Source organism: Sphaerisporangium sp. NPDC051011 (assembly GCF_040653595.1).
GTDB lineage: Bacteria > Actinomycetota > Actinomycetes > Streptosporangiales > Streptosporangiaceae > Sphaerisporangium.
Genome location: NZ_JBFAGG010000002.1, coordinates 400284 through 457954, shown reverse-complemented (window position 1 = coordinate 457954; position 57671 = coordinate 400284). Strand labels below are relative to the sequence as shown.

Sequence of the window (57671 nt, the reverse complement as noted above, 5' to 3'; positions counted from 1 at the left end):
ATCGCGACGCGCTCGTTCATCAGCGTGGTCTGCGCGACGCGCCAGCCGTCGCCGACGGCCCCCAGCCTGAGCGTGTCGGGGAGCCGCACGCCGGTGAGGAAGACCTCGTTGAACTCGGCCTCGCCCGTGATCTGGCGCAGCGGCCGTACGTCGACGCCGGGCGCGCGCATGTCGCAGACGAAGTACGTGAGGCCCTGGTGTTTGGGCACGTCCGGGTCGGTGCGGGCCACCAGGATGGCCCAGCGGGCGTGGTGGGCGCCCGATGTCCACACCTTCTGCCCGTCCACCACCCATTCGTCCCCGTCGCGTACCGCGCGGGTGGCCAGGGTGGCGAGGTCGGATCCGGCGCCGGGCTCGCTGAAGAGCTGGCACCAGATCTCCTCGCCGGTCCACAGCGGGCGCAGGAAGCGTTTCTTCTGTTCGTCCGTGCCGAATGCGAGGATCGTCGGCGCGGCCATGCCGAGGCCGATGGCGAGCTTGCCGTAGTCCTGCTGCGGCGTGCCGGCGAACTCCCGGTCGACGACGGACTGCCACCCGCGGGGCAGGCCGAGGCCGCCCAGCCCTTCGGGGAAGTGCACCCAGGCCAGGCCCGCGTCGAAGCGCGCCCCGAGGAACTCCGCCGGGGACAGGACCTCCGGGGCATGGCCGGCGAGGAACGCGCGGGCGCGCTCGGCGAGGCCCGCCTCATCCACTGTCACGAAATATGCCTCCAAATCGCTCGACACGACCTTCGCAGCCCCGCGGCTTCCCGTACGGCCCCCGCGACAGGCAGCGCGCCCCCGGCCCGCCTCACCCGGCGGGCATGTGCTTCTTGAGCTCGCGGTACGCCAGGGACCGCTTGTGCACCTCGTCCGGCCCGTCCGCCAGTCGCAGCGACCGGGCGGCCGCCCACAGGCCCGCCAGCGGGAAGTCCTGGCTCACACCCCCGGCGCCGTGCACCTGGATGGCCTTGTCGAGGATCCACTCGACCTCGCGCGGAGTGGCGATCTTGATGGCCTGGATCTCGGTGTGCGCGCCCCGGTTGCCCACCGTGTCCATCAGCCAGGCGGTCTTCAGCACCAGCAGGCGCAGCTGCTCGACCTTGACCCGCGACTCGGCGATCCAGTCCTGGACGACGCCCTGGCGGGCCACCGGCGTCCCGAACGTCGTGCGCGACAGGGCACGCGCGCACATCAGCTCGATCGCCCGCTCGGCCATGCCGATCAGCCGCATGCAGTGGTGGATGCGCCCCGGCCCGAGCCGCGCCTGCGCGATGCCGAACCCGCCGCCCTCCTCGCCGATGAGGTTGTCCACCGGGACGCGGACGTCCTCGAACAGCAGCTCGGCGTGCCCGCCGTGGTCGGCGTCGGTGTACCCGAAGACGGTCATGCCCCGCTTCACGGTGAGCCCGGGCGTGTCGCGCGGCACCAGCACCATGCTCTGCTGCCGGTGGGTCGAGCCCTCCTGGGAGGTCTTGCCCATGACGATGAAGACGGCGCAGCGCGGGTTCATCGCCCCGGAGGCGAACCACTTGCGGCCGTTGATCACGTACTCGCCGCCGTCGCGCACGATCGACGTGGAGATGTTCGTGGCGTCGGAGGACGCGACGTCCGGCTCGGTCATCGCGAACGCCGAGCGGATCTCGCCGTTCAGCAGCGGCTCCAGCCACGTCTTGCGCTGCCACTCGCTGCCGAACATCGCGAGCACTTCCATGTTGCCGGTGTCCGGGGCGGCGCAGTTGGTGGCGGCGGGCGCGATGTGGGGGCTGCGGCCCATGATCTCGGCCAGCGGCGCGTACTGGAGGTTCGTCAGGCCCGCGCCGTGCTCGCCGGGCAGGAACAGGTTCCACAGGCCGCGCCGGCGGGCCTCCTGCTTGAGGTCCTCCATCATCGGCGGGCTGCTCCACCCGCTTTCGGCCGCCTGCCGCTCGAACGGCTCCTCCGCCGGGTACACGCACTCGTCCATGAAGGCGGAGAGCCGCTCGCGGAGCTCCTCGGTGGTGGTGTCGAACGCGAAATCCATCAGCTCTCCCGTGACTCAAGCGCGCGCAGCCCGTGGGCCACGAGCGGCGCGACGTGCCCGCCGATCTCCTCGAAGCCCTCCCCGACGGTCAGGCCGCGCGTGTATCGGAAGTGGATGCCCTCGGCGATCACCGCGAGCTTGAAACAGGCCAGGCCGACGTACCAGCCGAGGCGGGACAGGTCGAGGCCGGTGCCGCGCGCGTACGTGCGGGCCAGCTCGCCGGACGGCATGTGCTCGCCCCCGCTCCCGGCCGCCGAACCCTTGCCGATGTCGAGCGCCTCGAAGCCGGCGTAGAGGAGAAAGAGCGCGAGGTCGGTGAGCGGATCGCCGAGCGTGGACATCTCCCAGTCCAGCACGGCGCGCACCCGTCCGCCGGCGATGAGCGTGTTGCCCAGCTTGAAGTCGCCGTGGACGATCGCGTGACGTTGCGTGACGGGCATGTCCTCGGCCAGCAGGGCGTACAGGCGGTCGATGTCCGGCAGCTCGCGGCTGCGCGAGGCGTCGAGCTGGCGCTTCCACCGCCGGACCTGGCGCTCCAGGAAGCCCTCCGGCCGCCCGAAGTCGGCCAGCCCGACCTCGGCAGGGTCCACCTCGTGCAGCCGCCCCAGGATGGCCGCCAGCTCCGCCTCGATGGCCGGCGTCACCGGCGGCTGCCCGCCCTCGACGTACTCCATGACGTAGAACGGGGCGCCGATGACCTCGGGGTCGTCGCACAGGTGGTAGGTGCGCGGCACGGGCACGCCGGTGTCGCGCAGCGCGGCCATCACGCGGAACTCGCGGGTCATGTCGTGCGCCGTGGCCAGCACGTGCCCGAGCGGAGGACGCCGGACGACGAAGCGGCGGTCGCCGTCGCGCACGAGGTAGGTCAGGTTCGACCTGCCTCCGTGAATGACCTCGGCCGCGAGCGGTCCCCCGGCCAGGTCGTGCGCGGCGAGGTGGTCCTTGAGGCGGTCGAGGTCCAGGCCCGGCGGGCTCGTCTCGATGTTCGCGGGCATCGCGCTCCTCAGTCGTCCGGATCACCGAAGCGTACCCACCGATTCCCGAAGCGTACCGACCGGACGGTATGTGTGTCGAGGGCGCGCCGCGACAGGGCGGACGCGCTCCCCAGGACGCGGGCAGGCCGGGCGCGCGCGCCTCAGCCGGCCCGCCGGCCGAGCATGCCGTTCAGGATCTCGCGCATCCCGGCGCGCAGGTCCGCGAGCGCGGGCACCCCGCCGGCGCCTGCCACCGCGTCGAAGATCACTCCTTCGCCGTACGCGACGAGCTGCCGTCCGTGCCGGACCGGGTCCGGCGAGCCCGCGGCGGTGAGCACGGCGACGGCCAGCTCCCGGAAGCGCCGCCCCGCCCGGTCGTACACCTCGCGCAGCTCCGGGCGGCGCGTGGCCTCCAGGGCGAGCTCGTAGCGGGCCAGCGTGGTGCGGCGGCCCTCCGTGAGCTGGGTGTGCAGCAGCCAGGCCATCATCTCGGCGAGCTCCTCGGGCCCGGCCGGCGTGCCCGGCCACCCCGCGTCCCCGGCGGTCGGCAGGGCGAACTGCCGCTCCTCCAGCTCGGTGAGACGGGCCAGCGTGAGCGCGAGCAGCGCCGCCCGGGTGCGCGCCAGGTTGGACGTCGACCCCAGCGGCAGCCCGGCGGCCTCGTCCACGGCGCGGTGGGTCAGGCCGCGCATCCCCCGCTCGACCAGCAGCGTTATGGCGGCCTCCGCGACGACTTCCTCCCTGCGCACGGGATCAGACTACAGGCGTAGTAGTCTTACTACATCCGTAGTCACTACAGATGTAGTTGAAGGAGGGGCCATGTCCCACGCGGTGATCATCGGCGGCGGGATCGGAGGCCTGACCGCCGCGGCCGCCCTGTCCCGGAAGGGATGGCAGGTCACGGTCTGCGAGCGGGCCCCGTCCCTCGAACCGGTCGGCTCGGGCATCGCCATCGCCCCGAACGCCCTCAAAGCGCTCGACACGATCGGCGTGGGCGACCGGGTGCGCGCGCTCGCCGCCCTGCAGGGCGAGGCAGGGCTGCGCGCGCCCGACGGCCGCCGGCTGCTCAGGACCAGCGCCGAGGCCGCGACCGCCCGGTTCGGCGACCCCACGGTGCTCCTGCTGCGCTCCACCCTGATCGGCCTGCTCGCGAGCGCACTCCCCCCGGAGGCGCTGCGCCTCGGCACCACCGTCCACGCGGCCGACCCTCGTACGGGAGCCGTCTCCACGAGCGCGGGAGACCTCCGGGCCGACCTGGTCGTGGCCGCCGACGGCATCAACTCCGCCGTCCGCCGCGCCCTCTTCCCCGGCCACCCCGGGCCGGTCCACGCGGGCGCGACGAGCTGGCGGGCCGTCGTCCCGCGCCCCGAGGGGCCCGAGGGGGAGGTGCGCGGCAGCGAGACCTGGGGGCCGGGCCAGGTCTTCGGTGTGATGCCGCTGGTGGACGGTCTGGTCTACTGCTACGCCACCGCGCCTGCGGGACGGGCGGGCGGCGAGGACGGCGCGAAGGCGAAGCTGACCCGCCTGTTCGGGACCTGGCACGATCCGATCCCCGCGCTGATCCACGCGGCGCGGGAGGGGGAGATCCTCGAACACGACCTCTACTGCCTGCCCTCGCCGCTGCCCGCGTTCCACTCCGGGCGGGTGGCCCTGCTCGGCGACGCGGCGCACGCCATGACCCCGAACCTCGGGCAGGGCGCGTGCCAGGCGATCGAGGACGCGGTGGTCCTCGCCCACGTCGCGGGCGCGGCGTCACCCGTGGACCTGGGGCCCTACACCGCCGCCAGGCTCGCGCGCACGACGAAGATCATGCGAAGGTCGCGGACGATCTGCCGCCTGACCCTCTGGTCGAATCCCCTCGCCGTCCGGGCCAGGCAGGCCGCCATGGCGTTCGCCGGGCGCCTCGGCGACGGCAACGCCACGCGTCAGTTCGAGGACGTGTTCACCTGGCGGCCGCCCGCGTCCTGACCGGGACGGCCTCAGCCGGCGACGGCGATGAGGCGATGTCGGGGCGGAGGCGGCCAAGCGTGATCGTCCCGGCGATGAGGACCGCGGCCGAGGCCAGCGCGGGGACGATGCTCCGCGGGTCGGCGGGCAGCGGCTCGCCCAGCAGGATCACGCCCGCCAGCACGGACGTCACGGGGTCGACGACCTGCACCCCGGCGTACGCGACGCTGAAATGGCCGACGGCGTAGGACCGCTGCAACAGGACGATCGCGCACACGAGCAGCGCCGGGATCGCCAGCGTGAACCAGTGGAACAGGTGGGACAGGTTTCCGTCGAACGTCCCGCCGACGACCCGGACGAACGTGGACACCGACGCGGTCACGGCCCCGGCGCCGATCGACGTCAGCAGCGCCTTGGCGGTGCCCCGGGCCCGCCGCGCGCTCAGCTCGCACACCGCCACCACCGCGCCCACGCAGGCCAGGAAGGACAGCGCTCCGGGCGTGGAGAGCTCCGGGCGCGTGTGGCTCTGCGGGATGAGCAGCATGATGCCTAACAGCCCGACGGACACGGCGGCCGACCCGAGCACCTCGGCCCGGTGGGGACGCCTGCCGTGCAGCACCGCCGCCAGCGGGACGGCGAAGACGAGCGTCGTCACGCTGACCGGCTGGATGAGCACCAACGGCGCGAAGCTCAGCGCGAGCGCGTGCAGCGCGGCCCCGAGGAAGCCGATGGCCCCGCCGATCCACCAGCGCCGCCGCCTGACCAGCTTGAACGTGGCACCCCCGTGGGCCGCCTCGTACTGCTGGATCGCCGCGCCCCCGGCATACCCGAGCGCGCCGACCAGCGCGATCGAGACGCCCAGCCACATCACGGGCGACCGCCTGGGCGGGGTTCCCCGTGGGCAGAGGGAAGCGCGGCTGTGGGCATCAGTGGGAGCACCCTGCCAGCTTAAGGACAAATTGGGTACCTCGTTCCCTAATCCTCAGGACCGCTATGCCGAATCACGTTCGGCGCCATGCCGCCGGGCCGCGCGCCCTGGCGCCCAGGTGACGGAACCGGACTTTTTCGCTTTTGGGTGAGTCATCCCCTATGTACCCCAGGGGGTATGCAGGAAGGAGCGGCCATGCGAGACGACCACACCGGGCCCCAGGCACACGCCGGAGCCTCCGCCCATCACGCCGACCTCACCGGCGACCCAGGCCGCGCACCGCACGGTCGCCACGACGCCGACGACACCAGACCCCATAGTGGACATATGGGACACAACGACCGCAGCGCCGCCGGTCCACACGGCGGGCATGCCGGCCATACGGGACACGGTGACCATGCCGCCCGGTTCCGGGACCGGCTGTGGATCAGCGTGGCCCTCTCGGTCCCGGTCGTCCTCTACAGCCACATGGTGCAGATGTGGTTCGGGCTCACGCCGCCGTCCTTCCCGGGCTCGCAGACGGTGGCGCCCGTCCTCGGCACAGCGGTGTTCTTCTATGGCGGCCGGCCCTTCCTGACGGGCGCCGTGGAGGAGATCCGAAACCGGGCCCCGGGGATGATGCTGCTGATCTCCCTCGCCATCACCGTCGCCTTCGGCGCGAGCGCCGCCACGGCGCTGGGCCTCTTCGGGCTGGACTTCTGGTGGGAACTGGCGCTGCTGATCGACATCATGCTGCTCGGGCACTGGCTGGAGATGCGCGCGCTCGGCCAGGCGTCCAACGCCCTGGACGCCCTCGCGGCGCTGCTCCCCGACGAGGCCGAGCGCGTCGCCGACGGCGGCACGGAATCCGTCCCCGTCAGCGCCCTGCGGCCCGGTGAGATCGTGCTGGTACGTCCGGGTTCACGGGTACCGGCCGACGGGGTGATCCTCGACGGCGAAGCCGAGTTCGACGAGTCGATGCTGACGGGCGAATCGCGTCCGGTGCCGAAGTCGTCCGGCGACCGCGTCGTCGCCGGGACCGTCGCCCTCGACTCGGCCGTCCGCGTGAAGGTGGACGCGGTCGGCGAGGACACCGCGCTCGCGGGCATCCGCCGCCTGGTCGAGCAGGCGCAGTCCTCGCGGTCCCGGGCACAGGCGCTGGCCGACCGCGCCGCGGCCCTGCTCTTCTACGTCGCGACGGCGGCGGGCGCCCTCACGTTCGCCGCGTGGCTGATCGCCGGCGACCCGGGCGATGCGGTGGAGCGGACGGTGACCGTCCTGGTGATCGCCTGCCCGCACGCGCTGGGCCTGGCCATCCCCCTCGTGATCGCGATCTCGACGGCGGTGAGCGCCAGGAACGGCATCCTGGTCAAGGACCGCACCGCCCTGGAAGGCATGCGGACCGTCGACGCGGTCCTGTTCGACAAGACGGGCACGCTCACCAGGGGCGAGCCGGAGGTCGGCGGCGTCGTGGCCGTCGACGGCGACGCCGGCACCCTGCTGCGCCTGGCCGGGGCGGCCGAGAGCGAGAGCGAGCACCCCCTGGCCCGCGCCGTCGTCGCCGCGGCCCGCGCCCGCGGCCCCCTGCCCGCCGCCCGGGACTTCCGTTCCCGCACGGGCCGCGGCGTCCAGGCCACCGTGGACGGCCACACCGTCGCCGTCGGCGGCCCGGCCCTCCTGCGCGAACTCGGCCTCGAAGAACTCCACGACCACGCCGGCGAGGCAGCCGGCGAACACGCTCACGAGGACGGCCCCGGCGAGCCGGGCGGGCAGAGCGTGGACGCGTGGCGCGAGCGCGGCGCGACCGTGCTGTACGTCGTCGTGGACGGCCGGGTCGCGGGGGCCCTCGCCCTGGAGGACGCCGTCCGGCCCGAGTCCCGCGAGGCCGTGGATGCGCTGCACCGCGAGGGCAAGCGCGTCATCATGATCACGGGCGACGCCGGGCAGGTGGCGCGGGCCGTCGCCGCCGAACTCGGCGTGGACGAGTACTTCGCCGAGGTTCTGCCCGAGGACAAGGAGGCCAAGGTCGCCGAGCTGCAGTCCCGCGGACCGCGCGTCGCCATGGTCGGCGACGGCGTGAACGACGCCCCCGCACTGGCCAGGGCGGACGTCGGCATCGCGATCGGCGCCGGTACCGACGTGGCGATCGAGTCGGCGGGGGTCGTCCTCGCCCGGGACGACCCGCGCGCGGTGGTCGCCGTCATCCACCTGTCCCGCGCGGCGTACCGGAAGATGCTGCAGAATCTCGCCTGGGCCACCGGTTACAACCTGGTCGCGATCCCCCTCGCGGCCGGCGTCCTCGCCTTCGCGGGCGTCACCCTCTCCCCCGCCGTCGGCGCGATCCTGATGAGCCTGTCCACGATCGTCGTCGCCGTCAACGCCCAGTTCCTCCGCCGGACGAACATCACCACGACCTGACCGGCGCCGTCCCAACCCCGCGCGTCCCCGTCCGCGCCCCCCTGTGGAAGCGGATGGGGGCGGGACGGGGCAGGCGGTGGGTGCCGGGATTTATCCCGCTTTTTCAGGATTGTTCCGGGCACACGCAGAACAGATGGCCCTCGGGGTCGGCGAGGACGATCCAGCCCTGGCCCGGCTGGAACTCGGGCTTGGTGGCGCCGAGCCCGACGTACTCCTGGACGGCCTTGTCCACGTCCGGGACCCGGAAGTCCAGGTGGAACTGCTTCGCCGGCCCCGGCCAGGAGGCGGGCACCCGGCCCTCGACCCGCTGGAACCCGATCGTGTGCGTCCCGTCCCCGATGAACGCGTAGTCGTCGTCGGCGTACTGGCTCTCGTACCCCGTGATCTTCGAATAGAAGTCGGCGAGCACCTTCGGCTCGGCACAGTCGAGCGTGACCGCGATGAACGCTGCTTTCGTCGTCATGCCGACCACCCTGCCCGCTATACCTGCCAGCCTCCGTCAGGTACGGACACCACATCTCACCCCTCTGTCGCCCGCCCCCGCGACCCCCACCACAGCATGTGCTCGCGGGAAATGGCCTCCTCCGACTCGTCCACGAAATGGGCCCACTCCGTCTCGGTACGCGGCCATTGGACCCGCGAGACGATATCGCCGAGCTCCATGGCCGCGATCGAATACGAGGTGGCGAGCTGCTGGTGTTGCCGCGTCTGGAGCCACGCGATACCTGCCGCGGCCATTGCTCCCACGATTCCCGGCAAATCCAGATTTATTGCCTGAACGGCGTTGAGGACGGCCGCGATCAACCCGATGGCCTCCATCACCGCCAGCGCGATCGACCACTGGCCGGCCCGATGATCGTGGTGCCTCGCCTTGCGGCCGTACCAGGACCGCTGGTTGTTGATCCGGCCCGTCAGGTAGTGATGCTTGCGCTCCTCCAGCGGCAGCGCCCTCATCTCGCGCATCAAGGCCGTGACCTGGGAAGCCTCCTCCGGTGGAGGCACCAGCGCGAACCCCTTGATCCCGTTGATGATCTCGGAGTATCTGCGCGACAGCAGCAGGTCGACCGCGTCGTCGCCCGCCCCGTGGCCGAACGGCTCGCCTCCGACGAGGTAGCGCCAGGCGAGCGTCTTGGCCGACTCGGCCGCCGCCCGCGCCTCGTACCACTGGCGGTCGGGTCGCATGGTCAGGAGGTACACCTCGCTGACCAGCGCGGACGCGAGGGCGCACGCGGCCACCATGGCCGCCGCGTCCAGGCGCCCGGTGTCGAGGCTGAAAGAACCGAAGATCGCGGCGAGTACCAGGGACACGAGACGTATGCCCGTGGCGGCGAGAAGCCTGCGCTGCCCGACAATCGCCCCTCGATCGGCCGCACGATAGAGCGCCGGGAAATCCGCCTCCGGATCGCTGCTCATACCCATTTACTGGAACCGCTGCGACGATTCGTGTCAAGAACGACGACCAAGCCGATCTTCGCCGATGCAGAAATGCTATCTTCTCCACGTTTTCCGGCGACCGTCACGGCTCCCAGGCCACTCCGACACCACGATCGCTCGGCGGCCCCATCACTGGAATAAACCCACCGATATCGATGCACGGCACAGAGGGTCTCGTCCGACGGCATGAGCGGAGCATCCAGTCGAACACCAGTACTATTTTGCCACCAAGGACATCATGCGCGATTGATGCCAAACCGGCCTATCACCAGAATTCAGCGCACCGATGGACATTAATGGAGAAAAAGGATGAGACCTGACGCTATCCACCCCTATGCACCCGGTAAACGGCTCGCAACTTAACCGCTACAATCCAATATTGGGGGCTCGCCTTGGGACACTGGGCGGGGATGGTTTGCGAGACTAGTGGTACTCACTGTAATCGGCCGGTTACCGATTGCCCCAGCACGCACACTGGGGTTCCGGGCTAATTTGGATGGAACCATGAACAACATATCTGAGGGTGCCGAGTCCGGAATCTCAACAGATCTAGTGGACCTGCGCGATATGCCCCTTTCGCGAGTGGGTTCTCTCGCCGATGCGGGCCTGCTGAAGCGCATCCTTCCCGAGTCCCCGGCCAAGCAGGTGACCGTCGCCGCCTTCCAGTCCTCGATCTAGCATTTCCGTGGCCGGGCCCGCCGTTCCGTTCCGGCAGTTCGTACTCAAGGTCGCCAGCCGATGTGACCTCGCGTGCGACCACTGCTACGTGTACGAACACGCAGACCAAAGCTGGCGAGCCCGTCCGACGGGTATGTCCGACGAGACGATCGCGTGGTCGGCGAGCAGAATCGCCGACCATGCGAAGCGTCACGGCCTGCAGGGTGTCACGGTGGTGCTGCACGGCGGGGAACCCCTCCTGGCCGGTCGTCACCGGCTGGACCGCATCTCGCGTGAGCTGATCGGTGCCCTCGACGGAGTCTGCGAGCTGGACCTCCGCATTCACACCAATGGCGTCCTGCTCGACGAGTCGTTCTGCGACCTCTTCGCCACGTACGGGGTCAAGATCGGCATCTCCCTCGACGGCGACCGCGCCGCGAACGACCGGCACCGCCTGTACGCCAACGGCCGCAGCAGTTACGACAAGGTCCTGCGCGCCATCGAACTCGTACGGCGACGCACTCCCGAGTTGTACGCCGGCCTGCTCTGCACCGTCGACGTCGCCAACGACCCGCTCGCCGTCTACGAGGCGCTCGCCGAGCTGCACCCCCCGCGCGTGGACTTCCTGCTCCCCCATGCCACGTGGGACGCCCCGCCCCCCGGCCCTCCGGGTGCCTATGGCGACTGGCTCGTCCGGATCTTCGACCGATGGCTGGCCGATGGCCGGACGATGAAGGTACGACTCTTCGAGTCCGCGCTCCGGACCATCGGGTCCGAGACCAGCCTGACCGAATCTCTGGGGCTGGAGCCGAGCGACCTCGTCGTCATCGAGACCGACGGCACCTACGAGCAGGCCGACTCCCTCAAGACCTCCTACGACGGCGCGCCCGCCACGGGCTTCAATGTCAGTGACCATTCGCTGGACACGGTCGGCCTGCATCCGGGCATCCACGGCCGCCAGACCGGTCTCGCCGGACTGTGCGCCGAATGCCGTTCCTGTCCTGTGGTGAGCACGTGCGGCGGCGGCCTCTACGCGCATCGCTACCGCACCGGCACAGGTTTCGCCAACCCGAGCGTCTACTGCGCCGATCTCCTGAAATTGATCACCCACGTACAGAAGGCCGTCACCACCGTGGACCGAACCGCTCACACGCTCCCGGCCGCGGACGTCGCGGCGCTCGCGTCCGGATACGGCGGGGCCGAGGCGATCGCCCATTTGGAGGCCGGTCAGCGAAGTGTGCGGCGCGCCCTGCTGGCCGCGATCGGCAACGCCTCCACATCGGTGGAGGCCTGGCGGCTGCTCACCGAGATCGACCGGGACGCACCGGCGGCGCTCGACACGGTGCTGGGCCATCCGTATGTGCGCGCGTGGGCGGTGAAGTGCCTCAGGGGAACCGCCGATGACGGGCATCTCAGCTCCATCGCGGCGACCGCCGCGCTTCATTCCGGTGTCGAGGCGTCGGTGCGGCTTCCTGTGCGCGACGGTGCGCTCCATCTACCCGGGCTCGGGCTACTGCGGGTCGGCGCCGTCTCCGGCGCGACCGTCGAGACCAGGGAGGGCGGGTTCCGCGTCCACGCCGATGGGCTCGACCATGACGTCAGGCTCGACGAGCCCGGCGGTCCCCGTGAATGGTCACCGGTACGCCGTCTGTCCGTGAACGGCCTCACGGTGGCTCTGGAGGATGTCGATCTCTACCGGGACTGCCATCAGTGGCCCGCCACCCAGAGGCTGAGCGATCAAGAGGTGGAGCGCTGGTCCAGGCTGTTCTCGGACGCCTGGGCGTTGATCACCCGTGATCACTCCCCTTATGCCGCCGGGCTGGCCGCCGGGCTACGGGCCGTCATGCCCCTCACGCCGGCCGCCGACGGCTCCGAAGTCAGTTCGACCGCACGCGACGCGTTCGGAGCGGTCGCCGTGGCGCTGCCTGCGGACGCCGTGACGCTCGCCCTGCTGCTCATCCACGAATTCCAGCATGTCAAGCTGGGCGCGCTGCTGGACATGATGGACCTGTACGACCAGAACGACACGACGCTGTACTACGCCCCGTGGCGCGACGACCCACGCCCGCTCGAAGGGCTTCTTCAGGGCACGTACGCCCACATCGCGGTCACCGATTTCTGGCGGGTGCGCCGCCTGGCCGACGACGGCCCCGCGGCCGAGCGGGCGAGCGTCCAGTTCGCCCGCTGGCGCGCGCAGACGGCGGAGGCCGTCGAAACCCTCGCCGGCTCGGGGGCGCTCACCGGAGCAGGACAGCGTTTCGTGACCGCGATGGGGAACTCGATCCGGCCATGGCTGGCAGAGCCCATCCCGGCCTCTGCCGAGGAGGAAGCCCGCCTGGCGTCCGCGCGGCACAGGAGCCGAGCCGCAGCCCAGGCGCGCCACGGCGCCTGAACATCTCCGGGCCCGCGCCACGGCGTTTTCCGGTCCGCACCGATTCGCCGATTTCCGGACGACTCCCAAAGGTGACGGGAGTTTTTTTTCCTGCTTTTCGTTGCACGACTGATTCCATCGGCCTAATGTGCGGTTTACAGTCCGGGACCGTGAACGCTGGGGGTGGATCCGCTCGTGCGAGAAGTCCCACGAGCCGCTCCGTACTTCTTTCTGAGCTATGCCCACACTCCGCGGCACGACCTGAACGATCCTTATGATCCCGATCAATGGGTCGAGAAGCTGTTCAATGATCTATGCCGACATGTGATGGTTCTTACCGGTCTACCCCGTGGAGCCAGGCCGGGATTCATGGATCGGGAGCTTCATCCGGGTAGTGTCTGGCCGGACAGGCTCGCGGAGGCCTTGGCGACCTGCAGAGTCTTCGTTCCGCTCTACTCCAGGCGCTACTTCGAAAGCGAGCAGTGCGGCAAGGAGTGGATGGCGTTCGCGCAACGAATTCTGCACCACCGCGCGCGGGGCTCAGAGAAAGTGGAGACCATCGTCCCCGCCCTCTGGGTGCCCGTTCCCGTTGATGAACTGCCCGAGGTGAGCCGGTCCATCCAGTTCGTCGATCCCGATCTCGGGGCGCGATACGCCGAGCACGGCTTCTACGGCATCATGAAGCTGCGCCAGTTCCGCTCGGCCTATGACCTCGCTGTTTACAACCTCGCCCGGCGCATCGTGGAGGTCGGCGACAGGGCGAACCTCTCACCGATGACGCCGCCCGACTACGAGTCGCTGGAAAGCGCGTTCGGGGCCGGCGACCACACCAGGGCGAACGGCCACCGCCTCCGCGTCACCGTCGTCGCCCCCGACATCACCGATCTGCCGAAGGGGCGCGGCCCATACCACTACGGCCACAACTCCCAGGAATGGAATCCTTATCGCCCCAAACTGGGCAGGCCGCTCGCCGAGCACACCGCCGACATCGTCCGGAGCATGGGCCACCGCCCAGAGGTGGGCTCGCTGGCCGAGCACGCCGACCAGATCACGGACGACGGCGCACCAACGTGCCCCGGGCTGCTTTTGATGGATGCCTGGGCCGCCACCTCTCCGGCGTTCAAGGAGTCTCTGCGTGCGCTGGACGACGCGAACCGCCCGTGGATCAGCGTGATGGTGCCCTGGAACCACGAAGACGACGAGACCACCCAGGCGACCCCCGTCCTACGCGACTCACTGCACTCCGCGCTTCCGCGCAAGCTCGAGGAGGGTCGGGTCGCGCCGCGGGCCGCCGCGCACGGCATCCCCACGCTTGACCAGTTCACCAAGCAGGTGCCGGAAATCGCGCGCTCCGCCATCGCGCACTATCTCCGCCACGCGACGGCGCACCCGCCCGAGGGGCGTCCGTCCATCGAGCGCCCGCGGCTCCAAGGTCCAATGTCCCCGTTCGACGGCAACGACGCGGAGGCTTCGTCATGACCGACGCTCCCGAGGGCCACATCATCACCTTCTACTCCTACAAGGGCGGGACCGGTCGCACGATGGCCCTGGCGAACACCGCGTGGATCCTCGCGGCGAGCGGGAAAAGGGTGCTGGTCGTCGACTGGGATCTGGAATCGCCTGGTTTACATAAGTTCTTCCACCCGTTCCTGGACGCCACCACGATCGGCTCCACCCCCGGCGTGATCGAGATGATCAACGAGTACTCGCTGGCCACGTTGCGTCCGAATCCACGCCCCGGCGACTGGCATCTGGCGTACGCGAAGGTCCTGCCCCACGCGGTGTCCCTGGAGTGGAACCATTTTCCCGGCCAGGGAACGCTGGACTTCATCTCGGCCGGCCGTCAGAACCGCGACTACGCCTCGCTGGTCTCGACCTTCGACTGGGACAACTTCTACGAGCGGCTGGGCGGCGGCCAGTTCTTCGACGCGCTGCGAGCCGACATGAAGAGCCACTACGACTACATCCTCATCGACAGCCGCACCGGCCTGAGCGACATCGCCGACATCTGCACGGTGCACTTTCCCGACACCCTGGTGGTCTGCTTCACGCTCAGCGACCAGAGCATCGAGGGCGCCGCGGCCGTCGCCCGGCATATCGACGACCGCTACGGCGACCGCAACATCCGAGTGCTTCCCGTGCCGATGCGCATCGACGACGGCGAGAAGGAAAAGCTCGACGCCGGCCGGGCGCTGGCCCGGCGACGGTTCGAGGGCTTTCCCTCGGGGATGTCGCAGGAGGAAGTGCGCGGCTACTGGGGCGCGGTGGAGATCCCGTACAAGCCGTTCTACGCGTTCGAGGAGACCCTGGCGACCTTCGGCGACACCCCAGGCTCGCCGACGTCGATGCTGGCGGCGTTCGAGCGACTGGCCAATGTGATCACCCACGGCGCCGTCCCCTCCATGCCACCGCTGCGCGAGGACGTCCGCCTGCGCATCAGAGACGCCTTCGTCCGCAGGCCGACGTCGGTACCGACGGACATCCTCCTCAGTTACGTCCCGGAGGACCGCATGTGGGCCGAGTGGATCGGCTCGCTGCTCACCCGCGCCGGCTTTCGCATCGTGCAGGCGGACGACGCCTCCGGCTCCGCCCAGGGCGACGACGTGCGCAGGATCGGCTCCTACAACCGAATCGTCGCGATCATGTCCAGTGCCTACGTGCGTTCTCCCGAACCGCGCGCGCTCTGGGACACCCTGGCGATGTCCGAGCCGGCGGGGAGCCGACCGCGACTGCTCGTGGTGAAGGTCTCGGACGTACGACCGATCGCGCCGCTCAACGACGGCGCCCTCGTCGATCTCATGCGGCTGGACGAGGCGCAGGCCGCCGAGGCGCTGCTGCGCTCTCTGGGCCGGCCCCAGCTCGCCGAGCATCCGGCCGGGCACGCCCCCGCGGGCCCGCGATTCCCCGGTACACGTCCGCCCGTATGGAACGTCCCCACACGCAATGCCGCGTTCACCGGCCGCAACGCCGTGCTGGAGAAGTTGCGCGACCAGATCGTCGGCGGCAGCAAGACCGTCGTGCTACCTCAGGCTCTGTACGGCCTGGGCGGGGTGGGTAAGACGCAGGTCGCCTTGGAGTACGCCCACAGGTTCATGGCGGACTACGACGTGGTCTGGTGGATTCCCGCCGAGCACCTGGAGCTGATCAATCCGGAGATGGCGGAACTGGCGGGCAGGCTGGGCACTCCGGTGAGCGACAGCGTCGCCGAGGCCGCCAGGGCCGTACGGGAGGCGCTCCGGCTCGGCAGGCCCTACTCCCGCTGGCTACTGATCTTCGACAATGCCGACGATCCGAAGGACCTCGAAGACTTCATCCCGAGCGGGTCGGGACACGTCCTCATCACTTCCCGAAACCCCGCCTGGTCACGCGTGGCCGACCCGCTGGAGGTCGACGTGTTCACCCGCGCGGAGAGCGTCGAGCACCTCCTGCGCCGGGCCCCCGGCCTCGCCGCGGACGATGCGGACAAGGTCGCCTCCGCCCTCGGAGACCTGCCACTGGCGATCGAGCAGGCCGGCGCCTGGCTGGAGCAGACGGGCATGCCCGCCGGCCAGTACGTCGAGCAACTGGAACATCAGGTCACCGAGGTACTGTCCCTGGGCGACCCGCCAAGCGGCTATCCGACACCGGTCCTGGCCACCTGGAACCTGTCATTCGAACGGCTCAAAGAGCGTTCACCGGCGTCGGTGCGCCTGCTGGAGCTCCTCGCGTTCTTCGCCCCCGAGCCCGTCTCGATGGACATGCTGTATTGCGACGCGATGGTCGACATCCTCGTGCCCTACGACGAGGCCATGCGCGAGAAGCTCATGATCGGCCCGGTCATCCGGCAGCTCGGCCGGTACGCCCTCGCCCGGGTGGACCAGGCGGACAACTCCATCCAGGTTCACCGCCTCATCCAAGCGGTGGTCCGCGACCGTATGAACGCGGAGCAGGAGGAGGTCACCGTCCACGCTGTCCACCGCATCCTGGTCGCGGGACGTCCTCGCGTGGGCGACACCGACGACCCGGGCAACTGGCCGCGCTACGACGAGATCTGGCCCCACCTCGCCCCTTCGCGGGCACAGGACTGCGATGAGGAGGAGACCCGCAAGCTGCTGATCGACCGCGTGCGCTATCTGTGGAAGCGCGGCGAGCTGAACCAGAGCCTCCAACTCGGCAACCGCCTGGAGGACGCGTGGAACGTCAAGCTCGGCCGAGGCGACCGGCAGACGGTGCACCTGCGATTCCACATCGCGAACACGTTGCGCTCGCTCGGGCGTTACCGTGAGGCGCACGTCGTGGACACGGAGGTCCTCACCCACCAAAGCCGGGAGCTGGGTGACTTCCATCCGTACACCCTGATGACGGCGGGTGGGCTCGCGGCCGACCTGAGGGCCCTCGGCGAGTTCCAGGAGTCCTTGCGCATGGCGAGCGAGAACTACGATCGGGTCAAGGACCTGTTCGGGGAGGATCACCCCCGGGCGCTCGCCGCCGCGCACAACCTGGCCGTCAGCTTCCGCCTCGCCGGCGACTTCGCCCGGGCCAGAGACCTCGACCAGGAGACGGTGGAGCGGCGCCGCAGGGTCAGCGGCGACCTGCACCCGTACACCCTGCACACGACGTCCATGCTCGCCCGCGACCTTCGCGAGCTGGGCAGGCTCCAGGAGTCGCTGGAGATGCTGCAGGTCAACCTGGAGGACTACCGCCGGGTGCTGGGGGAGGACCTGGTCGACACGCTGCGTGCCGCGACGAACCTCGCCGTGTCCCTGCGGAGGATCGGCCTGGAGACCGAGGCCAGGCGGCGCGCCGAGGACACGCATGAGCGGTACGTCGCCCACGTCGGCGAGAACGCCCCCGACACGCTCGCCTGCCGGCTGGAGCTCGCGTCCTGCCTGAACGTGACCGGCGAGACCAGACGCGCCTACGACTCTGCCGTGGATGCCATGCGCAACTTCTCCCAGGTTCTGGGGGAAGACCATCCGTACACGCTGGCCGCGGCCAACAACAGCGCCATCTACCTGCGTGAGCTGGGCGATGTCCACGAGGCGCGGCAGCTGGCCGAGACGACGTTCCGCGCGCTGGCGCAGAGAATCGGCGAGCACCACCCGTCCACGCTGGTATGCGCGATCAACGTCGCCAACTGTCTCGCCGAACAAGGCGAGCTGAGCGCCGCCGAGCAACTCGACCGGGAGACTCTCGCCGAGCTGCGGAAAATCCTCGGCCCGGAGCACCCCGACAGCCTGGTCTGCGAGGCCAACCTCGCCATGACGCTGAACGCGCTCGGCCGGACGGTCGAGGCCCGGCAGATCCGAGAGCGCGCACTGAACATGATGCGCCACACCCTCGGCGAGAATCACTCGCACATCGCCGCTCTGGCGGCATGGCGCAGACTGAACCGTGACCTCGAGTTGCAACCTTGGTGATCAGGCCGCTCGAGCGTCCCTGACCAGCCACGGCAGTACGTCGGGTAGCACGGTCAAGGCGCCGAAGTGCGCGGCGTCGGGCTCGAGCCTGAACGTGGCCGTCCGGATGCGGCCGGCGAGCCAGCGAGAGTGCGCGACGGGCGAGAAGCGGTCTTTCGCGCCGTGCCAGAGCAGGGTCGGGGCCTTGATGTCTTCCAGGTCGAAGCCCCACGGGGAGCAGAAAGCGATCGCGTCGTCCACCCACCCGTCCTCGGAGTGGCGCAGGGCCTCGGCGTAGTTCTCCAGCAGCATGGCACGCACACGCGGGTTGGCCACCATGCGACGGTCGACCTCGGGCAGCTCCGCGTACAGAGCGGCGATCAGGTTCGCCGGGTCGGTACGGATCTTCCGGGCGGCGGGGGCGAGCCAATCGGCGAATCGGCTGCGGCCGGTAAGTGCCACGGTGTACTCGGTGACGTTCGACTCGGTCATACCGCTGAACCAGTCGAGCCCCTCCGCGGCGCGCGGCGCCAGCCCCACCAGCACCGCGACGCGGATGACACGCTCGGGGAGCAGCGCGGCACAGGCCAGCGCGTGCGGACCGCCTCCCGACCTGCCGACGACCGAGAACCGGTCGAGGCCGAGCGCGTCGGCTATCTCCGCGACGTCGTCCGCCACGGTCGCCACCGACCTGCCGACCAGCCGGTCCGACAGGCCGTAGCCCGGCCGGTCGAAGCTGATCAGCCGCACTCCGAGCCGGTACAGCACCGAGCCTCGCGGGCTCGGGCCCACCCGGCTCCCCGGCGTCCCGTGCAGGAGGAAGATCGGATCGCCTCCCGGCTTCCCTTTCTCCTCGACTGCGAGTCGTCTGCCGTCCGCCGTGCACACGACCTTGGTCAATTCCCCGCCTCCAGTGGCCTCTACTACCCCCACTCCAACATCCCCCAAATCCGCGCAAGGGGGAAGGGGCTCCCGCCCTCGACCGCGGCGCGCGTTCGCCCATGCCCATGCCCACGTGAACGGTGACTCGGGTGTGTCCCATGCTGCGAGCGCGGCACCCGATACGAACAAATCGGCGTCCTGCTGCTCGGTGAGCGTCTGAGTGCGACCTCGGCGGCGGGCGCGGGCTCGGTGGCTCTGCCGGCCTTCGGCGAGTCACGCAAGGACGGCGGCGCGGGCACGTCACACTAGCGCGCGAGCACAACCACGCAGGCACAACCGCGCAGGTACGACCGCGCAGGCACGACCGCGCAGGCACGACCGCGCAGGCACGACCGCGCAGGCACGACCGGGCCCGGCGATCACCACGCGGGGTGTGGCGGACGCAACCGGTGGTTGAATCGGCACGAAGGTTATCCCGCTACGTACGCTGGAAAGACCATCCGGCCCCGGAAGAGAGGCGGTGTGGATGAACGTCGAACGATCACAGGTGAACCCCCGGCAGCGGAACCTCGTGTTCGGCGGGCTCATGATCGCCCTGCTGCTGGCGGCCCTGGACCAGACGATCGTGTCCACGGCCCTGCCGACGATCGTCGGCGATCTGAAGGGCCTGGAGCACATCGGCTGGATCGTCACGGCGTACATCCTCGCCTCCACCATCGGCCTGCCGATCTACGGCAAGCTGGGCGACCTGTTCGGCAGGAAGATCGTGTTCCAGGCGGCCATCGTGATCTTCCTGATCGCGTCGGCGCTGTGCGGGCTGTCGCGGAACATGCCGGAACTGGTCACTTTCCGGGCCCTTCAGGGGCTGGGCGGGGGCGGTCTGATGATCGGCGTGCAGGCGATCGTGGCCGACCTCGTCTCGCCGCGCGAGCGGGGCCGGTACACCGGGATCATCGGCGCCGTCTGGGGCCTGTCGTCGGTGATCGGCCCGCTGATCGGCGGGTTCTTCACCGACCACGCGAGCTGGCGCTGGTGTTTCTACGTGAACCTGCCGCTCGGCCTGGTGGCGCTGGTGGTCACCGCCGTCGTGCTGAAGCTCCCGAAGCCCAATATCCAGCACAAGCTGGACATCCTGGGTACGGCGCTGCTCGCGGGCACGTCCACCTGCGTCGTGCTGGTGACGAGCTGGGGCGGCACCGAGTACGCCTGGAACTCCCCGGTGATCATCGGCCTGGCGGCGGGCGCGATCGTGCTCGCGGTCGGGTTCGTGCTGGCCGAGCGGGTGGCGGCGGAGCCGATCATCCCGCTGCGCCTGTTCCGCGAGAATCAGTTCGCCGTGCCCGCGGCGGTGTCGGTGTTCGTGGGCATCGGCATGTTCGCCATGATCGCGTACCTGCCGACGTTCCTGCAGATGGTGAACGGCGCCAGCGCCACGCGGTCCGGCCTGCTCATGCTTCCCATGGTCGCGGGCATGACGATCACGTCGATCGGCTCGGGCCGGGTCATCTCGGCCACCGGCCGCTACCGCCTGTTCCCCATCCTCGGCCTCGGACTGCTGGCCGTCGGCCTGGTGTTGCTGTCCCGGATGACGGCCGACTCCTCGATGCTGGTCAACGGCGTCTACATGTTCGTGGCGGGATTCGGCCTCGGCATGGTCCTCCAGACGCTCGTGCTGATCGTCCAGAACTCCGTCGACCACCGGGACGTGGGCGCGGCGACCTCGGCCGTGAACTACTTCCGCCAGACCGGCGCGTCCCTCGGCACCTCGCTCGTGGGAGCCGTCTTCATCCACCGCCTGTCGGACGCCATCGCGGCCGGCGGGACGAGGCTGCCGGTGCGCGGCGTCAACGCGATCACCCCGCAGATGGTGCACCACCTCCCGCCTCCGGTGCGCACGGCGATAGCCAGGGCGTACGCGCAGGCGCTGCCGCCGATCTTCCTATACGTCGCGCCGATCGTCGCGGTCGGGTTCGTCCTCGCCTTCTTCATTCGGGAGGTTCCTCTCTCCACGCGGCCGGGCGCGGCGCGGCGGGACGTCGCCGCGCACAGAGCATGAGTGATCAATCGCGGGAACGCCGGTACAGTAGTTGGCGTTGGAGGGAATGTGGCCTCGATATCGCAGTTGATTAGAAACCTCCTGGATCGCCCGGGAAGTGCAAACATCAGCCCTTTTCAACGCACGGCCACCCAGGCCGGCGCGCATGAGGATCGGCTCAGGGAGCTGGACGAGCTCCCGCCGCCTCGCATGGGCGATCTGCCGGAGTTCTGCGCGATAGCGCGAGAGGCCGCCCGGCGCACTCTCGACATGCGCCCGTTCGACGTGCAGCTCGTCGGCGCCCTGGCCCTGCTGTCCGGGCAGGTCGCCGAGATGGCCACCGGCGAGGGCAAGACGCTCTCCGGCGCGATCGCCGCGGCCGGTCACGCCCTGCGCGGGCGGCGCGTCCACGTCATCTCGGTGAACGACTACCTCGCCCGCCGCGACGCCGAGTGGATGGGCCCGCTGTACGAGGCGCTCGGCGTGTCCGTCGGCTGGATCAGCCAGTCCTCGACGCCGGAGGAGCGCCGCGAGGCCTACGCCAAGGACGTGATGTACGCCTCGGTGAGCGAGATCGGCTTCGACGTGCTGCGCGACCGCATCGCGACGTCCGCTGACGACGTCATCGTCCCCGAGCCCGAGGTCGCGCTGATCGACGAGGCCGACTCGGTGCTGGTGGACGAGGCGCGCGTCCCGCTCGTGCTGGCCGGCGCCGCCGACCCCGGCCTGGACTCGGCCGAGACCGCCGAGCTGGTCCGGCGCCTGTCGCGCGGTTACCACTACGAACTGGACGACCAGGGCCTCAACGTCTTCCTCACCGCGAAGGGCACCGACGCGGTCGAGAAGGCCCTCGGCGGCATCAACCTGTACGAGACGCCCGAGGTCCTCACCCAGGTCAACCTCGCGCTGCACGCCCACGCGCTGCTCACCCGCGACGTCGACTACCTCGTGCGCGACGGGCGCATCCAGCTCGTCAACCAGTCCCGGGGCCGGGTCGCGACGCTGCAGCGGTGGCCGGACGGCCTGCAGGCGGCGGTCGAGGCGAAGGAGGCGCTCGCGGCCAGCGAGACCGGGGAGATCCTGGACTCGATCACCATCCAAGGCCTCATCCGCCGCTACCCCGAAATATGCGGCATGACGGGTACGGCGGTCGCGGTCGAGGACCAGCTCCGCGAGTTCTACTCCCTCAAGGTCGCGGTCATCCCCCCGAACCGGCCCAACGTCCGCGCCGACGAGCCCGACCGCGTGTTCGGCCACGTCGTCGACATGCGCATGGCCCTGGTCGACGAGATCGCCCGCGTGCACGAGACCGGCCGGCCCATCCTCATCGGCACCCTCGACGTCTCCGAGTCCGAGCGCCTGGCCGACGACCTGCGCCGCGACGGCCTGGAGTGCGTCGTCCTCAACGCCAAGAACGACGCCGAGGAAGCCGCGATCATCGCCCAGGCCGGCCAGAAGGGCACCATAACCGTCTCCACGCAGATGGCCGGGCGCGGCACCGACATCCGCCTCGGCGAGGGCGTCGCCGAGCTCGGCGGCCTGTACGTCATCGGCGCGGGCCGGCACGCCAGCAGCCGCCTGGACGACCAGCTCCGCGGCCGCGCCGGGCGTCAGGGAGACCCCGGCGGCTCGGTGTTCTACGTGAGCCTCGAGGACGACCTGATCACCCACTATGCGCCCCACGAGTCCCTGCCGCCGGCCGACGACGAGACCGGCGTCGTGCGCAGCAAGCGGGCCGGGTACATCGTCGGCCACGCCCAGCGGGTCGCCGAGGGCACCCACCTGGAGATCCACCGCAACACCTGGCGCTACACGCGGCTGCTCGAAACGCAGCGCGCGCAGGTCCTCGAACAGCGTGACAAGGTGCTGCGCGGCGAGGCCGCCGGGGACGCGCTGGCCGCCGCCCGTCCCGAGCGCTGGGACGAACTGGTCGCCGAGGCCGGCGAACCGGCGCTGCGGGAGGCCGCGCGGCAGATCGTCCTGTTCCACCTCGACCGCTGCTGGACCGAGCACCTCGGCTTCATGTCCGACGTCCGCGAGGGCATCCACCTGCGCGGCCTCGGCCACAAGCTCAAGCCCATCGACGAGTTCCACCGTGAGGGCGTGGCCGCGTACAAGCACCTGCTGGAGGAGGTCGAGCGCCGCTCCGTCGAGACCTTCGAGACGGCGACGATCACCGCCGAGGGCGGCCTGGACGCCGCGGAAAGCGGCCTGAAACGCCCCACCGCCACCTGGACGTACCTCGTCCAGGACAACCCCTTCGGCAGCGCCTTCGACCGAGCCCTGAAGAACCTGGTAACCCCAAGATCAAAGCGCCGCCAATCCCTCGACGACTGACACGGCGAAACCGACGAAAGCGCTCCCGGGAGAAGGTCCTCGCTCCGCTCAGCCGGTCCTTCCCAGGGGCTCCCGCGCCCTTCGCCCCCCAGCGTCCACGCCGTAAGCCTGCGCCGGGCGGCCTGACTAGCGCGGGTTTGATTTCCTGACAAATCAGGCTTGTGTAGATCGTAAAGCGCGGTGATAGTGGGGGTGAGCGGCGTTCATTTATCGGAGGACCGTATGTCCGTGCCCACCGCCCCTGTCTTCACCGAACCGGTCCGGCCGGTGACGGCCTCCGGAGTTCCGCTACTGGGCAATCTGCCGGAGTTCGCCAGGGACCCGCTTGCCTTCTTCACGCGACTGCGCGACGACCACGGCGACATGGTGGAATGGCGGCTCGGCCGGCAGCGGTGCCTGTTCCTCTCCAGGCCCGACCACGTCGGCGAGTTGCTCGGCGGCGCCGAGAGCACTTTCGAGCACGCCAAAATGCCGCCCACCTTCCTCCTGTTGCACGGCGAGGGGATGGTCAACAGCAAGGGGGACGAGTGGCGGCGTAAGCGTGCCCTGGTCCAGCCCGCGATACGTCCGCGCCAGGTGCGGGCCTACGCGCGCACGATGGCGCAATGCGCCGAGGAGTTCGCCGAGGGGTTGACGGTGGGCGAACGCCTCGACGTCCGGCGGAGCATGCTGAAGCTGACCCAGCGCATCGCCGTGCGCACGCTGTTCGGCACCGACACCGCCGAACAGGAGGCGACCGTCGCCCGCACCATGGACGTCGCCCAGCGGGAGGTCGGGGCTGAACTGGGTGGTTTCGCCTCGATGGTGCCGGGCTGGGCACCCACCCCCGGACGACGCCGTCTCAAAGCCGCCATCGCGGAACTGGACGCCGAGGTGCTCCGGCTCATCAGGGAACACAAGGGGACCGCCGGGGAGCGCGAGGACCTGATCAGCCGCCTGCTGACGGCCCGGGACGAGCAGGGCCGGTCGCTCACCGACCGCGAGATCCGCGACGAGGCGGTGACGCTCTACATCGCCGGGCACGAGACCACCGGCACCACGCTGACCTGGGCGTGGTACCTGCTGTCCGGCCACCCGGAGGTGCGGGCCAGGCTCGTCGCGGAGGCCCGCGAGGTGTTCGGGGACCGCTTCCCCGACCACGACGACTACCCGCGCCTGACCTACACCCAGCAGGTGATCAAGGAGACTCTGCGCCTCTACCCGCCCGTGTGGCTGGTGTACGGCCATGCGACCGACCGCTCCACCGTGGGCGGCGTGCGCATCCACCCGGGGAGCCGCGTCTACGCCAGCCCTTGGGTCACCCACCGCGACCCGCGCTGGTTCCCGGACGCCGAGGCGTTCCGGCCAGAGCGCTGGACCGAGGAGTTCGACGCCGTCCTGCCCGCCCACGCGTGGTTCCCCTTCGGCGGCGGCCCGCGCGCCTGCCCCGGCGCCCGCTTCGCACTGGTCGAATCGGCCCTGGTACTGGCAACGGTGGCCCGCCGCTTCTCCCTGCACGTAGACCCCGGCGCCCTACCGGCAAAGGCCGCCCTGACCCTACAACCGGCCAAGAACGTCCTCGGCACGGTGACCACGGCCTGAGATCACGTGATGGCGGCGGCGAAACCGCCCTGCGTGGCGGGCGTCCGCTGTCCTGCAGCCCGATGTTCACGCTCCTTGGCCCGGCGGCGCTCGCCCCGGAACCGCCAATTCACCCCGTTTCGCGCGCGGGCGTAGCTACCAATGGCGAACATCAGCAGGGCGAGCGCGGCACCTCCAGCGTTGGCCTGCCACGCCGGGCGTAGATATCATGGGGGTACACGAAGTTGGTTACGGCCAACTGGGCGGCCCCGTAAGGGGCCGCATTTTTTATTGGCGCCGTATCTGTCATAGCGAGTGCCGCATCGGCGGAAATTGCCTAGATGGCCCTGGTGTGCCGATTCCCATGCCGAATGGGCCCGATCAGATGACCTTCGCACCGACAGGGGTGCGCACCGGCGGTGTGCCGTGCGCACCCCTTCGGTCATCTCATCCGTTCGGCGGTGATCAGCCGCACGGGGAGTAGATCGATCTGGCGCATGGATACGTCACGAACGCTACCGGGATCTGACCAGGCCCCTTGGAGACCACCTGCGCCGCCGGGGTTCCGGGCGGGCCGGGAGGACCCTGGGGACCGGGCGGCCCCGCCGGTCCCTGTGGTCCAGGCGGACCGGCAGGGCCCTGGGCGCCGTCGGCCCCGGGCGGGCCGGGAGGACCGGCAGGCCCCGTAGGACCGGCGGGCCCCGCAGGACCGGTAGCGCCGTCTGCTCCCGGCGGACCGGGAGGACCGGCAGGACCGGCGGCGCCGTCGGCCCCCGGACGACCGGCAGGCCCCGCAGGGCCAACGGGTCCAATCGCCCCGGCAGGACCCGCAGGGCCCGCGGGGCCGTCAGCGCCATCGGCCCCGGCAGGACCCGCAGGACCCGCAGGACCGGCGACCCCCGGAGGACCGGCGGGGCCGGCGGGCCCGGGAGGACCGGCGGGCCCGGCAGGGCCTTCGGGGCCTGGAGCGCCGTCGGCCCCGGGCGGGCCGGGCGGACCTACGGGACCCGCGGCGCCGTCCGCTCCGGGAGGACCGGCGGGGCCGGCAGGGCCAGGTGGGCCCGCGGGACCCGCAGGGCCGTCGGCTCCAGGAGGGCCGGCAGGACCAGGCCTGCCTATGGGGCCGGGGAGACCCGCGGGACCGGCGGGTCCTGGCGCGCCGTCGGCCCCCGCCGGGCCGGGGAGTCCTTGCGGACCCGGAGGTCCAGGCGGGCCCGCGGGGCCCGGAAGTCCAGGCGGACCCGCGGGGCCCGGAAGTCCGGGCGGACCCGCGGGGCCGCGAGGCCCGGGGGGCACCTTGCAGAGGATTTCGGGCACGTGAAGCCATCTGCAGAGCGGGATGGTCCCGGGCTCGGCGCGGACGGTTTCGGGCGACTCGACCCATTGGACGGCCATACCCGACGGCACCGCGCAGAGATAGGGAATACAGTCGGCGGGACCCGCGAAAAGCCACGAAGGGGTCGATGGGACCCCGGCACGCGCTTGTTCGCTTATGCCCATTCCCGTATGGTCGCCCACCGCACGATCAGGCGGCAGGATGGTCGTTGTTTCCGCGCCCGCCGGAGCGGGCGAGTAGAGGAGGACGACCCCGCCGAGCGCGCCGCCCAGCAGGGTCCGTTTCATCAGCATAGCCACTTCCGCTCTCTTCCCAAGGGCCCGTGAAAAGCACCTGCACGACGAAGAATTTCTGTGATGGAGTTCTCGATGCCCAATCATTTCCGACACGGCGAACTTCCCTGCCCGGCGCCGCGCGATTCTTTGCCCGGCCATTCCGGGGCGCCCGCCAGAGCACCCATAACGACACCTGTAGCGAATTGCCTGAATTAATGAAGCGAATAGCGGCCGGATGCGGGACCGCCGGACATTCCACGGAAACGCGGAGGGGACCGGCGCCGGCCGGAGCCCTCGCTCACGCGTTCACGACGGGAGGTCGGCCACCGGACCGAGGGTGTTGCGCATCTCGCAGTTGTTGCCGAAGGTACGGACGATCGTGACGAGGCGGCCGTCCCAGACGCCGGCCGTCGCCGCCGTGACCGGCGCGTAGATCGCCGGGCACGCCCGCCCCTCGGGGGCCTTGAGCTTGCGCAGGTCGCCGCCTACCGTCCCGAGCAGCGCGCACGCCTCGCTCGCCCGCGGATGCGTGCCGCCCTGCTGCGGCGCGCACTGCAGCACCACGCCGGTGGCGGCCGGTACGATGTCCTGCCCCTGACCGATGAGAAGTACCAGAGCGCGGGGGGACGGCGCGGTTTGCGGCGTTCCGGAAGTGACGGCGGAGTCCTTCGGCGGCGGGTCGTCGGCGGCCGAAGCGGCGTTGGCGGCCGTCTGCCAGAGCCCGGCCGTCGCGGCGAGGGTCACGGCGAGGCAGGCCACACGACTGAGACGTGGTCCCACGATTTCCTCCGATGGGTTGAAGAGCAGCGTTGCGGATCTTTCGGGCGGGCGTTCGAGGCGTTCGATGCCGGGCGCCCGCGGTGCCGGCCGGGCCGGGCACGAATGGGGAAGGGGCTACAGCCCCGCGGAGTACAGCAGTCGACTGTTGGCGGCGTAGGGGCCTGTGAGGACACCGCTCGTGGACGCGTCGCTGATCCACTTGTTGACGGTGGCCGTGGGATAGTCCCCATATGTCTGCTTGAACAGCGCGCCGACTCCGGTGACGTAGGGCGCGGCGAAGGAGGTCCCGCTGCCCTGTGTGCTGCCGCCGCCCAGCCTGGCCGAGACGATGTCGGTGCCGGGGGCGTACAGGCCGACACACGGGCCGACGTTGGTGAAGACGGACAGCGTGTCGTTGATGGCGGACGCTCCGACGGCCAGCACCCGGGGAGCGCCGGCCGGCGAGTAGTCGCACGCGTCGTCGCCGCTGTTCCCGGCGGCCACGCCGACGAAGATCCCCGCGTCGGCCAGCGCGGTGGCGGCGGCGTTGGTCGCGGCCGATTTCGGGCCGCCGAGGGACACGTTCGCGACCGCGGGTTTGACCGCGTGCGCGGCCACCCAGTCCAGGCCGGCGATGATCTGGGAGTACGCGCCGGTGCCGTCGCAGCCGAGGACTCGTACCGGGGAGAGTTTGACCGCGCGGGCGACCCCCCACGTGGCGCCGCCGATGATGCCGGCGGTCATGGTGCCGTGGCCCAGGCAGTCGTTGGTGCCGTTGTCGTCGCCGACCGTGCTGTACCCGGGGACGACGCGGCCGGTGAACTGGCTGTTGGTCTTGTCGATGCCGCTGTCGACGATGTACGCGGTCACCCCGGCACCGGTGTGCGCGGCGTTGTAAGAACGGTTGAGCGGCAGACGGCGTTGGTCGATCCGGTCGAGCCCCCAGGACGTGGTGGGCGCCACCGGAGGAACGCGCGTGCCCGGCGCGGCGGGGCCCTCCGGGACGTCCAGGGCCGTGGCGACGGCGTCCTGTTCAATCGCGGCGACCGCCGGATGCGTCCGTATCTCGTTGAGCCGCGCGGTCGTCATCCGGGCGGTGAACCCGTTGATCACGTGCTCGTAGGTGTAGAGGGGGCGTATACCGAGCGGGCTCATCACACCGGAGACGAGGACGCCCGGTTTGAGCCTGATGATGTACTGGCCCGGGATGGCGCTCGCACCTGGAGGAACCGTCACCTCTATCGCGGTTCGCCGCATGGTGACCGTACCGGCCTGGGCGGCCGGGGCCACTGCCATCGAAGCGCTGAGGAACGCAAGCCCGATCAGCGCGTGCGGGGCCCGTCCCCTGATCCTGTGAAATCCGCGTGCGCGGCGCATGAATATCGCATCCCTTCAAAGATCGTCGCCGTCGTGAGTTTCACTCGCCATCCGACAGTAACGATCACCCGTCCGGCGTAATCGCCGTGCCGCTCGGCGCGCCGCGTCCGTTCGGGTCAAAATTCGTCAGGGCGCCGGTCGCCGTACGGCTACCGGCGGACATTTCCGCACCCCCGTAAATGTCCCGCTTTGCAGGGAAATGCCGGTGGCGGCGTCCGCGAAGGCGGGCAGGCTCGCCGAGCCTGGACGACGACCGCCATTCTTACCAATTCCTGGCCTTCCCACGCTCGCCGCCTCCGACGTACGACGGCCACATAATGCGAGCATCGCGGTAGGTCGAAAGGCTGACACACCAAATGCCCTACGATTCCATGCGATGTCCTGCGCATTTCCGCCCGTGAATCCATGGATCAACCGAAGGAAAGTCGGGTGAATATGTTCCGAAAAGCGTTCGTCATCGCGGCCGCCATGGCCGGGCTGACGTTCTCCGCAGTGGCCGCGCCGGCCCACGCGGCACGCCTCACGCCCGCGGTGTCGGCGCGGCCGGCGGCATCGCCGGCCGTGGCGGCTCCGGCCCTGCGGCCCGCGTGCGCGCCGCAGGGCTGCGCCGAGGTTATGTGCCCGCAGGGCTACGTCTGTGTGTATGCGCCCAAGCAGTGCCTGACCACGCCCTGCCCTCAGTACGAATGCGTCCCGGACGGGACCGTGACCACGCCGAACCAGCCGGTCGTCCTGCCGGTGTACCCGTACCCGTATCCGTATCCGTATCCGAACCCGTACCCGTACCCGACGCCCGCCTGGCCGCCCTACGGGTGGTACGGCAAGCATCACCACCATCACCACCCCCCCGTCCCGTACCCGCGGCCCCAGTTGCCGCGGCCGCCCGGCCATCGGAACCCGGTGACGATCCAGGCGTCGGCCCCGCAGCCGGCGGCCGCCGGGCAGGCGGCTGCGACCCCGAACCGCGAGGTTCCCGGTCTCCCGGAGGCGGAGAGGCCCGGCGCTTCGGCGGCAGGCGCGCGGTAGTCACGCCTTCCCGGAGGGCCGGCCGTCGGACGGGGTCTCGTGGCGCGCTGCCGCGGACCCCGCCCGGCGCTTCGCCGGGGGCGTTGGAGGGGGCGGGAAGCGCTGTGATTGGCTTCTGACTAACAGGAGGGTACGAAACACCCCCACGAACCCGGGACGGTGATCGGCATTAACGCCCACGACTTTCTCGAGGTGGACCGCGAGCTATCCGACGAGGAGCGCGCGATCCGCGACGCCGTCCGCGACTACGCGAGCGCCGAACTGCTGCCGCACGTCGCCGACTGGTACGACGCCGGGACGCTGCCCGACCCGCGCGGGCTGGCCAAGGGGCTCGGCAAACTCGGCGTCTTCGGCATGCACCTGACCGGGTACGGATGCGCGGGCACGAACGCCGTCAGCTACGGCCTGACCTGCCGCGAGCTGGAGGCCGTGGACAGCGGGCTGCGCAGCTTCGTCTCCGTCCAGGGGTCGCTGGCGATGACGGCGATCCACAGGTACGGGTCCCCCGAGCAGAAGGACGAGTGGCTCCCCCGCATGGCGACGGGCGACGCGCTCGGCTGCTTCGGCCTCACCGAGCCCGACTCGGGAAGCGACCCCGGCTCGATGCGCACCCACGCCCGCCGCGACGGCGGCGACTGGGTGCTGGACGGCACCAAGATGTGGATCACCAACGGCTCGGTGGCGGACGTCGCGGTCGTCTGGGCCGCGACCGACGAGGGCATCCGCGGGTTCCTGGTGCCCGCCTCCACGCCCGGGTTCTCCGCGAATGTGATCCACAAGAAGCTGTCGCTGCGCGCGTCCATCACCTCCGAGCTGGTGCTGGACGGGGTGCGGCTGCCCGGGGACGCGATCCTGCCCGACGCGGAGGGGCTCAAGGCGCCGCTGTCGTGCCTGTCGGAGGCCCGGTACGGCATCGTCTGGGGCGTCGCGGGCGCGGCCAGGGCCTGCCTGATGGCGTCGATCGACTATGCCAAGCACCGCGTGCAGTTCGACCGGCCGATCGCCGGCTTCCAGCTCACCCAGGCCAAGCTCGCCGACATGCTCGTGGACGTGAACCACGCGATGCTGACCGCCCTGCGCATCGGCCGCCTGAAGGACGAGGGCCTGGCGACCCACGCGCACGTGAGCTTCGGCAAGCTGGCCAACGTCCGCGCCGCGCAGCGCGTCGCCGCCACGGCCCGGAGCATCCACGGCGCCAACGGCATCACCCTCGAGTATCCCGTGATGCGCCACATGGTGAACCTCGAGACGGTCGCCACGTACGAGGGCACCGCCGAGGTCCACGCCCTGACCCTCGGCCGCGCCCTCACCGGCCTGGACGCCTTCCGCTGAGCGGACGCCCACCGCCGCCGGTGGCTTTTCGAGCGTGATCCGCGCGGCCTCGCAGCGGTGCCGTGCCCGTTACGCGGGGTCTTGTGGCGGTGGTGCGCGCTCTCCTACTATTACGTCGCACGATATAACGTCGCACGATATAGATAGAGGAGAGCATGGACGGGCTTGGGAGATTCGCGGATCCGGCCGTGCTGATCCTGACCAGCCTCGCGGGCGGCCCGAAACACGGGTACGCGCTGATCAAGGACATCGAGCGGCTCGCCGAGACGACCCTCGGCCCCGGAACCCTGTACGGGGCGATCGGCCGCCTCGAACGGCGCGGGCTGATCGAGGCCCTGCCGGAGACGGACCGGCGCAGGCCCTACCGGATGACGCCCGCGGGAGCCGAAGCGCTGCGGTCCTACCTGGAACACGCGCGCCGGGTGACCGCCACCGGGCTCACGCGACTGGAGGCGTTCGCGTGAAACGCCTGATCCTGCTGTATCCGCCGCGATGGCGGCGCCGGTACGGCGACGAGATGAGCCGCCTGATCGACGACCTCGGGCCGACGTCCCTCCGCGCGCGCCTGTCGGTCGGCGCGGATCTGCTGCGCGGAGCCTTCGACGCCCACCTCGCCAAGGAGGCCCGGATGACCAGGGACACACGCACGGCCGTACGACGCGGCGTCCTCGTCGCCCTCGTGGTGTGGGGCGCGCTCTCGGTGGAGATCGTGCTGTCCAACCTGGTCTTTCCCGCCACCGACGACGATGACGGCCTCGCGGTGCTCGTCTCCTATCTCTGCGTCTTCGCGGCTCCGGCGTTCACCGGAGTCCTGGCCGCCCGGACCGCCACAGGCCTGCGCGGCCTGGCCGCGGCTGGTGCCATCACCGGCGCGCTGGTCGGCGCGCTGACCGTCACCACCTACCTGGTGATCGACAACGTCTTCCTCGACACCATCGGCCGGCAGCAATCCAAGATCGACGGCCTGGCGCACAGCGGAATGACATCCATGCGGGCCTACGTCAACGTCAACCTTCTGTTCGCCCTGGCCGCGCTCACCATCTTCCTCGGCGTTGCCGGCGCGGGGCTGTCGGTGACGGGCGGGCTGATCGCCCGAGCCCGGCGGGCTGCCAAGAACGCGCGGACGGTATGAGATGCCCGGCACGACGATACGGATCGTCCCCCTTGCCGTGCTGGTCGTGGTCGCGGAGATCCTGCTGGCCGCCTTCGGGCTCGTCCATACTCCCGAAGCGCTCGGGCACGGCGGGGTCCTGGCGCTGGCAGCCGTGGCGGTGGCGCAGGCCCTGTGCGTCCTGATGATCTGGCGGGGACCACTGTCGGCCGGCCGCGTCCCGCCCCTGGCCCTACGGACCGGCGCCGTGACCGGTGCGGTCACGGGAGTGCTGTACGGCGTCGTGGGGCTGTCCGAGTACCTGAGTTCCGCGGTCACCGACGCCAGCACGACCGTGGGGTGGGTCATCGTCATCGGCATCGTCGCCTCCGCCGTCGTGGCGGCGGCGGTCGCGACCGCCCGGAGCCGGTCCATGCGCGCCGGTGTCGCCGCCGCGTTCTACAACGCGATCGTCGAATACCTCGTCTGGTACCCGTTCGTGCTGGTCTGCTACTACCTGTTCCGCACCAGCACCGCGATCGACCGCGTGTGGCGGGCCGAGGGCATCTACGACGACTTCGCGCGCAGCGGCCTCGAAGACATCCGCGTCTTCGTGCTCCAGGACTTCTGGGGCGCCGGGTTCTTCCATCTGATCGCGGGGCTCGTCATCGCCGCGGTCTTCGGCACGGCCGCGGCATGGGCCGTCCGCGGCCTCCGGCGGGCGCCGGGGCCGGTTCCGGGAAGCGCAAAGGCCCGTCTCAGGCTTCGCTGAGGACGGGCCTTTCGCGGGCGGGAAAGTGGCTCCGGGGGTCAGCCGCTCTTGCGGCGGAAGGAGCGCTTGCCGGACGCGGGGCCGTGGGCGCCGGCGATCTTGGAGGCGTTCTTGCCCCGGGCGGCGGCGTTCGACTCCGCCTGGGTCTGGCGCTTGCGTTCCAGGGCCTCGCGGAACTTGCGCTTCAGCTCGTCGTCCGGAGTCTCGGCCTCCGGCTCCGGTGCGTTGGCGGTCATGCGGACCTCCTGCTGCTCTTGATAGGGCTACCACTGGGCCTCGCACGCGCGCGTGACCGCTCGCCCGACGACGGTGGCCTGCCCCCGCCCCCGATTACGTCACGCCGAGATCCGGCGAAGCACGCGGACATCATCTCATGGGTGGCCGTTCGGCTTCATACGGCTGTCCTGACATGAACTGACTTCGAGGTGCAAGTGTGTCGACACGGACAGTGGTATTTAGCAGCATTTGTCGATGAACGCCGATTAATGTGCGGAGTATCAGTCCCACCAGAACGACCAGGTGTACTTGCCCACAATCTGCTCGGCGTAGTCGATCAGCGTGCCCGCGCCCTGGACGATCGCGTCGGGGCAGAACGCCCAGTGCTCGGCGGCGACGTGCACGGCGTGGGCCGGCGTCTGCGGCGGCGCGGCGACGCTGAGCTCCAGCGTGTTGAACCCCATGCCGACCAGGCGGGCGGCGAAGCGGTCCTCCCAGCTCCGTACGACGGCGGCGAGCGGGACGTTCCACTCGTTGTGGTGCAGGGCGCCCTGCCATCCCATGACGGCCAGCGCGTCCGCCCCGCGCTGCACCGCGGCGAGCCCCACCGGCGTGCCCTGCTCGGCCAGCATTGCCGCGTACCGGTCGGCGAGGGTGTCGGGGTCGGTCTTCAGCTCGCCGGGATCCGCGGGGCCGGGGCAGACCGGGCCGAAGGGGTCGAGGATCTCGATCTGGTCCTCGTGCGCCTTCTCGATCCAGTCGGACCAGACCTCGTCCATGAACGCGCCGACGTTGTAGTTGTCGATCTCGGCGGCCGCGTCCGGCGCGATCTGGCCGACCGACCACGGCTGGACCGAATCCTCCAGCAGGACGGGCCACAGGCCGGACCTCGGGTGCTCGAGGCGCAGCCGCGTCCACAGCGCCCCCGTCGCGGGCGTCTCGCTCAGCCAGAAGGCGGGGCGCCGGCGCGCGGGGAACCGCGCGTACGTCGGATCCGGCCACACCAGCGATCCCGGCGGGAGATCCACCGAGAGCGTGCGCCCGCCGCCGCCGTCGTCGAACAATCGGCACACGGCGGCCGGCAGCATGCGGCCTTCACCATCGTCCATCTCAACCGTTCCGGTACCGAGCACACCAAAAGCATTCCGGTAAGCCGAGATGGTAGTGCGAGGGGGATCCGTCACACCTTCCGTCGTACCGCACAACCGCCCGTCCTGTCTCACGCCCCCGGCCATGATCTCTACCGTACGGAAATGCGGCTCGATCGGCACTTTGTTCGATCAACCATTCTTACACCGAGTATCAACCCCCGAACCGCAGGTCACGGACGACATGGACGAATACATAATGGGGTGATATAAGCGTGCGAGACGGGCCGCGCTGGACCGCCCGCCGCCCCCTTCAGGCGGGCTGGGGGATGTCGCCGCCGCGGTCCGAGCGGGTGAGGGCCGCGTCGCGGGTCTCGCGCATCGTCGTGTAGACGACGAGCGACACCGCGGCGCAGCCGGCGACGTACCAGAAGAAGCCGGACTCGACGCCGGCGTTCTTGAACCACAGCGCGACGTACTCGGCCGTGCCGCCGAACAGGGCGTTGGCGATGGCGTACGGCAGGGCGACGCCGAGCGCGCGCACGTGCGTGGGGAACAGCTCGGCCTTCACGCACGCGTTGATCGAGGTGTAGCCGGTGACGATCACCAGGGCCACCAGGGAGAGGGCGAGCGCGGCGCCCGCGGTGGTGACCCCCGCCAGCGCGGTCATGATCGGGACGGTGCCGAGCATCGAGCCGATACCGAACGTGATCAGCAGGGGCCTGCGGCCGACGCGGTCCGACAGGGCCCCGGCCAGCGGCTGGAGCACGCAGAAGATCGTGAGGGCGAGGAAGCCGACGAGCGTCGCGTCCGACTTCGACAGCCCGGCGGTATTGGAGAGGTATTTCGTTAGGTAGGTGGTGTAGGTGTAGTAGGCGACCGTGCCGCCCATCGTCAGCGCCATGACCAGCGCGAACTCGCGCTTGTGCTCCAGCAGCAGCCGGATCGTCCCGCGCCGCTCGTCCCCGCCGCCGCTCTCCTCCTCGTACGCCTCGGTCTCCAGCAGGCCGCGGCGGATGTAGAACACGACGGCGGCCCCGGCCGCGCCGACGGCGAACGGCACGCGCCAGCCCCAGGAGTGCAGCGCCGCGTCGCTCAGCGTGCGCTGGAGGACCATCAGCAGGCCGAGGCCGATGAGCTGGCCGATGGTCATGGAGACGTACTGGAAGCTGGACGAGAACCCGCGCCTGCGCGGATGGGACGCCTCGGTGAGGTACGTCGCGCTCGCCGCGTACTCGCCGCCCACCGACAGACCCTGGAGCATGCGGGCGACGAGCAGCACGACCGCGCCGAGGTAGCCCACCTGCGCGTACGTCGGGGCGACGGCGATGAGCAGGGCGCTCAGCGACATCAGCGTGACGGTGAGCGCGAGCGCGGCCTTGCGCCCCCTGCGGTCGGCGTACCGCCCGAGCAGCCACCCGCCGACCGGCCGCATGAAGAACCCGGCCGCGAAGATGCCCGCCGCGTTCAGCAACTGCGCCGTCGCGTTCCCCTCGGGAAAGAACGCGGCCGCGAAGTACGTGGCGAAGCTCGCGTACGCGAACCAGTCGTACCACTCGACCATGTTGCCGATGGCTCCCCCGACCACCGCCTTCCACGGCCTGCGCGGACCACGAGGGGATACGGGCATCGGCACGGCCACAGGGGACCCCCTCGGAGATGAGCGGCTCGACGCAGGCACATCTACCCACGCCCGCCCACCGGCAACTAAGGAAAGGCCGCCTATTTACCGGCTCACATGACTCGACGACACCGCTCCCTTGATCGGGCTCTGGGGTCAGAGCAGTCACGGCAAGCCGAGTCGAAGGCTAATCCGTGAGTCTTCGATAGGTGGTGGGCCGCCCCGGTCCGCCCAGCTGTTCCACGAGCCCTCTCGACCTCAGCTCGCGCAACGCCTTGCGCACATTGGGGGCGGACAGGCTCAGTTCGTGCTTCAATTCGGCCGCGCTGCGGCCGCCGGCCGCCAGGGCGTCGTAAACGCGCAGTTCGGTCTGGTTCAGGTCTTCGCCTGGCCGCATAGGGGGCACCGCCTGCTGGATCACGACCGTGAAACGAATGGCGGCATCGATGTAGTGAGCGGGCCGAAGCCCGGCCTCGGCGAGCACCTGGTTGACGATCGGGATTCCGGTCGCCAGGGCCTCGACGACTCGTGCACCGGTCTCCGGGGTGCGAACGTGCTGACAGATCGCGACCAGGCGGGCGTTACGTGCTGAGGTGACGGCATCCCTGCCGAGCCGCTCCACCGTGATGCCGTACAGCCCCCCCGGGTTGGAGACGATCAGCCGATCCCGGCGGAGCCTCACCTCTGTAGCCATGCCCTCCGACCAGTGATCAAGATCGCGATGTAGAAGAGCGTTGGCGATGATCTCACGAAAGGCGACGTAGGGGTACGTGGGCCGATCATGAACCGTGCCATCAGGTGTGGACACGATCGTCGTGTCGAAGACCCGTCTCGCCCATGCCATGGCGGCGTCCAGCATCCGAGGAATGGGGCCGCTGATCGTCGTCTGATTACGGGCTCGCGCCCCCGCCGGATCCGATGACAATGGCTCCGCCGAAGCCTGGATGACGAACCGGGGGAACCACTCCTGGGGATGCACTCCCATGGCCAGCACCCCCGCGACCGTCGGGGTGCCGTCGGGGAGAGTCACACCCGCGCGCCGGAGCAACTCGGCATCCTCGTTGAACCGGCCCAGCCCTTGAGGATCCCGCTCCCGGACGGAGCGAAGAAAGGCGGCGACGAGCTCCTCGTCCAGGTCCTCCCGGGCAGCGCCCTCCACAGGCTTGCGGTCGAACAGGGGTGGTTGCCGAGCGACGAGGAACGCCTGCTGCTCGAGGGCGGACAGGGGAAAATCGCCATCGTGGCCCCGCATGTAGGCCACACCCGACGCGGCGACCCGGCACGGCTTGGCCGACGGATCACATTCATGGACGCGGGCGACGATGACCGGGATGCCGTCCACCTCCGCGTCACGGATGGCAAGCCGGACGGGAGGCGAGAAAGAGCGCGCCTTGCCTGCCAACCCCTGCTTCAGGGCTTGCGGGTCGGAGAGCCGCACCGGCCGGAAGCCGGTCGCCTCGTCCAGGCCGAGAATGATCGTCCCACCGCCTGGATGGTTGGCAAGAGCACTTAGGGTCGACGTGAGCGACTGCGGCAGTCCACCCGCGGCCGACTTCACCTCGACGTCGTCGTAGTCACCTCTGGTCGCACGCAGCCGTGCGACCAGCTCGTCCAGATCCTGGTCCACCCGATAAATGTAACCACACGCTGGTTACATTCCCCCGGGTTTCAGTTACATTTCTGGGTCCGTCGGCATGCTCGGCCGAACCGCCCTAGCCCGCCGGGAGGAGGTCGTCGGGGTTCGGGAAGAGGTCCTGGGTGATCGTGGTGAGCTCGGGGTGCAGGCCGGACACGGTCGCGCGGCCGGTGGCGTCCACCGCGGCGGTCACCTCGGCCCCGGCCACCCTGAGGCCCTTGGCGGTGACGGCGCCGAGGGGGGTGCCCGTCAGGGGGCGCAGGGTGACCGTGCCGCGCGGGACGTCGGGGTGGAGGCCGAGGGCCGCCTGGACGATCGTGACCGCGGCGGCGGCCGACCACGCCTGCGGCCGACAGGCGGCGGGGTAGGGGACGGGGCGGATCACGGCGTCGCGGGCGTCGCCGGAGAACAACTCGGGCAGGCGGTAATCGAAGGACTCGGCCGCGGCGAGCAGCCCCTCGGCCAGGCGGGCGGCCTCGGCGCCGAACCCCGCGCGGGCGAGGCCCGCGATCACGATGGCGGTGTCGTGCGTCCAGATCGAGCCGCAGTGGTAGGACAGCGGGCTGAAGCCGCCGTCGCCGGAGGACATCGTGCGCAGGCCGAAGCCCTCGGCCATCGCGGGCGAGCCCAGCAGGGCGGCGACGGCCGCGGACTCCTCCCGCGACGGCAGCCCGGTGCCGAGCAGGTGGCCGATGTTGCTGGTCAGCGCGTCGACCGGGCGTTTGTCGCGGTCGAGGGCGAGGGCCGGGTGCCTTCCGTGCGGGCCGTCGACCCAGAAGTGGGCACGGAACCGGTCGGACAGCGCCTCGGCGTACTCCTGCCAGCGGGCCGCGCCGGGGCGTCCGAAGGCCGTGAGCAGCTCCGCCGCGAGCCTGGCCGCCTCGTAGGCGTATCCCTGCACCTCGACCAGGGCGATCGGGCCTTCCGCCTGCCGCCCGTCGCGGAAGCGCACGGAGTCGCCGGAGTCCTTCCAGCCCTGGTTGGCGAGGCCGTGGCCGGTCGTGTCGATGTACTCCAGGAACCCGTCGCGGTCGGCGTCGGCGTCGCCCGCGAGCCATTCGAGGGCGGCCTCCATGGCCGGGAGCAGGTCGGCGACCTCGTGCTCGGGCATGCCCCACCGCCAGGCGTCGTGCAGGAGGCTGATCCACAGCGGCGTGGCGTCGATGGTGCCGTAGTAGGCGGTGGGCAGGCGCATGCCGTGCTGGGCCAGGACGAACTCGTACCGCCGCAGCTCGTGCATGATCTTGCCGGGAGCCTCGCCCGACGCGGGGTCGAGCTTGACGCCCTGGCGACGCGCGAGTACGCGCAGCGTGCCCGCCGCGAGGTCGGTGCCGAGCGGCAGGAGCATACGGGCGGCCCAGATGCTGTCGCGCCCGAAGAGCGTGAGGAACCACGGCACGCCCGCTCCGAGGAAGGTGTCGTCGGGGGCGCTCACCTCGGCCAGGCGCAGCGAGCGCAGGTCGTCGAGCGACCGGTCGAACAGGCGGGTCAGGCGGTGGTCGTCGGCCGTGACCCGGGCGGCGCCCCATTCGACGGGACGGGCGGGGGTGGTGACGACGGCCTTGGGGTCGTCGACCTCGGCCTGCCAGCGCAGGGTGACCCGCCCGCGCGGAGCGAGGGTGACCTCCCAGCGCAGGCGGGGGGCACTGATGTCGGCGTGGGCGCCGTCGCCGGTCACGGTGACGCGCACATCGTCCTCGGACTCCCACGCGAGGCACCCGGGGCGGTCGGTCCACGCCGGGGACGGGGAGGCGGCGCCGCCGGACTTCACCGTCTCGATCGGGGCGAAGTCGCAGCGCAGGTCGAGGGTGACGGTCGTGGTCACGGGGGCGTCGACGGCGGAGACGATCTCGACGGTCTCGGTCATGCCCTCGGCGGTGACCTGACGAGTGCGGTCGACGCGGACCGTGGGGTCGGGGCCGGGGTCGCCGAGCCAGCGGGGCAGCACGACGAACCGGGCGCCGCCGGGGCCGGTGAGGGCGTGGGCGATCGGCTCGGGCTCGCGGCCGTCCAGCAGGAGGGTGGCCTGGGACAGCACTCGGACGTCCGCGTGGAAGAGCCCCTGCACGCCGCCCGGACGGATCTGGCCGTCGGCGCCGCTGAGAGCGCTGGTGGGGGCGAGCACGGCGATCACCAGGTCGTGCAGCAAGGGCTGGTAGCGGCGCGGGGCCTCACCGTCGCCGGGCACGGCATCCCTTCCGGGCACGGCCGCCCCGCCCTCCCGGTGCCCGTCCGCGGTGGCGGGAGCGGGGAGGGAGGTTGGGAGGTTCGTCGCACCGGCGGGTTCGGGGGTCACCGCGTCGTCGAAGTCGTCGAAGTCGTCGAAGTCGTCGAAGTCGTCGAACACCGTAGGGCCTCCGCGGGAAGAACAGTGGGGAACGAGGGGACGTCATTGGGATGCCGCCCGTGACATGACCGTCGCATCGCCTCGCGAAACATTCTCTCTACCGAAATGCGGGCCAGTGCTCTGGCCTTCGGGCCGGGGGTGAAGGCCGCGCGGGAGTGCCCGCTAGGGCGCGAGCGTGCCTTCACCCGCAGGTCACAGTGGGCGTTACTGCTGCTCGATGTACTGCTTGAGTACCGTGAGCGGTGCACCGCCGGCTGATCCGGCGAAGTAGGACCCGGACCAGAAGTGTCCACCCCACAGGAACTTGCGGACATGCGCGGCATACGCCTTGCGCAGGAGCCGTACCGAGACGCCCTTGAGACTGTTGACCAGTTTGGACAGGGCGACCTTTGGCGGGTGGTGGATCAGCAGATGGACATGGTCGTGTTCGCCGTTGAACTCAACGCAACTCGACCTCGAAGTCCGCGCACACCTCCCGCATGATCTCCTCGCAGCGGGCCGGCATCTCGTTTGTGAACACTCCCTGCCGATACTTGGTGACGAACACCAAGTGCGCGTGAAGGTTGCAGACGAACGTCGCCGGCGTCCGCTGCGTACATCGGGGTTCGTTTTCCATCCCGGTGACGCAACGAAGCGATACGATCACGGTGTGGAGAAGGTAAAGCAGGCGCGGGCGCATGTGGCCCGCCTGGAGTTGAGCGTGGCCCAGGCGGCGGTGCTGGACGGTCAGGCGCACACCGCCCGCGCGCTGTGGAACCTGTTGCACGAGTACGCCACCTTCCGGCAGGGCCGGTTGGCGACGTTGAAGGAGTGCGACGAGGCGATCCGGGTGGCTCGTCGTGAGATCGACTGGATGGGCCGGCTGCCCGCCCAGGCGGCTCAGGCGGTGCTGAAGAGCTACCGGCAGGCGTGGATGAACTTCTTCGACCCTGATCACCCCGCGGGGCGCCCGGCGTTCAAGGCCCGGTTGCGGTCCCGGCTGGCTGTGGATGTGCCCCAGGCCCGCGATCTGCAGATCAAGCGGGTCAACCGGCGGTGGGGTGCGGTCAATCTGCCCAAGGCCGGGCGGGTGCGGTTCCGGTGGACCAAGGACCTGCCCGGCGTCACCAAGGGCGGCCCGGGCGGGCGGATCACCGGAGCCCGCCTGGTCAAGGATGCCTTCGGCTGGCAGATCGTGTTCCGGACAGAACGCCAGGTGCCTGCCCCGGTCTGCCACTGTGGCCCGCAGGTCGGGATCGACCGGGGAATCAACGTCGCCTTGGCGTTGTCGGACGGCACCCCGCGTGAGCACGGGCCCTGGCTCACCGGCGGCGAGAAAGAACACCTGCGCCGCCTGGAGAAGAAATCCGCCCGCCAGCGCGCCGCCCGCATTCCCGGCCGGCCCACGTCCAAACGGCTGACCCGCACCTACGACCAGATCGCCAAGGCCCGCGCGACAGCCAAGCGCCGAGCCGTGGACTGGCAGCACAAGACCACCACCGAACTCGCCGGCACCTTCGGCGTGGTCGTGGTGGAGGATCTGAAGATCACGAACATGGTCCGCTCCGCCACGGGCACGATCGAGCGACCCGGCCGGAACGTGAGGCAGAAGGCAGGGCTGAACCGTGCCATAAGCGGCGAGGCGTGGGGCCGTACGGTCGCCCTGCTGGAGTACAAGACCCGTGATCGCGGCGGGCTGGTGGTGAAGGTGCCCGCCCCGGGCACCTCGCAGACCTGCCACCGGTGCGGGCACCGCGACCCGGCCTCCCGGGCTGGCGCCCGGTTCTCGTGCGCCAGCCCGGGATGCGGGTGGACCGGGCATGCCGATACCAACGCCGCGATCAACATTCGCAACGCCGCAGGGACTGTGGTGTCAGGACGTGGAGACCTCGGGGCTGCCCGGTCTGCGAAGCGTCAACCCCCGCGCGCCGCTTGACCACGACGCGACGGGAGAACCTCCGGCCTTCAGGCCGGGGAGGAGTTCAATGCGTCCCGAAGGACTTCCACGCTGGCGCTGATCGTCAACGACGACCTGTGGAAGAAGGCGGGCCTCGCCGAGGCGGACGTGCCGACGACCTGGGACCAGCTCACCGAGGTGTCCAAGAAGATCAAGGCCAAGGGCATGGTGCCGCTGGCGCTCGGCGACACCCGTGACCGCATGGGCGCCTTCATGGTGCAGGCCGGCGGCTGGATCATCAGCCCGGACGGCAAGCAGGCCACCGCGGACAGCCCCGAGAACGTCGAGGCCCTCGACTACGTGAAGTCGCTCCTGAAGGACGGCCTGGCCAAGACGCCCAAGCAGCTCGACGCGGGCTGGAGCGGCGAGGCGTTCGGCAAGGCCAAGGCCGCCATGACCATCGAGGGCAACTGGATCAAGGGCGCCATCAAGGCCGACTACCCCGACCTGAAGTACACCGCGCACGAGCTGCCCGCGGGCCCCAAGGGCAAGGGCACGCTGTCCTTCACCAACTGCTGGGGCATCGCGGCCAAGAGCAAGCACAAGGAGCAGGCCATCTCCTTCGTCGAGGCGATGACGAAGGCCGACCAGCAGATGGCGTTCGCCCGCGCGTTCGGCGTGATGCCGTCCCGCCAGTCGGCCAAGGACGCCTTCGCCCAGGCGTTCCCCGAGGACGTGCCGTTCGTGGACGGCGCCGCGTACGCGCAGGGCCCGGTCAACGCCCCCAAGATGGACAGCGTCCTGGCGGACTTCGACGCCGGCCTGCAGAACCTGACGACCACGGAGCCGAAGACGCTCCTGGAGCGGCTGCAGAAGAACACCCAGAGCGCCCTCGGCTGAGGCCCCGCGCCGCGCACCCGTCCCCGCTTCCCGGCGAGCCTCCCGGCGTGATCTCCCGCGAGGCTTCCAGGCGGAGCCTCCCGGCGAGGCGAGGGGGACGGGGCGCGGGCACGCCCATCGGAAGGAGGGAGCGAAGGTGGAGACCACGTCCGGCAGGCGGCGTCTCGGGCGAAGGTCCGCGACCAGGGAGAACCTCGCGGGCTGGCTGTTCCTGGCCCCCGTCGTCGTCATCCTCGCCCTGTTCATGCTGCTGCCGATCCTCATGGCGCTGTGGGTCAGCCTGACCTCCTGGAACGGGCAGGGCAGCCCGTTCACCGGGAAGGTGCCGTTCGTCGGCGTCGACAACTACACGCGGCTGTTCGCCCAGGACGACCTGGCCCGCCAGGACTTCATGACGAGCATCCGCAACACGATCTACTACGTCGCGATCGTCGTACCGGCGCAGACCACGCTCGCGCTCGGGCTGGCGCTGATCGTGAACAACCGCGTGCTGAAGGGCAAGACGTTCTTCCGCAGCGCGTTCTTCTTCCCGTCGGTCACCAGCTCGGTGGCGATCAGCGTGGTGTTCCTGTTCATCTTCGCCAACTCCGGCGCGGTGAACGGGATGCTCGGGCTGTTCGGGATCCGCGGGCCGGAGTGGTTCTCCGACTCGCGTGGCCTGCTGCACCTGCTGCTCGGCGGGCTCGGCCTGGTCGATCCGGACGCGCCGCCCGCGGCGCTGACCGGCGGCGGCCCGTTCGGGCTGTCGTGGTGGGACTGGCTGTCGGGGCCGAGCGTCGCCATGGTGACGATCATCATGCTGGTCGTGTGGACGACCTCCGGCACATTCATGCTGATGTTCCTGGCCGCGTTGCAGGGCATCCCGGTGACGCTGGAGGAGGCGAGCCTGCTGGACGGCGCGGGCCGCTGGCAGCGGTTCCGGTACGTGACGCTGCCCATTCTCAAGCCCACGATGTTCCTGGTGCTCACGCTCGGGCTGATCTCCACCTGGCAGGTCTTCGACCAGGTGTACGTGATGAGCCAGGGCAATCCCGCCAAGACCACGCTCACCCCCGCGTACCTGTCGTACCGGAAGGCGTTCCGCGACTTCGACTACGGGACGGGGACGGCGATCTCGTTCGTCCTGTTCGCGGTCATCGTCGTGCTCACGCTCGTCCAGCGCTGGGTGATGCGGGACCGGACGCCGGCGATCCGGCCGGGGAGGTCGTGACATGTCCACGCACGCGCGGGAGAACCCGCGCCGGCCGGGAGAGGGACGGCGGCTGGCGTCCACCTTCGGCGGGTACGCGGTCCTGGTCTTCTTCGCGCTGGTGTTCCTGTACCCGTTCGTCATCCAGATCGCGAACTCGCTGAAGACCGAGGCGGACGCGACGGCCCACCCCCTGTCCCCCGTCCCCGGCCCGCTGTCGTTCGGCGCCTACGACCGGGTGTTCTTCCAGACCGACCTGCCGCTGTGGCTGGGCAACTCGCTGCTCGTGACGATCATCATCACCGTCGGGCGGGTCTTCCTGGACTCGATGGCCGGGTACGCGCTGGCGCGGCTGCGCTTCCGAGGCCGGCGCGAGGTGTTCGGCGCGATCGTCGCCGTCATCGCCGTGCCGGGAGTGGTGCTGTTCATCCCGAAGTTCCTGGTGCTCAACCAGCTCGGGATGTACGACAGCTACGCCGCGCTGATCCTGCCGATCATCGCGGACGCGGGCGGGGTCTTCATCATGAAGCAGTTCTTCGAGTCGATCCCGGTCAGCGTGGAGGAGGCGGCGCGGATCGACGGCGCCGGGGTGTTCCGCACGTTCTGGTCGGTCGTGCTGCCCATGGCCAGGCCCGCGCTGATCACGCTGACGATCATCTCGTTCCAGAGCAGCTGGAACGAGTTCCCGCACACGCTGGTCGCCGTGCAGAGCCCCGAGCTGTTCACGCTGCCGCGCGGGCTGGTCGACCTGGTCAGCGGGTCGCTCGGCGTCGGCACGCAGTACCCGCTCAAGCTCGGCGCGGCCGTCCTCGCGACGATCCCGGTGGCCATCATCTTCGTGGTGTTCCAGCGGTACTTCATCCGGGGCGCCAACGAGGGGGCCGACAAGGGCTGAGAAGGGCTGAGAGGCCAGTGCGCCGGGCCGGGACGCGCGTCGTCCCGGCCCTCCCCCAGCCCTTCGGCCCTTCCCCAGCCCGCTCCCTGCCCGGCGGCGGCCGTCAGAGCAGGCGCTTGATCTCGCCGTACGCGCGGTAGAAGCCGCCGCGCTCGGACGAGCGGACGCCCTGCACCAGGTACCGCGCGCCCGCCTCGCGCACGCCCTTGGGGAACTGCACGTTCCACAGGGGCTCGTAGCCCGGGCTGACCACGTGGACGCGCAGGCGGTCGCCCTCGCGGACGCACTCGACCACGATGCCGTCGCCGTCGGGCAGCGCGCTCGCCGGGACGCTCTCCAGCACGACCGACGGCTGCACCACTGCGAGACCGGCCGCCGCCTTGACGTCCACCGGCTCGGGGACGCTGCCCTCCTGGGCCGCCCTGATCGCCTCCTCGCTCGCGTCGATGCAGGCCAGCGTGCCGTTGGTCGTCACGATGTACAGCCGGTCGTCCAGGAACTGCATGGAGAACGCCGAGCCGCAGCCGGTGCCGAGCTTCCACAGCCGCTCGCCTCCGCGGTCGAAGCAGTAGATGGACGAGTGGTTGTCCCCCGCGAAGACGAACCGCCCGTCCGGGGCGGAGGCGCAGGAGAAGACCGCGCCGTCGCAGTCGTAGACCGCGCCGACCACGCCGTTGCGCTTGTTCAGGCGGTACACCTTGTTGTCGTGCGTGCCGGCGTAGACGACGTCGCGCTCCTGCCAGCCGAACAGCACCTGGCCGCCGAGGGAGGTCTGCCAGACGGGAGTGCCGTCCCCGGCGTCGTAGCGGGCCACGCCGCGCGAGTGCCCGTGGTACACCGCGTCGCCGTCGCAGCGGACCATCCACGCGGAGTCGCCCTCGCCCTTCCTGGCCCACTGGAACTCGTCCTCGTGGTCGATCGTGGTGATCCGCCCGGCGCGGTCGGACACGCCGAGGACGCCGTCGTGGATGTCGAGCCAGTAGATGTCGACGTCCTCGGCGATCTCGTACGCCACGCGCGGGACCTTGCCGCTCAGGTCGTACACGTTGCCGTCGTCGGCGCCCGCGTAGATCCAGAAGTCGTCGGCCACGATGCACTTCACGCCGTCGGGCAGCAGGAAGTGGCCGGTCACCGTGCCGTCGTGGCCGACCGTGTAGACGTCGCCGTTCTGGTTGCCGACCCAGCACCGCTCCTCGTCCACGAAGATGCCGAACGCGGCGGCCCCGCTGGCGAAGCGCCACAGCACGGGGGCCTGGCGGGCGGTCGAGCGGATGCTCACGATCTGACGGCGGGTGACCGTGCGCCGCTGCCGCACCCCGCGCACCGCGGGCGCGTACCCCTTGCGGACCTTCTCGGCGATCTTCTTCGCCGCGGCGGCGTCGGCCTTCTCGGCGCTGGCGAAGGCGGACACCTTGGTCTGGCCCTGCTCGCCGATCCTGCCGTAGGTGATCGCCACCTGGGTGCCGGTCACGACGACCTCGTAGAACTTGTGCGCGCTCCCGGTGTCCTCGGACAGCTCCAGATACGTGCTTCGCGGCGACATCGGCGTCCCTTTCCTTGATCGATTGCCCCGGAGCGTACGGGAAGCATCCGACATTTCATGCGATATCCAGGACATCGCCACGTACGCCCGGCCCCGCCCGCGCCGCGCGAACCGTCCCCGGGACAGCGAGGGCCGATCCGAAAACCCATGTTTACCTGCGGCGATGCGGGCAACGCCCAAAAGGAGGGAACTGCGCCACCGGCACGGGAGGCAAGCCATGGCGAACGTGTTCGAAGTCCTGCAACGGGACCACGAGATGGTCAAGCGCCTGATGCTCGAACTGGAGTCCGGGCCGCCACTGACGGGGAGCGCCGAGCGTGAGAGCATGCTCGACCGCAGGCGGCAGGTCGACCAGCTCATCACCGAGGAGTCCAAGCACGAGGCCGTTGAGGAGGAGTACTTCTGGCCGGTGATCCGCGAACTGGTCCCGGGCGGGAACGAGATGGCCGACCACGGCATCGCCCAGGAGCAGCGGGGCAAGTTCATCCTGGATTCACTGATCGACTACCGTCCGGGCGACACCCGGTCCGAGGACACGCTGATGGGCTTCATCAGCGAGGCGCGCGAGCACATCGCGTTCGAGGAGGAACAGGTCTGGCCCGAGCTGCGCCTGGTCATCAGCCCCGAACGGTCCGCGGAACTGGGCGTGAAGATCGAACGGGCCAAGAGGATGGCCCCCACCCGCCCGCACCCGCACACCCCGCCCAAGCCGGGCCTGCTCAAGGCCGCCAGCCCCTTCGTGGGCGCCGCCGACCGCATCCGCGACCTGGTCACCGGCCGAAGCCGCTAAGCTCCCCGCGAGCACAGCGATCCTCGAGCGAGGTTCTTCAGGCCGTGCCCGGGTTCCTCAGGAAACGGGACGCGACGGGGGCTCCGGCGTCGACGCCCTCGGTGATCATAGCCAACGCGAGGTCGCCCCTGACCTGTACCCGATGAACCACAAGTGGGTCGGCGGGTTCTTCCCCGACCCGGACTCGGCCATACCCGTCTTGCCGCCGGTGCCGGACGGCAACGCGACCACGCTCGCCGTCCCCTCGCTGACCACGGCGGCCATCAGCGAGCGCAGGGCGCAGGCCACCGCGGGCTCCAGGCGGCGCAGAAAAGCATTGATCGCTGGCTGGCTGCGATACTGCATGTCCGCTGCTCGACGTCGCGATGCCGCCCGTGTCATCGTCTTGGACGAAAACGATCGCGTCCTCCTCCTGCGATACGACGAAGGAGGAGGCGTGTTCTGGGCGACCCCGGGCGGCGCAGTCGACGCCGGCGAAGCCCACAACCAAGCAGCACTCCGCGAGCTAAAGGAAGAACTCGGCGTCGAAGACGTCGAACTCGGCCCGCAGATCGCCTCCCGCGCGAAGACCCATATGATCAACGGTGAGCCAACCGAGCAGGTCGAGCTGTACTTCACCGCCCGCGTTCCCGCTGGCCAGGTCGACCCCGCCAACGCCACCCAGACCGACGGCATCCTCGCCTGGCAGTGGTGGACCCTGGCCGACCTCGACCGTACCCACCAGACCGTCTACCCGCTCGGCCTCACAACGCTCATCGAGCGATACCTGAGGGATGGAGTCCCGACAGTCCCCGCCATACTGCAGGGATAAACGCGGCCCGGTACACCGAGCGGCGCCCGTTGGAGGACCTCTATCTCTTTTGAGACGACCTGCTGGGCAGATCTTTCATGGGGACGAGGTCTACAGCAGGTGCTACATGGCCGTATGCCGAGCAGGTGCTCGCCGGGCTGTACGCGGCCGTAGCAGCACAGCCAGCAGACCACCATCACTACGATCTACGCTGCTACCAGTCTGGCTGGTCTACGCCGGTACCGTCATTGTCATCCCGACTCGCAGCGTGCGATGGCGAATCGTCTTCGAGCGCTGGTCTGAAGGGAGTGTCTGATCCAATGAGCAGATACATCTACTCGATCGTTCGCTGCCTGCCTGACCCGCGAACCGGGGAGTTCGTGAACGTCGGCGCCATTGCCGGTGATCCGACGACGGGCGACTGGGCCGTCCGGCGCCTCGGTAACACCGAACGGATCAAAAGGTTCGCGCCCCCCGCAGCCATCGACGTCACCGACCGCTTTCTGGTCCGCCTGAGCAGCGAAATCGCCGAGGCGCGCGAGATGCTTGAGGCCGAGGGGAGCCACCCGTTCGCCGACGACTGGCTACTGAGTCTCCATCATGATCATCGGAACATCGTGCAGCTCAGCCCACCGGCCTCGATCGTCGCCGGTCACGCGGAAGCGGCCCTGGATGTCATCTTCAATCGAATGATCATCGATCCGGCGACGCAACCACGGCCGGTCACCGTGGGCAAGGATCGAGTGGTGCAGGATCGGTAGCGGCTAACTGGCTCGGGCCTCGGTCACAGTACTCCGGGACGGCTCGGGGTCAGCTCTGGGCTTCGGTGGTCCTCCCCGACCTGCTGGCCGACAATGCGGGCGTCGGCCGAGGCGGCGCGGGAACCGGTCCCGCGCCGCCGGCGGGTGTCCTAGCAGCGGCCGAGCATGCTCGACAGCGCCGACTTCTCCGCGCTGTCCACGCTCAGGCTCCACTCGTACTTCACGTCGATGTACGCCTTCGCGTAGGTGCACCAGAAGGAGGTGAGCGGGGGCTTCCAGCGCGCGGGGTCGTAGTCGCTCTTGGCCCGGTTGACGCTGTTGGTCACCGCCCAGAGCTGCGGGTTGGTGAGGTCGTTCGCGAAAGCCTGGCGCTTGGACGTGGTCCAGGCGTACGCGCCGGAGCGCCAGGCCTCGGCCAGGGGCACCATGTGGTCGATGTCGATGTCGGAGGCGAGGGTCCAGGTGGCGCCATCGTACGGGGAGGTCCACCGGCCGGAGGTCGGGTAGCAGTCGGAGCCGGTGACCACGCCGACGCCGTCGCGCTTGAGCACCGTCTCACGGGTGTTGCAGGTACCGGAGATCGTGATCCAGTGCGGGAACAGGTTGCGGTCGTAAGTGCTGGCGTTCCGCTCGATGTCGACCTTGAGCGCGTTGAGCTCGGCGGTCGCCGTGCTGAGGGTCGGGATGTTCGGCGGGGCGGCGTTCGCGGGGGAGGTCGCCACGGTGGTGACGACGAAGGCGAGGGCGGTGGCTACGGCCAGGAATAGGACTCGTCTCACGAGTCTCTCCTTCTGTCTCCGGGCCTGCTGCGTGGGAAGCCGCAGGTCCAGGGGATTGATGAGACAGATCGGACGATTACACCGCGTGGATTATCACGAAATATCAGGCTTTGATGACACGAATCGATCAGCTTGGTCAGGTCATGCCGCTAGCTTTTTCCCCATAAGCCACCGAACAGCCCAAACCCCCCGAACATCACCCAACGTCACCCATCGCGCCCATCAACGGCGATCTAACACCCCCACGAATTGTTGGTGAACCCCGCACCCCCAACAGTTCCCCGCCCCAGCCGCCATGCCGAAGGCCCAACCGGAGACGAATCGATACGAACCGAACACGCACCCAAACGTGGGACCGACCACGTGCCGGAACATGGGCCGAGCAGTAGGTGCGCTCCGCGCAACAGCGCTCGGTCTGTGTTTCTTCGGGGGCAAGCCCCCAGCGAGAGGCCTCCGGCCCCTCGCACTCCCCGGCTCTGGGCGGCATCGGCGTGAACGACGAACAGGCATGAGACCCGCATCCTGGAAAAGGTTCCGGCCGGCATGCAGAGAACGGGCGGACGGCTTCGACCTCCTCGTAACGACGTCGCCGGACAGGCGCCGGGAACGTAGGAGGCAGTGAGATGAGCAAGGTCACGTGTGACATGGCGATGTCCCTCGACGGCTTCGTGGCGGGACCGCACCAGAGCCTGGAGAAGCCGTTCGGTGAGGGCGTGGGCCAGCACCTGCACCGGTGGATGTTCGAGGAGCCCGAGCGGCACGCCGCGATGATCGAGGGCATCACCGTGGCCGGAGCCTTCATCATGGGCCGCAACATGTTCGGCCCCGGCAGCGGCGCCTGGAGACCCAAAGTTTCTTTACTGGTTCAAGGGGCGGCACGGACGCGCCGCCCGGGGCCGCCGCCCTGCGGGCGGCCAGCGCTCCCCGGGCATGCGGCCTTGGGGGCCGGTCCCGGGGGCGCGCCGTCCTCAGGCGACGGCCCCCGGCACACAAGCACATCCCAGGACCTTCAAGATCTTTTAGCTTCAAGCCGCAGAGCAGTCCAAGATCGACTATTCGCCGCAGTGGCGCCGGCCAAACTCCCTCACGGTCGCCCTACGGGAGGCCTACGGCCATCTCGCCGGCCCCACCGCTCCCGTTCATGGCCGGAGCACATGGAGCCAGGCCGTACACCGCCGGAACTCTCCCCGCCCAAGTTCGTCTCTGCCAGACGCTCCCACAGTGCCCAGTACTCGATCCCAGCGCCCCGCATGGGCACTAACACCAGGAAGGCCCCCGGCCGGACTTCCAGCCGAGGGCTTTCCCAGATGCCGATCCATTGCGCAGCGCAACCGGCGCGCTCCACCTACTTGATTGCGTTGCCCGGAGAGTCGAGCCAGACGTATTGACCTTCGCGCGTAACCGTCATCCCGAACCGTTCTTTGGATGGCGCGCCCCAGGAGACCCACCGCAGATAGGCGGCCTCCACCTCATCCCACAGACTGCGGGGTCCCCGCTGTAGGACTGCCACGCCCTTGTAATCGGGCGCGTAGTGCACCTGAGCGTCAGACTCCTCCGACCACAGAGACAGGTGGAATTCGCCGCCCTCCTGGTCTGCATGTGTACCGGACACATCCGGCAGCAGTCCCGCCACGGCGATATCGGCACCGGTCGAGGAACGCACCACCCGGCGCGGATCGAGGTAAGTAGACGATCTCCGGTAGTCGCCCTCAAGCTGGGGAAGATCCCACCGCTGCGACCGTAGCAGCATGAAGCCGACGCCCCCGTAGAACCTCCCTACTGCCGTACCGTCTCCGACCACAGTGAGCATGGTCAGGTAGCCGCCTTCCCAGCGAGGCGTCCAGGGGATCACGATCACCCCACCGGGACGGGCTTGACTCACCCACGAGTACGGCACCTCAGAGACGCCACAGGTGACGTGTATCCGGTCGTATGGCGCGCCATCGGCCCACCCCACAGCCCCGTCCCCGTGAACCAGCCGGGGCACATGTCCGGACCTTTTCAGGTTCTCGGCAGCCAAGGTGAATACGGCCTGATCGATCTCGATACTGGTCACATTCTCGTCCCCGAGACGATGCGCCAGTAATCCCGCCGTCCAGCCCGTGCCCGTGCCGATCTCCAAGACCTCATCGCCGTCGTAGGGATCGAGCAATTCCAAGGCCGCCGCTACGACACTCGGCGCGGACGACGAAGAGGTGTAGTCGCCTTTCCCCTCCGCTATCTCGGTCGCGCCGTCGTCTAGCTGCGTGATAATCGCCGCGTTGGAATAAACGGCGTCCATCCACACCTCAGGATCGGCACTCCGGTCAATGAGACGGCCGGGGCCGTCATCAGAATCGCACCACGCCCTGTCAGGAATGAACAGGTGACGGGGCACAGCGTGAAACACACCCCGCCACCTGTCATCCAGGCCCGTCAGTTGATCAGCGAGAGCGGAGATGCGTCGATCAACGCTCACTTATTCCCTGGCTTCTCATGCTTGCCGGGGTCGTCGGGGCGAGCTCCATCGGAGTTCGGCTTTGGCTTAGGCACCGGCTTGTCTTCTGGCTTGTCGCCATCGTGCTTGCCCATTGACTGACTTTCCTTCCCTTTGCCGATCATCTTTCGTTGGAACTTGCTCGGCCATCGTAGCTCCGTTAAGCCGAGACCGGTATACCTTCAAACAATAAGTCGTAATCCGAAAAGGGACACCAGTGATGTTATTCATCGCAAACGAAAATCGACTCACAGCGTGCCCCCTGCATGACCCCACGGGCAGGGCCACCCATGAGCCAGAATCCAGGACCAACCCGGCGGCAGCGCGCAGAACGTACAAGTCAGCTCAGGCAGCGGGTTTCACCTGGGATCAGATTGCCCATGTCTGGATGGCGGATTGCCCTGACAGCACACCACGCCGTGCCTATCGCTGGGCACACAACCTCACCCATGAGGAAGTGACCGGCCGCTGGAACGAAATCGATCCCGGCGAGCCAACCATGGCCAAGGGGCGAATCCACGACTTCGAGGTCTGGCCTGCAGGGGGACACCGGCCAACTCCTTACAACCTGCAAATAATGGCACGCATTTACCAGACCAGCGCACGCGCCCTGCTCACCGACAATGAATATGACTTATACAACGCAACCGCACGTGCTCAGATCTTGGACGAGGGGTCCCCCCCCTCGGCTCAGCACGCCTCGATGCGAGCCGGATTCGGAGGGCGGTCGGGGGCTGTTGATCATCAGTGCGCTCGCCAAGGAGTGGGGTGTAACCCACCGAGGAGCCACCGTTACAACCTGGTGCGAAGTGCCCTTTCAGGAGCCGGGGTCCGTGGAAGCAGGGCTCACAGCTTTATCGCCGTAGACCACACATCGCCTGCGTTGACTTCGTAGGCACCGCAGCAGATCCGGCGGCACCGGCCTTGAGGGGGGTGGGGGCGGAGCCCCTGCCTTGGGGTTTGGGGCGGGAGCCCCAATGAGAACAGTCCGAGCGCAACGAGGGCCATTTCCGGCGGAGCCATCAGAAGACGGTCGGCCGTACCTCGTGGGAGGTACGGCCGATGTCGGAAGGTGGTCGGCTGCGTTTGTCAGTCGACGTCGACCCAGTTCAGGGTGCGTTCCACTGCCTTCTTCCAGCCCGCGTAGCCTTCCTCGCGACGGTCGTCGGACCAGGCGGGGAGCCAGCGGCGGTCCTCGTTCCAGTTGCGCTTCAGTTCCTCGGTGGTGCTCCAGAAGCCGAGCGCGAGCCCGGCCGCGTACGCCGCGCCAAGGGCCGTCGTCTCGGCGACGACCGGCTTGGACACCGGCACGCCGAGGACGTCCGCCTGGATCTGCATGCACAGGTCGTTGGCGGTCACGCCGCCGTCCACGCGCAGCACGTCGAGGCGGACGCCGGAGTCGTTGGCCATGGCCTCGACGACGTCCCTGGTCTGGTAGCAGATCGCCTCCAGCGTGGCGCGGGCGATGTGCGCGTTGGTGTTGTACCGCGAGAGCCCGACGATCGCGCCGCGCGCGTCGGACCGCCAGTACGGCGCGAACAGCCCGGAGAACGCGGGCACGAAGTACACGCCGCCGTTGTCGTCCACCTGGCGGGCCAGGGACTCGCTCTGCGCGGCGCCGGAGATGATGCCGAGCTGGTCTCGCAGCCACTGGACGGCCGACCCGGTGACGGCGATCGAGCCTTCCAGCGCGTACACCGGCTTCTCGTCGCCGAACTGGTAGCAGACCGTGGTGAGCAGCCCGTGCCGGGACCTGACCGGCTCGTTGCCGGTGTTGAGCAGCAGGAAGTTGCCGGTGCCGTAGGTGTTCTTGGCCTCGCCGACGCCGAAGCACACCTGCCCGACCGTCGCGGCCTGCTGGTCGCCGAGGTCGCCGGACAGCGGCACCTCGCCGTGCAGCGGGCCGTCGGCGCGTGTGACGCCGTACAGGCCGGGGTTGGAGGACGGGCGGATCTCGGGCAGCATGCCGCGCGGGATCCCGAAGAAGGACAGCAGCTCGTCGTCCCAGTCGAGCGTCTCCAGGTTCATCAGCATCGTGCGGCTGGCGTTGGTGGGGTCGGTGACGTGCACGCCGCCGTCCCGGCCGCCGGTGAGGTTCCACAGCAGCCAGGTGTCGGTGTTGCCGAAGACGGCGTGCCCGGCCTCGGCGGCCTCGCGTACGCCCTCGACGTTGTCGAGGATCCACTGGATCTTGCCACCGGAGAAGTACGTCGCCGGGGGTAGGCCCGCCTTGCGCCGGATGACCTCGCCCTTGCCCTCGCGCTCCAGTGCGCTCGCGATGCGGTCGGTGCGGGTGTCCTGCCAGACGATCGCGTTGTAGTACGGACGGCCGGTCCTGCGGTCCCACACGACGGTGGTCTCGCGCTGGTTGGTGATGCCGAGCGCGACGAGGTCGGCCGCCGTGAGGTTCGCCTTGCCGAGCGCGGTCTCGATGACCGCGCGGGTGCGTTCCCAGATCTCCACGGGGTTGTGTTCGACCCAGCCGGCCTGCGGGAGGATCTGCTCGTGTTCGAGCTGGTGGCGGGTGATCTCGTTGCCGCCGTGGTCGAAGATCATGAAGCGGGTGCTGGTCGTGCCCTGGTCGACTGCTCCGACGAAGTCAGCCATGAATCGTTTGCCTCCTTATGCGGCCTCCGGCGGGCGGGGGCCGGAATTGCGGCGCCGGGCGCCTCAGGCTTCGGTGGGGACCCTTCCCGGCTCCTGCTCGCTCGAGCGGGGCAGATACCGGGCCACGAGCGTCTGATACAGGCCGGCTCCGAGCACGGCGCCGATCAGGGGTGCCACGATCGGTACCCAGAAGTAGAGGCTGCCGTACTGGTCCCGCCACGCGGACGCGTATCCGGTGAGCCACGAGGCGAGGCGCGGCCCGAAGTCGCGGGCGGGGTTGATGGCGTACCCGGCGTTGGTGCCCCAGGCCATGCCGATGGCGACGACGACGAGGCCGACGACGAACGGCGCGAGGTTGGCCACGGGCGCGCTGTTGTTGACGTCGGTGACGGCGAGGATGAGGAACAGCAGGATCGCCGTGCCGATGACCTGGTCGCGGAAGGCGCCCCACTCGTGCACGGGCAGGACGCCGTTGCCGGGCAGCGTGGAGAAGACGCCCTGGCTCTTGAGGGTGAAACCGGGGTCGAACTTGGCGAGCACCTCGCCGTAGTTCCAGCGGACGATGAGCGCGGCCACGAACGCGCCGAGGACCTGTGCGGCCGAGTACGGGAGCACCTTGCGCCACGCGAAGCCCTTGAAGACGGCGAGCGCGACGGTGACGGCGGGGTTGAGGTGGGCCCCGCTGACCCGGCCCGCGACGTAGACGCCGAGGGTGACGCCGAGGCCCCAGGCCCAGGCGATGCTGTCGTGGTCGCCGATGCCGCCCGCGACCACCTGCGCCACGACGGCCGTGCCGAAAAGAATGAGGATCAGTGTTCCCGCGAACTCCGCGGCGAGTTCGCCGGCCAGGGTGGGGGCTTCCCTAGGTTTGACCATGTTCTGCCGTCCTCTCCGTGCCTGTGGGGCTGGGCGTGCTCTGACGTCGGTCTCCTCGTCCCTCCCGCCGGTGAGATCGCCGGGGCTCGTCATGGGAGGCGGGGACCGGTGACGCGGCGTGGGCCGGGGTGGGCCGTGAGGGACGCGTGAGGGTCGCCATGCCTGTGACCTGCACCAACAGTGCACCCATGGCGGCGAAAGCCACGTCCACGCCGGGGTCAAGATTTTTTGGCCGCGCAAGCCGGACAGGCTGGAAGATGTCCGGCGATGTTTCGGTCTCCGCACCGATCACCCTTCCCGAGTATGAACGGTCGCCGGAAAATTTCCACACCTGATCGCCGCCGGGTGCCGGAGTGTCGCCTACCGCGCGCGGAGGTCCTCGCCCGGTGGGTACCGCGATCGTGGTAGGGGCGTTCGGTCCTCGGGGACGAGGTGAGCGGTCCCGCGCGCCGCCTACCGTAGGGGCGTGACACGTGTGACCCGGCTGCGCGAGGCCCTCAGCGTGACCCGGCTGCGCGAAGCGCTCCGCTCCCGCCCCTACGTGGTGGACACGGGCATCGCCCTGCTCACCTTCGCGGTGGTCGTCGTGGGCCCTCCGTCCGACCGGCGGAGGGAGGCCGTCCCGCTCACCGCGGAGATCGTGGCCCTCGTCGCCGTGATGTGCGCCGCGCTGGTGTTCCGGCGCGTCCGGCCCCGCCTGGTCGTGGCCGTGGAGGTCGTGAGCGTGGTCGTGATCCAGATCCTCACCGGCGGCACGCACAGCCCGCTCGACCTCATTCCCGCCCTCGCCGTCGCCACCCTGGCCGCGCACAGCTCGCGCCGCGTCGCCTGGACGGCGGGGACGGTGTGCGCGGTGGTCCTCGCGCTCGCCCGCGCCGTCGCCTCCGAACTGGCGTCGATGCCGCCGGAGGTCGTCGGGCAGGTCGCGTGGATCTGCATGGCGACCGCCGCCGGGGACGGGCTGCGCAGCCGCCGCGCCCATATCGCCGCGATCGAGGAGCGCGCGGCGCGGGCAGAGCGCACCCGCGAGGAGGAGGCGCGGCGGCGGGTCATGGAGGAACGGCTGCGCATCGCCAGGGAGCTGCACGACGTCCTGGCCCACCACATCGCGCTGATCAACGTGCAGGCGCAGGTCGCCGCGCACGTGATGGACGCGCGGCCGCGCGAGGCCCGCGAGGCGCTCGGCCACATCCGGCAGGCGGGGCGGGCCGCGCTCGACGAGCTGCGCACGACCGTCGGCCTGCTGCGCCAGCCGGGCGCCGCGGAGGACCTGCCCACCGAACCCGCTCCCGGCCTCGACCGGCTCCCCGACCTGATCACCTCGTTCACGGCGGCCGGCCTGGAGGTCGACTGCCGCCTGGAGGGCACGCCCCGGCCGCTGCCCTCCCCCGTCGAGCTGACGGCGTTCCGTGTCGTCCAGGAGGCGCTGACCAACGTCAGCAAGCACGCGGGCGAGGCGTCCACCCGCGTGCGCATCACCTACGGGCGGCGGGACCTGACCGTGGACGTCACCGACGACGGCAACGGCGGCCGGGTCCCGAATCAGGGCGACAAGGGCGGCACAAACGGCGCAGAGGGCACGGACGGCCCCAACGGCACCGGTCACGGCCTGCTGGGCATGCGTGAGCGCGCCCTTTCGGTGGGCGGCACGTTCAGCGTCGGGCCCGCCCCCGGCCGGGGCTTCCGCGTCCACGCCGTCCTGCCCGCCCCCGAGACGAGCGCGATTTGACCGCCCACCAGACCCGCCGCGACCGAACCATTCACGAGCCTACGGCCCGCGCCCGAACCACCCGCGAGCCCGCGGCGCGGGGCGAGGAGTCACGATGACCGTCCGGGTCGTGCTGGCCGACGACCAGGCCCTGGTGCGCGCCGGTTTCCGCGTCCTGGTGGACTCCGCGCCCGACCTGGAGGTGGTGGGCGAGGCCGACACCGGCCACGAGGCCGTGCGGCTGGCCCGCGCCACCCGCGCCGACGTCGTCCTGATGGACATCCGCATGCCCGAGATGGACGGCCTCGCCGCCACGCAGGCGATCACCTCCGACGAGGAGCTCTCGGGCGTGAAGGTCCTGGTGCTGACCACCTTCGAGATCGACGAGTACGTCTTCGCGGCGCTGCGCGCGGGGGCGAGCGGCTTCCTCGGCAAGAGCGTCGAGGCCGGCGAGTTGCAGGACGCGATCCGCGTGGTGGCGCGCGGCGACGCCCTGCTGTCCCCCGGCGCCACCAAGAGCCTCATCGCGCGGTTCCTGGCCGCGCCCGGCGCCTCGGCCGAGCACACGCCGAAGAGCCTGGAGGTGCTCACCGACCGCGAGCGCGAGGTCATGACGCTGGTCGCGAGCGGCCTGACCAACGACGATATCGCCGACCGCCTGCGCATCAGCCGCATGACGGCCAAGACCCACGCGAACCGCGCGAT

The 57671-nt window shown here is 69.8% G+C and carries 45 protein-coding genes (2 of these 45 cut by a window edge); 23 read left to right on the top strand and 22 right to left on the bottom strand.

Annotated elements, in window-relative coordinates; translation table 11 throughout:
* From AB0H21_RS06210 to AB0H21_RS06195, 4 genes are all read right to left on the bottom strand, one after another.
* Nucleotides 1-698, bottom strand: the 5' portion of a protein-coding gene (locus AB0H21_RS06210) for an acyl-CoA dehydrogenase family protein (RefSeq protein ID WP_358512523.1). It extends 481 nt beyond the left edge of the window; the window shows 698 of its 1179 coding nt (coding positions 1-698); the start codon lies at nt 696-698; its stop codon lies off the left edge, out of view.
* A 91-nt stretch (nt 699-789) separates the two neighbouring features.
* Nucleotides 790-2001: an acyl-CoA dehydrogenase family protein gene (locus AB0H21_RS06205; protein ID WP_358512520.1), complete on the bottom strand. Its 1212-nt coding sequence runs from the start codon at nt 1999-2001 to the stop codon at nt 790-792.
* Complete coding sequence (locus tag AB0H21_RS06200) at nt 2001-2996, bottom strand: phosphotransferase family protein (protein ID WP_358512517.1); 996 nt, start codon at nt 2994-2996, stop codon at nt 2001-2003. Before AB0H21_RS06200 ends, AB0H21_RS06205 begins: the two co-directional genes overlap by 1 nt.
* Before the next feature lie 140 nt (nt 2997-3136).
* On the bottom strand, nt 3137-3724 hold the full coding sequence (locus AB0H21_RS06195; protein WP_358512514.1) for a TetR/AcrR family transcriptional regulator: 588 nt from the start codon (nt 3722-3724) through the stop codon (nt 3137-3139).
* Between the two features lie 70 nt (nt 3725-3794).
* Between AB0H21_RS06195 and AB0H21_RS06190 the strand changes: the two genes are divergently transcribed.
* Complete coding sequence (locus AB0H21_RS06190) at nt 3795-4943, top strand: FAD-dependent oxidoreductase (RefSeq protein ID WP_358512511.1); 1149 nt, start codon at nt 3795-3797, stop codon at nt 4941-4943.
* On the opposite strand, the gene AB0H21_RS06185 is transcribed toward AB0H21_RS06190, so the two are convergent.
* Nucleotides 4918-5790 (bottom strand): DMT family transporter, encoded by an 873-nt coding sequence (locus AB0H21_RS06185; protein WP_358513036.1) that lies wholly within the window; start codon nt 5788-5790, stop codon nt 4918-4920. The genes AB0H21_RS06190 and AB0H21_RS06185 overlap by 26 nt on opposite strands.
* 387 nt (nt 5791-6177) lie before the next feature.
* Between AB0H21_RS06185 and AB0H21_RS06180 the strand changes: the two genes are divergently transcribed.
* Nucleotides 6178-8247: a heavy metal translocating P-type ATPase gene (locus AB0H21_RS06180; protein WP_358513034.1), complete on the top strand. Its 2070-nt coding sequence runs from the start codon at nt 6178-6180 to the stop codon at nt 8245-8247.
* A 103-nt stretch (nt 8248-8350) separates the two neighbouring features.
* Here AB0H21_RS06180 and AB0H21_RS06175 read toward each other — a convergent pair whose 3' ends face one another.
* Nucleotides 8351-8710 carry a VOC family protein gene (locus AB0H21_RS06175; RefSeq protein WP_358512508.1) on the bottom strand — a complete coding sequence of 120 codons (360 nt, stop codon included), beginning with the start codon at nt 8708-8710 and terminating at the stop codon, nt 8351-8353.
* 56 nt (nt 8711-8766) lie between these two features.
* Entirely contained in the window at nt 8767-9660 is an 894-nt protein-coding gene (locus AB0H21_RS06170) for a DUF4231 domain-containing protein (protein ID WP_358512505.1), read from the bottom strand.
* A gap of 706 nt (nt 9661-10366) precedes the next feature.
* Here AB0H21_RS06170 and AB0H21_RS06165 point away from each other — a divergent pair.
* The 3 genes from AB0H21_RS06165 to fxsT all read left to right on the top strand — a co-directional run bounded on the left by AB0H21_RS06165 (nt 10367) and on the right by fxsT (nt 18108).
* Complete coding sequence (locus AB0H21_RS06165; protein ID WP_358512502.1) at nt 10367-12730, top strand: FxsB family cyclophane-forming radical SAM/SPASM peptide maturase; 2364 nt, start codon at nt 10367-10369, stop codon at nt 12728-12730.
* 162 nt (nt 12731-12892) lie between these two features.
* On the top strand, nt 12893-14188 hold the full coding sequence (locus AB0H21_RS06160; RefSeq protein WP_358512499.1) for a TIR-like protein FxsC: 1296 nt from the start codon (nt 12893-12895) through the stop codon (nt 14186-14188).
* Nucleotides 14185-18108, top strand: a complete 3924-nt coding sequence (gene fxsT / locus AB0H21_RS06155; RefSeq protein WP_358512496.1) for an FxSxx-COOH system tetratricopeptide repeat protein — start codon at nt 14185-14187, stop codon at nt 18106-18108. Before AB0H21_RS06160 ends, fxsT begins: the two co-directional genes overlap by 4 nt.
* On the opposite strand, the gene AB0H21_RS06150 is transcribed toward fxsT, so the two are convergent.
* Nucleotides 18109-18987: an alpha/beta hydrolase gene (locus AB0H21_RS06150; RefSeq protein WP_358512493.1), complete on the bottom strand. Its 879-nt coding sequence runs from the start codon at nt 18985-18987 to the stop codon at nt 18109-18111. It lies immediately after the preceding gene.
* Between the two features lie 508 nt (nt 18988-19495).
* On the opposite strand from AB0H21_RS06150, the gene AB0H21_RS06145 reads away from it, so the two are divergent.
* From AB0H21_RS06145 to AB0H21_RS06135, 3 genes are all read left to right on the top strand, one after another.
* On the top strand, nt 19496-21025 hold the full coding sequence (locus tag AB0H21_RS06145) for an MDR family MFS transporter (RefSeq protein ID WP_358512490.1): 1530 nt from the start codon (nt 19496-19498) through the stop codon (nt 21023-21025).
* A 189-nt stretch (nt 21026-21214) separates the two neighbouring features.
* A complete protein-coding gene (gene secA2, locus AB0H21_RS06140; protein WP_358512487.1) occupies nt 21215-23341 on the top strand; it encodes an accessory Sec system translocase SecA2 in 2127 nt (708 codons plus the stop codon).
* A 228-nt stretch (nt 23342-23569) separates the two neighbouring features.
* The gene (locus AB0H21_RS06135; RefSeq protein ID WP_358512484.1) at nt 23570-24922 is read left to right on the top strand and encodes a cytochrome P450; all 1353 of its coding nucleotides are present in this window, start codon (nt 23570-23572) and stop codon (nt 24920-24922) included.
* A 1896-nt stretch (nt 24923-26818) separates the two neighbouring features.
* Here AB0H21_RS06135 and AB0H21_RS06130 read toward each other — a convergent pair.
* Entirely contained in the window at nt 26819-27292 is a 474-nt protein-coding gene (locus tag AB0H21_RS06130) for an SSI family serine proteinase inhibitor (RefSeq protein WP_358512481.1), read from the bottom strand.
* A 114-nt stretch (nt 27293-27406) separates the two neighbouring features.
* The gene (locus AB0H21_RS06125) at nt 27407-28567 is read right to left on the bottom strand and encodes a S8 family peptidase (protein WP_358512478.1); all 1161 of its coding nucleotides are present in this window, start codon (nt 28565-28567) and stop codon (nt 27407-27409) included.
* A gap of 516 nt (nt 28568-29083) precedes the next feature.
* Here AB0H21_RS06125 and AB0H21_RS06120 point away from each other — a divergent pair.
* The 5 genes from AB0H21_RS06120 to AB0H21_RS06100 all read left to right on the top strand — a co-directional run bounded on the left by AB0H21_RS06120 (nt 29084) and on the right by AB0H21_RS06100 (nt 32868).
* On the top strand, nt 29084-29674 hold the full coding sequence (locus AB0H21_RS06120; RefSeq protein ID WP_358512475.1) for a hypothetical protein: 591 nt from the start codon (nt 29084-29086) through the stop codon (nt 29672-29674).
* Between the two features lie 168 nt (nt 29675-29842).
* Complete coding sequence (locus tag AB0H21_RS06115; RefSeq protein WP_358513032.1) at nt 29843-31006, top strand: acyl-CoA dehydrogenase family protein; 1164 nt, start codon at nt 29843-29845, stop codon at nt 31004-31006.
* A 155-nt stretch (nt 31007-31161) separates the two neighbouring features.
* Nucleotides 31162-31470: a PadR family transcriptional regulator gene (locus AB0H21_RS06110; protein WP_358512472.1), complete on the top strand. Its 309-nt coding sequence runs from the start codon at nt 31162-31164 to the stop codon at nt 31468-31470.
* Nucleotides 31467-32138 carry a hypothetical protein gene (locus AB0H21_RS06105; protein ID WP_358512469.1) on the top strand — a complete coding sequence of 224 codons (672 nt, stop codon included), beginning with the start codon at nt 31467-31469 and terminating at the stop codon, nt 32136-32138. The genes AB0H21_RS06110 and AB0H21_RS06105 overlap by 4 nt, the downstream gene beginning before the upstream one ends.
* Nucleotide 32139: 1 nt before the next feature.
* Nucleotides 32140-32868 (top strand): hypothetical protein, encoded by a 729-nt coding sequence (locus tag AB0H21_RS06100; protein WP_358512466.1) that lies wholly within the window; start codon nt 32140-32142, stop codon nt 32866-32868.
* Nucleotides 32869-32906: 38 nt separating this feature from the next.
* On the opposite strand, the gene AB0H21_RS06095 is transcribed toward AB0H21_RS06100, so the two are convergent.
* The 5 genes from AB0H21_RS06095 to AB0H21_RS06075 form a co-directional block, all read right to left on the bottom strand.
* Nucleotides 32907-33104, bottom strand: a complete 198-nt coding sequence (locus AB0H21_RS06095) for a DUF5302 domain-containing protein (protein WP_358512463.1) — start codon at nt 33102-33104, stop codon at nt 32907-32909.
* A gap of 261 nt (nt 33105-33365) precedes the next feature.
* Nucleotides 33366-34193 carry a DUF4253 domain-containing protein gene (locus tag AB0H21_RS06090; RefSeq protein ID WP_358512460.1) on the bottom strand — a complete coding sequence of 276 codons (828 nt, stop codon included), beginning with the start codon at nt 34191-34193 and terminating at the stop codon, nt 33366-33368.
* A 292-nt stretch (nt 34194-34485) separates the two neighbouring features.
* Entirely contained in the window at nt 34486-35802 is a 1317-nt protein-coding gene (locus AB0H21_RS06085) for an MFS transporter (RefSeq protein ID WP_358513030.1), read from the bottom strand.
* A gap of 178 nt (nt 35803-35980) precedes the next feature.
* Nucleotides 35981-37420, bottom strand: coding sequence for an ATP-binding protein (locus tag AB0H21_RS06080; protein ID WP_358512457.1), 1440 nt, complete (start codon nt 37418-37420; stop codon nt 35981-35983).
* Between the two features lie 85 nt (nt 37421-37505).
* A complete protein-coding gene (locus AB0H21_RS06075) occupies nt 37506-39776 on the bottom strand; it encodes a glycogen debranching N-terminal domain-containing protein (RefSeq protein ID WP_358512455.1) in 2271 nt (756 codons plus the stop codon).
* 105 nt (nt 39777-39881) lie between these two features.
* On the opposite strand from AB0H21_RS06075, the gene AB0H21_RS06070 reads away from it, so the two are divergent.
* The gene (locus AB0H21_RS06070) at nt 39882-40034 is read left to right on the top strand and encodes a hypothetical protein (RefSeq protein WP_358512452.1); all 153 of its coding nucleotides are present in this window, start codon (nt 39882-39884) and stop codon (nt 40032-40034) included.
* Here AB0H21_RS06070 and tnpA read toward each other — a convergent pair.
* Both tnpA and AB0H21_RS06060 read right to left on the bottom strand, forming a co-directional pair.
* Complete coding sequence (gene tnpA / locus AB0H21_RS06065) at nt 39981-40307, bottom strand: IS200/IS605 family transposase (RefSeq protein WP_358513028.1); 327 nt, start codon at nt 40305-40307, stop codon at nt 39981-39983. The two genes, AB0H21_RS06070 and tnpA, sit on opposite strands and share 54 nt — an antisense overlap.
* Nucleotides 40216-40455, bottom strand: coding sequence for a transposase (locus AB0H21_RS06060; protein ID WP_358512449.1), 240 nt, complete (start codon nt 40453-40455; stop codon nt 40216-40218). The genes tnpA and AB0H21_RS06060 overlap by 92 nt, the downstream gene beginning before the upstream one ends.
* On the opposite strand from AB0H21_RS06060, the gene AB0H21_RS06055 reads away from it, so the two are divergent.
* From AB0H21_RS06055 to AB0H21_RS06040, 4 genes are all read left to right on the top strand, one after another.
* Nucleotides 40426-41691 (top strand): transposase, encoded by a 1266-nt coding sequence (locus AB0H21_RS06055; protein WP_358512446.1) that lies wholly within the window; start codon nt 40426-40428, stop codon nt 41689-41691. The two genes, AB0H21_RS06060 and AB0H21_RS06055, sit on opposite strands and share 30 nt — an antisense overlap.
* A gap of 72 nt (nt 41692-41763) precedes the next feature.
* On the top strand, nt 41764-42552 hold the full coding sequence (locus AB0H21_RS06050; RefSeq protein WP_358513026.1) for an extracellular solute-binding protein: 789 nt from the start codon (nt 41764-41766) through the stop codon (nt 42550-42552).
* Between the two features lie 136 nt (nt 42553-42688).
* Nucleotides 42689-43762, top strand: coding sequence for a sugar ABC transporter permease (locus AB0H21_RS06045; RefSeq protein ID WP_358512443.1), 1074 nt, complete (start codon nt 42689-42691; stop codon nt 43760-43762).
* A 1-nt stretch (nt 43763) separates the two neighbouring features.
* On the top strand, nt 43764-44636 hold the full coding sequence (locus AB0H21_RS06040) for a carbohydrate ABC transporter permease (protein ID WP_358512440.1): 873 nt from the start codon (nt 43764-43766) through the stop codon (nt 44634-44636).
* Between the two features lie 103 nt (nt 44637-44739).
* Here the strand turns inward: AB0H21_RS06040 and AB0H21_RS06035 are convergent, their stop codons facing one another.
* Nucleotides 44740-46179, bottom strand: a complete 1440-nt coding sequence (locus AB0H21_RS06035; RefSeq protein WP_358512437.1) for a WGR domain-containing protein — start codon at nt 46177-46179, stop codon at nt 44740-44742.
* Between the two features lie 217 nt (nt 46180-46396).
* Between AB0H21_RS06035 and AB0H21_RS06030 the strand changes: the two genes are divergently transcribed.
* The 3 genes from AB0H21_RS06030 (at nt 46397) to AB0H21_RS06020 (ending at nt 48520) form a co-directional block, all read left to right on the top strand.
* The gene (locus tag AB0H21_RS06030; protein WP_358512434.1) at nt 46397-46969 is read left to right on the top strand and encodes a hemerythrin domain-containing protein; all 573 of its coding nucleotides are present in this window, start codon (nt 46397-46399) and stop codon (nt 46967-46969) included.
* Nucleotides 46970-47111: 142 nt separating this feature from the next.
* Nucleotides 47112-47780 (top strand): NUDIX domain-containing protein, encoded by a 669-nt coding sequence (locus AB0H21_RS06025; RefSeq protein ID WP_358512431.1) that lies wholly within the window; start codon nt 47112-47114, stop codon nt 47778-47780.
* Between the two features lie 299 nt (nt 47781-48079).
* Nucleotides 48080-48520 (top strand): DUF3037 domain-containing protein, encoded by a 441-nt coding sequence (locus AB0H21_RS06020; protein WP_358512428.1) that lies wholly within the window; start codon nt 48080-48082, stop codon nt 48518-48520.
* A 149-nt stretch (nt 48521-48669) separates the two neighbouring features.
* Here AB0H21_RS06020 and AB0H21_RS06015 read toward each other — a convergent pair whose 3' ends face one another.
* The 4 genes from AB0H21_RS06015 to AB0H21_RS06000 form a co-directional block, all read right to left on the bottom strand.
* Nucleotides 48670-49299, bottom strand: coding sequence for an HNH endonuclease family protein (locus AB0H21_RS06015; RefSeq protein ID WP_358512426.1), 630 nt, complete (start codon nt 49297-49299; stop codon nt 48670-48672).
* A 1345-nt stretch (nt 49300-50644) separates the two neighbouring features.
* Nucleotides 50645-51757 carry a methyltransferase domain-containing protein gene (locus tag AB0H21_RS06010; RefSeq protein ID WP_358512423.1) on the bottom strand — a complete coding sequence of 371 codons (1113 nt, stop codon included), beginning with the start codon at nt 51755-51757 and terminating at the stop codon, nt 50645-50647.
* 1107 nt (nt 51758-52864) lie between these two features.
* Nucleotides 52865-54382 (bottom strand): glycerol kinase GlpK, encoded by a 1518-nt coding sequence (gene glpK / locus AB0H21_RS06005; RefSeq protein ID WP_358512420.1) that lies wholly within the window; start codon nt 54380-54382, stop codon nt 52865-52867.
* A gap of 63 nt (nt 54383-54445) precedes the next feature.
* On the bottom strand, nt 54446-55258 hold the full coding sequence (locus tag AB0H21_RS06000; protein ID WP_358512417.1) for an MIP/aquaporin family protein: 813 nt from the start codon (nt 55256-55258) through the stop codon (nt 54446-54448).
* A gap of 466 nt (nt 55259-55724) precedes the next feature.
* Here AB0H21_RS06000 and AB0H21_RS05995 point away from each other — a divergent pair, with 466 nt between their 5' ends.
* Together AB0H21_RS05995 and AB0H21_RS05990 are read left to right on the top strand one after the other, a co-directional pair.
* Nucleotides 55725-56987, top strand: coding sequence for a sensor histidine kinase (locus tag AB0H21_RS05995; RefSeq protein ID WP_358512415.1), 1263 nt, complete (start codon nt 55725-55727; stop codon nt 56985-56987).
* A gap of 94 nt (nt 56988-57081) precedes the next feature.
* On the top strand, nt 57082-57671 hold the 5' portion of the coding sequence (locus AB0H21_RS05990) for a response regulator transcription factor (protein ID WP_358512412.1). Its footprint extends 85 nt past the window's final position; the window shows 590 of its 675 coding nt (coding positions 1-590); the start codon lies at nt 57082-57084; the stop codon falls past the right edge of the window.

What these genes read in the sequence shown, in the direction of transcription:
- AB0H21_RS06205 (WP_358512520.1), bottom strand. Translation starts at nt 2,001, where the DNA reads ATGGATTTCGCGTTCGACACCACCACCGAGGAGCTCCGCGAGCGGCTC.
- AB0H21_RS06200 (WP_358512517.1), bottom strand. Translation starts at nt 2,996, where the DNA reads ATGCCCGCGAACATCGAGACGAGCCCGCCGGGCCTGGACCTCGACCGC.
- AB0H21_RS06190 (WP_358512511.1), top strand. Translation starts at nt 3,795, where the DNA reads ATGTCCCACGCGGTGATCATCGGCGGCGGGATCGGAGGCCTGACCGCC.
- AB0H21_RS06185 (WP_358513036.1), bottom strand. Translation starts at nt 5,790, where the DNA reads ATGTGGCTGGGCGTCTCGATCGCGCTGGTCGGCGCGCTCGGGTATGCC.
- AB0H21_RS06180 (WP_358513034.1), top strand. Translation starts at nt 6,178, where the DNA reads ATGGGACACAACGACCGCAGCGCCGCCGGTCCACACGGCGGGCATGCC.
- AB0H21_RS06175 (WP_358512508.1), bottom strand. Translation starts at nt 8,710, where the DNA reads ATGACGACGAAAGCAGCGTTCATCGCGGTCACGCTCGACTGTGCCGAG.
- AB0H21_RS06170 (WP_358512505.1), bottom strand. Translation starts at nt 9,660, where the DNA reads ATGAGCAGCGATCCGGAGGCGGATTTCCCGGCGCTCTATCGTGCGGCC.
- fxsT (WP_358512496.1), top strand. Translation starts at nt 14,185, where the DNA reads ATGACCGACGCTCCCGAGGGCCACATCATCACCTTCTACTCCTACAAG.
- AB0H21_RS06145 (WP_358512490.1), top strand. Translation starts at nt 19,496, where the DNA reads ATGAACGTCGAACGATCACAGGTGAACCCCCGGCAGCGGAACCTCGTG.
- secA2 (WP_358512487.1), top strand. Translation starts at nt 21,215, where the DNA reads ATGGGCGATCTGCCGGAGTTCTGCGCGATAGCGCGAGAGGCCGCCCGG.
- AB0H21_RS06125 (WP_358512478.1), bottom strand. Translation starts at nt 28,567, where the DNA reads ATGGCAGTGGCCCCGGCCGCCCAGGCCGGTACGGTCACCATGCGGCGA.
- AB0H21_RS06120 (WP_358512475.1), top strand. Translation starts at nt 29,084, where the DNA reads ATGTTCCGAAAAGCGTTCGTCATCGCGGCCGCCATGGCCGGGCTGACG.
- AB0H21_RS06110 (WP_358512472.1), top strand. Translation starts at nt 31,162, where the DNA reads ATGGACGGGCTTGGGAGATTCGCGGATCCGGCCGTGCTGATCCTGACC.
- AB0H21_RS06100 (WP_358512466.1), top strand. Translation starts at nt 32,140, where the DNA reads ATGCCCGGCACGACGATACGGATCGTCCCCCTTGCCGTGCTGGTCGTG.
- AB0H21_RS06095 (WP_358512463.1), bottom strand. Translation starts at nt 33,104, where the DNA reads ATGACCGCCAACGCACCGGAGCCGGAGGCCGAGACTCCGGACGACGAG.
- AB0H21_RS06090 (WP_358512460.1), bottom strand. Translation starts at nt 34,193, where the DNA reads ATGGACGATGGTGAAGGCCGCATGCTGCCGGCCGCCGTGTGCCGATTG.
- AB0H21_RS06085 (WP_358513030.1), bottom strand. Translation starts at nt 35,802, where the DNA reads ATGCCCGTATCCCCTCGTGGTCCGCGCAGGCCGTGGAAGGCGGTGGTC.
- AB0H21_RS06070 (WP_358512452.1), top strand. Translation starts at nt 39,882, where the DNA reads ATGCGGGCCAGTGCTCTGGCCTTCGGGCCGGGGGTGAAGGCCGCGCGG.
- AB0H21_RS06060 (WP_358512449.1), bottom strand. Translation starts at nt 40,455, where the DNA reads ATGCGCCCGCGCCTGCTTTACCTTCTCCACACCGTGATCGTATCGCTT.
- AB0H21_RS06040 (WP_358512440.1), top strand. Translation starts at nt 43,764, where the DNA reads ATGTCCACGCACGCGCGGGAGAACCCGCGCCGGCCGGGAGAGGGACGG.
- AB0H21_RS06035 (WP_358512437.1), bottom strand. Translation starts at nt 46,179, where the DNA reads ATGTCGCCGCGAAGCACGTATCTGGAGCTGTCCGAGGACACCGGGAGC.
- AB0H21_RS06030 (WP_358512434.1), top strand. Translation starts at nt 46,397, where the DNA reads ATGGCGAACGTGTTCGAAGTCCTGCAACGGGACCACGAGATGGTCAAG.
- AB0H21_RS06025 (WP_358512431.1), top strand. Translation starts at nt 47,112, where the DNA reads ATGAACCACAAGTGGGTCGGCGGGTTCTTCCCCGACCCGGACTCGGCC.
- AB0H21_RS06020 (WP_358512428.1), top strand. Translation starts at nt 48,080, where the DNA reads ATGAGCAGATACATCTACTCGATCGTTCGCTGCCTGCCTGACCCGCGA.
- glpK (WP_358512420.1), bottom strand. Translation starts at nt 54,382, where the DNA reads ATGGCTGACTTCGTCGGAGCAGTCGACCAGGGCACGACCAGCACCCGC.
- AB0H21_RS06000 (WP_358512417.1), bottom strand. Translation starts at nt 55,258, where the DNA reads ATGGTCAAACCTAGGGAAGCCCCCACCCTGGCCGGCGAACTCGCCGCG.